Source organism: Streptomyces lasiicapitis (assembly GCF_014646335.1).
Lineage (GTDB): Bacteria > Actinomycetota > Actinomycetes > Streptomycetales > Streptomycetaceae > Streptomyces > Streptomyces lasiicapitis.
In genome coordinates, this window is the sequence record NZ_BMNG01000015.1 from 230,687 (window position 1) to 286,414 (window position 55,728).

General features: G+C 71.1%; 54 protein-coding genes (2 of these 54 only partly in view). 26 read left to right on the forward strand and 28 right to left on the reverse strand.

The features are described 5' to 3' along the window. Both IEY91_RS31370 and IEY91_RS31375 read right to left on the reverse strand, forming a co-directional pair. On the reverse strand, nucleotides 1-623 hold the 5' portion of the coding sequence (locus IEY91_RS31370; protein ID WP_189176557.1) for an alpha/beta hydrolase. 874 nt of this gene lie to the left of the window's left edge; the window shows 623 of its 1,497 coding nt (coding positions 1-623); its start codon is at nucleotides 621-623; its stop codon lies beyond the left edge, outside the window. Between the two features lie 11 nt (nucleotides 624-634). Next, nucleotides 635-943: a hypothetical protein gene (locus IEY91_RS31375; RefSeq protein ID WP_189176558.1), complete on the reverse strand. Its 309-nt coding sequence runs from the start codon at nucleotides 941-943 to the stop codon at nucleotides 635-637. Nucleotides 944-1,200: 257 nt separating this feature from the next. On the opposite strand from IEY91_RS31375, the gene IEY91_RS31380 reads away from it, so the two are divergent. Further along, the gene (locus IEY91_RS31380) at nucleotides 1,201-2,382 is read left to right on the forward strand and encodes a sensor histidine kinase (protein WP_229697336.1); all 1,182 of its coding nucleotides are present in this window, start codon (nucleotides 1,201-1,203) and stop codon (nucleotides 2,380-2,382) included. Then, nucleotides 2,383-3,060, forward strand: a complete 678-nt coding sequence (locus tag IEY91_RS31385; protein ID WP_189176559.1) for a response regulator transcription factor — start codon at nucleotides 2,383-2,385, stop codon at nucleotides 3,058-3,060. 91 nt (nucleotides 3,061-3,151) lie between these two features. Here IEY91_RS31385 and IEY91_RS31390 read toward each other — a convergent pair whose 3' ends face one another. Then, nucleotides 3,152-4,726, reverse strand: a complete 1,575-nt coding sequence (locus IEY91_RS31390; RefSeq protein ID WP_189176560.1) for an MFS transporter — start codon at nucleotides 4,724-4,726, stop codon at nucleotides 3,152-3,154. 363 nt (nucleotides 4,727-5,089) lie between these two features. On the opposite strand from IEY91_RS31390, the gene IEY91_RS31395 reads away from it, so the two are divergent. Further along, entirely contained in the window at nucleotides 5,090-5,533 is a 444-nt protein-coding gene (locus IEY91_RS31395; RefSeq protein ID WP_189176561.1) for a VOC family protein, read from the forward strand. A gap of 36 nt (nucleotides 5,534-5,569) precedes the next feature. On the opposite strand, the gene IEY91_RS31400 is transcribed toward IEY91_RS31395, so the two are convergent. Beyond that, nucleotides 5,570-5,734: a hypothetical protein gene (locus IEY91_RS31400; RefSeq protein ID WP_189176562.1), complete on the reverse strand. Its 165-nt coding sequence runs from the start codon at nucleotides 5,732-5,734 to the stop codon at nucleotides 5,570-5,572. A gap of 281 nt (nucleotides 5,735-6,015) precedes the next feature. On the opposite strand from IEY91_RS31400, the gene IEY91_RS31405 reads away from it, so the two are divergent. Further along, nucleotides 6,016-6,882, forward strand: a complete 867-nt coding sequence (locus IEY91_RS31405) for a GNAT family N-acetyltransferase (protein ID WP_189176563.1) — start codon at nucleotides 6,016-6,018, stop codon at nucleotides 6,880-6,882. A gap of 365 nt (nucleotides 6,883-7,247) precedes the next feature. On the opposite strand, the gene IEY91_RS31410 is transcribed toward IEY91_RS31405, so the two are convergent. Continuing rightward, nucleotides 7,248-7,829, reverse strand: coding sequence for a TetR/AcrR family transcriptional regulator (locus tag IEY91_RS31410; protein WP_164327484.1), 582 nt, complete (start codon nucleotides 7,827-7,829; stop codon nucleotides 7,248-7,250). A gap of 156 nt (nucleotides 7,830-7,985) precedes the next feature. Between IEY91_RS31410 and IEY91_RS31415 the strand changes: the two genes are divergently transcribed. Next, on the forward strand, nucleotides 7,986-8,576 hold the full coding sequence (locus IEY91_RS31415; protein WP_189176564.1) for a DUF2867 domain-containing protein: 591 nt from the start codon (nucleotides 7,986-7,988) through the stop codon (nucleotides 8,574-8,576). Nucleotides 8,577-8,621: 45 nt separating this feature from the next. Further along, nucleotides 8,622-9,023, forward strand: a complete 402-nt coding sequence (locus tag IEY91_RS31420; RefSeq protein ID WP_189176565.1) for a DUF6463 family protein — start codon at nucleotides 8,622-8,624, stop codon at nucleotides 9,021-9,023. On the opposite strand, the gene IEY91_RS31425 is transcribed toward IEY91_RS31420, so the two are convergent. Next, the gene (locus tag IEY91_RS31425) at nucleotides 9,003-9,998 is read right to left on the reverse strand and encodes a LysR family transcriptional regulator (RefSeq protein ID WP_189176566.1); all 996 of its coding nucleotides are present in this window, start codon (nucleotides 9,996-9,998) and stop codon (nucleotides 9,003-9,005) included. The two genes, IEY91_RS31420 and IEY91_RS31425, sit on opposite strands and share 21 nt — an antisense overlap. A 197-nt stretch (nucleotides 9,999-10,195) precedes the next feature. Between IEY91_RS31425 and IEY91_RS31430 the strand changes: the two genes are divergently transcribed. Then, complete coding sequence (locus tag IEY91_RS31430; protein WP_229697337.1) at nucleotides 10,196-11,455, forward strand: M6 family metalloprotease domain-containing protein; 1,260 nt, start codon at nucleotides 10,196-10,198, stop codon at nucleotides 11,453-11,455. A gap of 31 nt (nucleotides 11,456-11,486) precedes the next feature. Here IEY91_RS31430 and IEY91_RS31435 read toward each other — a convergent pair whose 3' ends face one another. After that, complete coding sequence (locus IEY91_RS31435) at nucleotides 11,487-12,107, reverse strand: TetR/AcrR family transcriptional regulator (RefSeq protein WP_189176567.1); 621 nt, start codon at nucleotides 12,105-12,107, stop codon at nucleotides 11,487-11,489. Nucleotides 12,108-12,203: 96 nt separating this feature from the next. Here IEY91_RS31435 and IEY91_RS31440 point away from each other — a divergent pair, with 96 nt between their 5' ends. Next, on the forward strand, nucleotides 12,204-12,986 hold the full coding sequence (locus IEY91_RS31440) for an MBL fold metallo-hydrolase (protein ID WP_189176568.1): 783 nt from the start codon (nucleotides 12,204-12,206) through the stop codon (nucleotides 12,984-12,986). A gap of 66 nt (nucleotides 12,987-13,052) precedes the next feature. Here IEY91_RS31440 and IEY91_RS31445 read toward each other — a convergent pair whose 3' ends face one another. Further along, nucleotides 13,053-13,886, reverse strand: a complete 834-nt coding sequence (locus tag IEY91_RS31445; protein ID WP_189176569.1) for a PIG-L family deacetylase — start codon at nucleotides 13,884-13,886, stop codon at nucleotides 13,053-13,055. Between the two features lie 99 nt (nucleotides 13,887-13,985). Continuing rightward, a complete protein-coding gene (locus IEY91_RS31450; protein ID WP_164327491.1) occupies nucleotides 13,986-14,432 on the reverse strand; it encodes an anthrone oxygenase family protein in 447 nt (148 codons plus the stop codon). A 92-nt stretch (nucleotides 14,433-14,524) separates the two neighbouring features. Between IEY91_RS31450 and IEY91_RS31455 the strand changes: the two genes are divergently transcribed. Then, a complete protein-coding gene (locus IEY91_RS31455) occupies nucleotides 14,525-15,103 on the forward strand; it encodes a TetR/AcrR family transcriptional regulator (RefSeq protein ID WP_189176570.1) in 579 nt (192 codons plus the stop codon). A 23-nt stretch (nucleotides 15,104-15,126) separates the two neighbouring features. Here IEY91_RS31455 and IEY91_RS31460 read toward each other — a convergent pair whose 3' ends face one another. Next, complete coding sequence (locus IEY91_RS31460) at nucleotides 15,127-15,897, reverse strand: hypothetical protein (RefSeq protein ID WP_189176571.1); 771 nt, start codon at nucleotides 15,895-15,897, stop codon at nucleotides 15,127-15,129. Between the two features lie 346 nt (nucleotides 15,898-16,243). On the opposite strand from IEY91_RS31460, the gene IEY91_RS31465 reads away from it, so the two are divergent. After that, nucleotides 16,244-16,993 (forward strand): alpha/beta fold hydrolase, encoded by a 750-nt coding sequence (locus tag IEY91_RS31465; RefSeq protein WP_306309932.1) that lies wholly within the window; start codon nucleotides 16,244-16,246, stop codon nucleotides 16,991-16,993. 64 nt (nucleotides 16,994-17,057) lie between these two features. Here the strand turns inward: IEY91_RS31465 and IEY91_RS31470 are convergent, their stop codons facing one another. The 4 genes from IEY91_RS31470 to IEY91_RS31485 form a co-directional block, all read right to left on the reverse strand. Then, the gene (locus IEY91_RS31470; RefSeq protein ID WP_189176572.1) at nucleotides 17,058-17,531 is read right to left on the reverse strand and encodes an SGNH/GDSL hydrolase family protein; all 474 of its coding nucleotides are present in this window, start codon (nucleotides 17,529-17,531) and stop codon (nucleotides 17,058-17,060) included. Nucleotides 17,532-17,710: 179 nt separating this feature from the next. Further along, nucleotides 17,711-18,478 carry an MBL fold metallo-hydrolase gene (locus IEY91_RS31475; protein WP_189176573.1) on the reverse strand — a complete coding sequence of 256 codons (768 nt, stop codon included), beginning with the start codon at nucleotides 18,476-18,478 and terminating at the stop codon, nucleotides 17,711-17,713. A 301-nt stretch (nucleotides 18,479-18,779) separates the two neighbouring features. Continuing rightward, nucleotides 18,780-19,259, reverse strand: a complete 480-nt coding sequence (locus IEY91_RS31480; RefSeq protein ID WP_229697338.1) for a DUF3995 domain-containing protein — start codon at nucleotides 19,257-19,259, stop codon at nucleotides 18,780-18,782. After that, nucleotides 19,256-19,903, reverse strand: a complete 648-nt coding sequence (locus IEY91_RS31485; protein ID WP_189176574.1) for a DUF2867 domain-containing protein — start codon at nucleotides 19,901-19,903, stop codon at nucleotides 19,256-19,258. Before IEY91_RS31485 ends, IEY91_RS31480 begins: the two co-directional genes overlap by 4 nt. Nucleotides 19,904-20,257: 354 nt before the next feature. On the opposite strand from IEY91_RS31485, the gene IEY91_RS31490 reads away from it, so the two are divergent. Continuing rightward, entirely contained in the window at nucleotides 20,258-21,460 is a 1,203-nt protein-coding gene (locus IEY91_RS31490) for a S8 family peptidase (RefSeq protein ID WP_229697339.1), read from the forward strand. 97 nt (nucleotides 21,461-21,557) lie between these two features. Here the strand turns inward: IEY91_RS31490 and IEY91_RS31495 are convergent, their stop codons facing one another. The 5 genes from IEY91_RS31495 to IEY91_RS31515 are packed head-to-tail and all read right to left on the reverse strand — an operon-like array spanning nucleotide 21,558 to nucleotide 27,283. After that, a complete protein-coding gene (locus IEY91_RS31495) occupies nucleotides 21,558-22,538 on the reverse strand; it encodes an ABC transporter ATP-binding protein (RefSeq protein ID WP_189176575.1) in 981 nt (326 codons plus the stop codon). After that, complete coding sequence (locus tag IEY91_RS31500; RefSeq protein WP_189176576.1) at nucleotides 22,535-23,584, reverse strand: ABC transporter ATP-binding protein; 1,050 nt, start codon at nucleotides 23,582-23,584, stop codon at nucleotides 22,535-22,537. The genes IEY91_RS31495 and IEY91_RS31500 overlap by 4 nt, the downstream gene beginning before the upstream one ends. Further along, nucleotides 23,584-24,570 carry an ABC transporter permease gene (locus IEY91_RS31505; RefSeq protein ID WP_189176577.1) on the reverse strand — a complete coding sequence of 329 codons (987 nt, stop codon included), beginning with the start codon at nucleotides 24,568-24,570 and terminating at the stop codon, nucleotides 23,584-23,586. Before IEY91_RS31505 ends, IEY91_RS31500 begins: the two co-directional genes overlap by 1 nt. Next, nucleotides 24,567-25,523, reverse strand: coding sequence for an ABC transporter permease (locus IEY91_RS31510; RefSeq protein ID WP_164327501.1), 957 nt, complete (start codon nucleotides 25,521-25,523; stop codon nucleotides 24,567-24,569). The genes IEY91_RS31505 and IEY91_RS31510 overlap by 4 nt, the downstream gene beginning before the upstream one ends. Before the next feature lie 14 nt (nucleotides 25,524-25,537). After that, on the reverse strand, nucleotides 25,538-27,283 hold the full coding sequence (locus IEY91_RS31515) for an ABC transporter substrate-binding protein (RefSeq protein WP_189176578.1): 1,746 nt from the start codon (nucleotides 27,281-27,283) through the stop codon (nucleotides 25,538-25,540). Nucleotides 27,284-27,411: 128 nt separating this feature from the next. On the opposite strand from IEY91_RS31515, the gene IEY91_RS31520 reads away from it, so the two are divergent. From IEY91_RS31520 to IEY91_RS31560, 9 genes are all read left to right on the forward strand, one after another. After that, nucleotides 27,412-28,782 (forward strand): aminopeptidase P family protein, encoded by a 1,371-nt coding sequence (locus tag IEY91_RS31520; protein WP_164327503.1) that lies wholly within the window; start codon nucleotides 27,412-27,414, stop codon nucleotides 28,780-28,782. Between the two features lie 57 nt (nucleotides 28,783-28,839). Then, nucleotides 28,840-29,994 (forward strand): NAD(P)/FAD-dependent oxidoreductase, encoded by a 1,155-nt coding sequence (locus IEY91_RS31525; RefSeq protein ID WP_164327504.1) that lies wholly within the window; start codon nucleotides 28,840-28,842, stop codon nucleotides 29,992-29,994. Nucleotides 29,995-30,085: 91 nt separating this feature from the next. Next, on the forward strand, nucleotides 30,086-30,400 hold the full coding sequence (locus IEY91_RS31530; RefSeq protein WP_189176579.1) for a (2Fe-2S)-binding protein: 315 nt from the start codon (nucleotides 30,086-30,088) through the stop codon (nucleotides 30,398-30,400). A 64-nt stretch (nucleotides 30,401-30,464) separates the two neighbouring features. Further along, nucleotides 30,465-31,949: an NAD(P)/FAD-dependent oxidoreductase gene (locus IEY91_RS31535; protein WP_229697340.1), complete on the forward strand. Its 1,485-nt coding sequence runs from the start codon at nucleotides 30,465-30,467 to the stop codon at nucleotides 31,947-31,949. A 134-nt stretch (nucleotides 31,950-32,083) separates the two neighbouring features. Further along, on the forward strand, nucleotides 32,084-32,992 hold the full coding sequence (locus IEY91_RS31540; protein ID WP_189176581.1) for a dihydrodipicolinate synthase family protein: 909 nt from the start codon (nucleotides 32,084-32,086) through the stop codon (nucleotides 32,990-32,992). Nucleotides 32,993-33,036: 44 nt separating this feature from the next. Next, nucleotides 33,037-34,038: a proline racemase family protein gene (locus tag IEY91_RS31545; protein WP_189176582.1), complete on the forward strand. Its 1,002-nt coding sequence runs from the start codon at nucleotides 33,037-33,039 to the stop codon at nucleotides 34,036-34,038. Further along, a complete protein-coding gene (locus IEY91_RS31550; protein ID WP_189176583.1) occupies nucleotides 34,035-35,417 on the forward strand; it encodes an aldehyde dehydrogenase family protein in 1,383 nt (460 codons plus the stop codon). The genes IEY91_RS31545 and IEY91_RS31550 overlap by 4 nt, the downstream gene beginning before the upstream one ends. 68 nt (nucleotides 35,418-35,485) lie before the next feature. Continuing rightward, nucleotides 35,486-36,151, forward strand: a complete 666-nt coding sequence (locus tag IEY91_RS31555; RefSeq protein ID WP_164327510.1) for a GntR family transcriptional regulator — start codon at nucleotides 35,486-35,488, stop codon at nucleotides 36,149-36,151. Between the two features lie 170 nt (nucleotides 36,152-36,321). After that, nucleotides 36,322-37,623 (forward strand): alpha/beta fold hydrolase, encoded by a 1,302-nt coding sequence (locus tag IEY91_RS31560; RefSeq protein WP_189176584.1) that lies wholly within the window; start codon nucleotides 36,322-36,324, stop codon nucleotides 37,621-37,623. Between the two features lie 22 nt (nucleotides 37,624-37,645). On the opposite strand, the gene IEY91_RS31565 is transcribed toward IEY91_RS31560, so the two are convergent. After that, nucleotides 37,646-38,113, reverse strand: coding sequence for an Lrp/AsnC family transcriptional regulator (locus IEY91_RS31565; RefSeq protein WP_189176585.1), 468 nt, complete (start codon nucleotides 38,111-38,113; stop codon nucleotides 37,646-37,648). 152 nt (nucleotides 38,114-38,265) lie between these two features. On the opposite strand from IEY91_RS31565, the gene IEY91_RS31570 reads away from it, so the two are divergent. Next, complete coding sequence (locus tag IEY91_RS31570) at nucleotides 38,266-39,372, forward strand: asparaginase (protein WP_189176586.1); 1,107 nt, start codon at nucleotides 38,266-38,268, stop codon at nucleotides 39,370-39,372. A 248-nt stretch (nucleotides 39,373-39,620) separates the two neighbouring features. Further along, entirely contained in the window at nucleotides 39,621-41,945 is a 2,325-nt protein-coding gene (locus IEY91_RS31575) for a collagenase (RefSeq protein WP_229697341.1), read from the forward strand. 69 nt (nucleotides 41,946-42,014) lie between these two features. Here IEY91_RS31575 and IEY91_RS31580 read toward each other — a convergent pair whose 3' ends face one another. The 4 genes from IEY91_RS31580 to IEY91_RS31595 all read right to left on the reverse strand — a co-directional run bounded on the left by IEY91_RS31580 (nucleotide 42,015) and on the right by IEY91_RS31595 (nucleotide 45,241). Continuing rightward, nucleotides 42,015-43,187, reverse strand: coding sequence for a trypsin-like serine peptidase (locus IEY91_RS31580; RefSeq protein WP_229697342.1), 1,173 nt, complete (start codon nucleotides 43,185-43,187; stop codon nucleotides 42,015-42,017). A gap of 196 nt (nucleotides 43,188-43,383) precedes the next feature. Continuing rightward, nucleotides 43,384-43,986, reverse strand: a complete 603-nt coding sequence (locus tag IEY91_RS31585; protein WP_164327515.1) for a DUF2867 domain-containing protein — start codon at nucleotides 43,984-43,986, stop codon at nucleotides 43,384-43,386. 30 nt (nucleotides 43,987-44,016) lie between these two features. Continuing rightward, a complete protein-coding gene (locus IEY91_RS31590) occupies nucleotides 44,017-44,709 on the reverse strand; it encodes a TetR/AcrR family transcriptional regulator (protein WP_229697343.1) in 693 nt (230 codons plus the stop codon). A gap of 52 nt (nucleotides 44,710-44,761) precedes the next feature. Beyond that, on the reverse strand, nucleotides 44,762-45,241 hold the full coding sequence (locus tag IEY91_RS31595; RefSeq protein WP_373288061.1) for a GNAT family N-acetyltransferase: 480 nt from the start codon (nucleotides 45,239-45,241) through the stop codon (nucleotides 44,762-44,764). 219 nt (nucleotides 45,242-45,460) lie between these two features. Between IEY91_RS31595 and IEY91_RS31600 the strand changes: the two genes are divergently transcribed. The 3 genes from IEY91_RS31600 to IEY91_RS31610 all read left to right on the forward strand — a co-directional run bounded on the left by IEY91_RS31600 (nucleotide 45,461) and on the right by IEY91_RS31610 (nucleotide 48,842). Further along, a complete protein-coding gene (locus tag IEY91_RS31600; RefSeq protein WP_189176629.1) occupies nucleotides 45,461-46,306 on the forward strand; it encodes an alpha/beta hydrolase in 846 nt (281 codons plus the stop codon). Nucleotides 46,307-46,421: 115 nt separating this feature from the next. Beyond that, complete coding sequence (locus IEY91_RS31605; RefSeq protein ID WP_189176588.1) at nucleotides 46,422-47,717, forward strand: aminotransferase class V-fold PLP-dependent enzyme; 1,296 nt, start codon at nucleotides 46,422-46,424, stop codon at nucleotides 47,715-47,717. Between the two features lie 72 nt (nucleotides 47,718-47,789). After that, nucleotides 47,790-48,842: a Glu/Leu/Phe/Val dehydrogenase family protein gene (locus IEY91_RS31610; protein ID WP_189176589.1), complete on the forward strand. Its 1,053-nt coding sequence runs from the start codon at nucleotides 47,790-47,792 to the stop codon at nucleotides 48,840-48,842. 61 nt (nucleotides 48,843-48,903) lie between these two features. Here IEY91_RS31610 and IEY91_RS42045 read toward each other — a convergent pair whose 3' ends face one another. The 3 genes from IEY91_RS42045 to IEY91_RS31630 are packed head-to-tail and all read right to left on the reverse strand — an operon-like array spanning nucleotide 48,904 to nucleotide 52,183. Further along, complete coding sequence (locus IEY91_RS42045) at nucleotides 48,904-50,550, reverse strand: helix-turn-helix domain-containing protein (protein WP_229697344.1); 1,647 nt, start codon at nucleotides 50,548-50,550, stop codon at nucleotides 48,904-48,906. Further along, a complete protein-coding gene (locus tag IEY91_RS31625) occupies nucleotides 50,547-51,341 on the reverse strand; it encodes an SAM-dependent methyltransferase (protein ID WP_189176590.1) in 795 nt (264 codons plus the stop codon). Before IEY91_RS31625 ends, IEY91_RS42045 begins: the two co-directional genes overlap by 4 nt. Beyond that, nucleotides 51,338-52,183 (reverse strand): helix-turn-helix domain-containing protein, encoded by an 846-nt coding sequence (locus IEY91_RS31630; protein ID WP_164327520.1) that lies wholly within the window; start codon nucleotides 52,181-52,183, stop codon nucleotides 51,338-51,340. Before IEY91_RS31630 ends, IEY91_RS31625 begins: the two co-directional genes overlap by 4 nt. A 128-nt stretch (nucleotides 52,184-52,311) precedes the next feature. On the opposite strand from IEY91_RS31630, the gene IEY91_RS31635 reads away from it, so the two are divergent. Continuing rightward, nucleotides 52,312-54,312, forward strand: coding sequence for a PucR family transcriptional regulator (locus IEY91_RS31635; protein WP_189176591.1), 2,001 nt, complete (start codon nucleotides 52,312-52,314; stop codon nucleotides 54,310-54,312). Nucleotides 54,313-54,372: 60 nt separating this feature from the next. Here the strand turns inward: IEY91_RS31635 and IEY91_RS31640 are convergent, their stop codons facing one another. Next, on the reverse strand, nucleotides 54,373-55,728 hold the 3' end of the coding sequence (locus tag IEY91_RS31640; protein ID WP_189176592.1) for an AAA family ATPase. The gene runs 1,608 nt beyond the window's last position; the window shows 1,356 of its 2,964 coding nt (coding positions 1,609-2,964); its start codon lies off the right edge, out of view; the stop codon is at nucleotides 54,373-54,375.

Consider the following 55,728-nt stretch of genomic DNA (forward strand, 5'->3'; position numbering starts at 1 on the left):
TCCATGTCGCGCGCGGTGTTCGCGGTGGTGGTGTGCGGCAGCATCCACCCGGTCCGCGAGGTGGCGCACTGCCGGGCGACGGCCCGCGCGTTCTCCGCCTCCCGGGCGACGTCGGCCGCGGTGTGCGCGTACGGCGGGAAGTTGCCGCGTTGTTGCTGCTCCGGTGTCAGGTCGCAGGTGACCGGTGTGCTGCGGCCGACGCCCCGCGGGTCGAAGCCGATCACGTCGTAGGAGTCGACGACGTCCTTCGGCAGCCCCGCACGGGCGAGGGCCGCCGGGTAGCCGAGTCCCGCGCCGCCGGGGCCGCCCGGGTTGGTGAAGAGCACACCGCGGCGCTTGGCGGGGTCCTTGCTAGCCATCCGGGAGACGGCGATCTCGATCTGGTGGCCGTCGGGATCGCGGTAGTCCAGCGGTACGTCGAGCGTCGTGCACGCGAGACGGGGGGACGCGGCCTCCTTCGGGCACGGGCCCCATTCGAGGGATCGAGGCGTGGCCGTCACCGTGCTCGCGGTCGTCATCGTGTCCGTGGTCGCCCCCGGTGTCCCGGGAGTCGCGACAGCGGCGACCGTGGTGGCGGCGACCGCGGTGCCCACGAGGGCGAGGTACAGGGCTTTCCTGTACATGCGATGCCCTCCTAAGGGGCGCACGAGGTGTCGGCAGGCTCGGGCGGGGTGGCCGGTCGGCCGAGGGTTTCCCCAGTGACACCGGCCTGGTCCGCGGGCTGTTCCGGTCGTGTGTGCGCCCAGCCGCCGAGCGTAAGGGAGACGAGCGCGAGGAATCCGAGGAGAGCCAGCCGTCCGGCGCGACCGCCGGGGGCCCAGTCGAGGACGCCCCCGAGCACCTCTGTGTCGGGGCGGAGCACGCCATGGATCACTGCTGGGGCGGACAGGGCGGCGATCACCAGTCCGGTCGCCTCAAGAGCGACGTAACCGCGCCTGTTCATCGCCATCCTCCTTCACGTGTACGGCTTCCTCTCGTTGGGGCGGTCCCGGCTCGTTCGGGCGGTCCCGGCACGTGAAAAACTCTGCCCCGTCGACTCCCTCGGCACGTCGGCCTGGCGTCTCGAATCCTTCTTCGACCAGGGGCGACGCGGTTACGCGACCGTCTGCGCCCAGGGTCGTTACGGCATTCGACTCTGGTCGAAGGCGCATCGGCCGCTGGTCTGACTCACCGGCTCCACGGCGTCGGGATAATGACCGGGTGAATACGGACGTCATGCCGCGTCTCGGTGGGTGGCAGCAGACCTGGCGCCTTGCGGCGGCCGCGGCGGTCGGCGCAGTGGCCTGGCTGTCCACCGGTGTGCTGCTGCGCGTGCAGGGGGACGGGCCGGGGTCCTGGTTCCTCATCGGTGATCCGCTGGTGGCCCTCGGCTGTCTGACGGTGCTGCTGTGGCGGCGGAGATTCCCGCTCGCCGTCGCCATGACGGTCGCGATCGCTTCGTCCGCTTCGGCGGCCAGCACCGGCGCGGCACTTCTGGCGCTGGTTTCGATCTCCGCCCGTCGCCGTCCGGTGGAGATCGGTGTGGTCGTCGTCGCGTACGTGACGGGGTCGCAGTTCAGCGTCGCGCTGTACCCGGTTGAGAGCCCGGACCCTTCGTGGTGGCTCCAGCTCACGTTCCCGGCACTGACGGCGGGCATCGCCGTGGCCGTGGGTACGGCCATGGGCGCGCGCCGCGCGGAAGTACGGTCCTTGTGGGAACGGGCGTTGAGCGCGGAGCGCGAATGGACCGCACTCGCGGCGCGGGAACGGGCCTTTGAACGCAACCGGATCGCCCGTGAGATGCACGACGTGCTCGCGCACCGGATCTCGCTGGTCGCCATGCAGGCCGGAGTCCTCGACCACCGCGGCGACCTGAAGGCCGAAGAGAGCCGCGTGCTGGTCCGCGGCATCGCCGACGGTTCCCACCAGGCGCTGGAAGAACTGAGAGACGTCCTCGGTGTGCTCCGAGCCGATCAGGGCGGCCCGGAACCACCGCAGCCCTCCCTCGACCGCATCCCCCAACTGGTGGCCGACGCCCGCACGTCCGGCCTCGACGTCACGCTCACGACCACCCTGGCGGGACAGCCCTCCGACGTCGTCGGCCGCACCTGCTACCGGGTCGTGCAGGAGGGACTCACCAACGCCGCCAAGCACGCCCCGGGCGCACGCGTCGACATCACCCTCGAAGGAACGGCCGGTGACGTCCTGCAGGTCGACGTCCGTAATTCCCGGGCCACCGCACGCACCACGCGGCCGCCCTCTTCGAGATTCGGCCTGCTCGGCCTCACCGAACGCGTCACGCTTGCCGGCGGACGACTCCACCACCACCCCACGCCCGACAACGGATACGTCCTCACCGCACGACTACCCTGGCCGAGCGGCCAGGGCGAAAGGGGAACCTGAGTGGACAGACAGCAGGATCCGGTGCGTGTCGTCATCGTCGACGACGACCAACTGGTGCGGATGGCACTGCGGCTCGTCATCGACGGCGAACCGGACCTGACGGTCATCGCGGAGGCGGCCGACGGGGACGCCGCGATCACCGTGGTGGACGAGCACCGGCCGGACGTCGTCCTGATGGACGTACGGATGCCCGGCCGCGACGGTCTCAGCGCGACCCGCGAACTCCTCACCCGACCGGTGCCGCCACGGGTGCTCATGCTGACCACTTTCGACTCCGACGACCTGGTGCTCGGCGCACTGCAGGCCGGAGCGCTCGGGTTCGTCCTCAAGGACACCCGGCCGTCGCAGATCCTCGACGCGGTGCGGACCGTGGCGGAAGGCAACCCCGTACTGTCCGCCGCGGCCGCCACCCGGGTGATCGCCGCGGCCACCGCACCGCATTCCCCGCACGCCCGCAACACAACCCGCGAAGCCGCACGCGAGCGGCTGTCCGCACTGACCGAACGAGAACTCGACACGGCCCGGGCCATCGCGGACGGCCTTGACAACCCGGACATCGCCCAGCAGCTCCACATCAGCGTCGCCACCGTCAAGGCCCACACGAGCAGCCTCTTCGCCAAGCTCGCGGTCCACAACCGGGTACAGATCGCACTCCTGGTCCGCGACGCGGAACAGTGAACTGAGGCCCACAGGGCCGCTGTTCAGGCCGCGTGGAACCAGGCCCCGAGCGGCCTGATCTCGCCGCCCGTCCTCGTCACGGCCACTCACGTCACGCGGAGCCGCACCGCCGCACGTCATCGACTTCGTAGTCCGGCTCCAGCATCGGACCCTTCTTCTTTTCGGCAGCAGGCAAGGTAATCACCAGCACAACTGCTCCGAGGAGTGTGATGACCGCGATCCAGCCCGCGCCGACGTGCATGGCATGGACAAACGCATTGTCGGCAGCCTCAGCGAGAGTGGGCCGGTGGATGGCGGTGGCGGCGTGGCGGGCCTGTTCGGCGGAGACTCGCGCCTGATCCCGCACCGGACCGGGCGCACCCTCCAGCGAAGGTTCGATCGTACGTCGGTACATGATCGACATGATCGTGCCGCCTACTGCGATTCCGATGACACTGCCGGTTTGTCGCACGGTGTTGGTGACGGCCGATCCCGCACCGGCCTGTTCCAACGGCAAGTTGCTGAGCAATGCGGCCGTAACGGGGCCGATCACCATGCCGATCGAGAGACCCTGTATCAACAACAGGATCTCGATCCAGACGAGTGGTGTCTGGAGTCCGAGGAATCCGTACCCGCCGATCGTCAACGCAGCCACGGTCAGCGCCGGCACGGCGACAAGGCGCAGCGACAGGCGGCGAACCAGGCGCGAGGCAAGGGGCGCCCCCACGAGCGCGCCGAATGCGGTCGGGATATTGGCCAGACCCGCCTTCATCGGCGAAAACCCGAGCGCGCCTTGCAGGTAGAAAGCGTTGTAGAAGGTGATGGCGGCCACGCCGAAGAGCAGCAACCCGAGCGCCACATTGCCGCCACCGAATGCACGTTGCGCGAGCAGCCGCGGATCAAAGCTGGGCACCTTGACGCGCAGTTCGACGAGTACGAAAACGGCCAGCAGAACCAGACCGACAACGATCGGCGCCCAGACGTCGGTACGACTCCACACAGCCACCTGCCCCGCCCGGATCAGCCCGTAGGCCAACGCCACGAGCCCACTGATCGACAGCAACATTCCAGCGGGGTCCAGTGGCCGCACGGTGGGACTGCGGAAGTTCGGAACCAGCACGGCGAGCCCGACCAACGTCAATGCCGCGACCGGGACATTGATCAGAAAGACCGAGCCCCACCAGAAATGCTCGAGAAGGAACCCGGCCAGCACCGGACCGGCAGCCATTCCGACACCGGCCGACGTCGAGAAAATGCCGATCGCGGCAGCCCGCGCAGGGCCGGTAAAGGTCCACATAAGGATGGCCATCATGGCGGGCGTGATCAGCGCGCTGCCCACCCCCATCACCGCTCGAGCTGCAATCAGCTGGCCCACATCGTTTACGTACGCTGCCCACAGCGAGGACCCGGCGAAGATCACCAACCCACTGGAAAACACAGTCCGGTGACCGAACCGATCGCCCAACGCGCCTGCAGTGAACATCAAAGTGGCGAAGGCCAGAGTGTACGCACCGGTCGCCCATTGCAGCTGACCGGGATTGGCCCCCAGTCCACGGACCGGGTCCGCAAGGGTCTCCAGCGCAGTACTCAGGACGGTATTTTCTATCCAAATCAGCAGCGAGCACAGCATAAGAACGGCAAGAATCAACTGCTGCCTGGACTTCGGCAATGTTGGAGGCGCGGTCATGAACACCTTCGGGTCGATCGGCGGGGAACTTGAACGACTGGACCATAAGTAAACTCCACAACGCCGTCAAGCTCAGAGTTTCTCGTCAATACTGTTGCTGCTGAACGGACTTCATGCCCTCTGTCAGATTTGCGGACTGAAGAATTTTGTGCCCTTGGCGGATTTGCGAGTTGAAGAATTTCATGACTTCTGGACGGTTGCGACTGAGTGGATTTCATGCCCTCCAGTGAGCTGAAACCACCAGCTCATCGAGCTCCACCGGTTCCAACCAACGTGTCCAGGCTCAGCTCTCCAGGGTCGCGGCTCTGGTCTCGTAACTGGCAGGATGACGGGTCGAGTTGTGTGGCTGAGAAAGGAATCCCGATGTCCGTTCGCTACCAGCTGGTGATCGACTGTGCCGATGCCGACCGACAGGCCCACTTCTGGGCTGCCGCACTGGGCTATGAACTCGCGCCGCCCCCATCCGGGTTCGCCACATGGGACGACTACTACCGTGACCTGGGGCTGCCCGAAGAAGCGTTGACCGGCGGCGCGGACCGGATCAGCGACCCGCAGGGCGGTGGGCCGGCCATCTGGTTCCATGCGGTCCCGGACGCGAAGGCCGTGAAGAACCGGCTGCACATCGACATCCACGCCAGCGGCGACCGGACAGACCCGATCGAGACGCGGAAGAAGCGAGTGGACGCCGAAGCCGACCGCCTGGTGGGGTTGGGCGCCACCATCACCGTAGTCATGCACGAGGAAGGAATCGACCACTACGCGGTCGGAATGAAGGACCCCGAAGGGAACGAGTTCGACATCAACTGACCGGCGTTCGGTGCCCACCAACTGTGCCGAGACACGCTAGTTGGATCCAGGGTGGTGTGCTGACCTGATGGTTCTGCCCGCTCCGCCGGCGGCGCCCAGCCGCACCCGGTGACGCTGGAGATCGACGTCGGTGACCTTCACCGTGATCAGTTCGCCCTCCTCGACAAGCTGATCGGGGGTCTCGACCGGCTCGTCAGTCACCTCCACGTCAGGTCCGGGACCCGAATGTGTTGATCTCCTGGCCGACCTCATACAGCTCGGATGGATGCTCCATCCGACGCATCGACGCCTCGTGTCGGGGAATCCGACCGATCTCGGCCTTCTCCCCTTCCGTATCTACGAGTTGCCGTATCTACGAGTTGCACCAGGACGTCTGCTTCGTCGAACCCAGTGACCTTCACCGTTCTTACGGCCCCCCCGGCCGGAGCTGGCTGAGCAAAACTAGGTGCGGCCCGTCGCCGCGATGGTGTGAGATGCGGGACATGAAGATCGTTCTGAACGAGCCCGGCGTCGACGGGCTGACCGGGGCCGTGGACGCCCTCTGCGTATGGCAGGACGACAGCACGCCGCTGCAACTCCATCCGGGAGACCTCGGCTGGGCCTGGGCGCTGGGCGCGGTGAGGCTGGCCGCGGCCGTCCGCACCTGGAGCGTGGACGGACGGATCATTGCCGTCGGCTACCTGGACGGCCCTGATGTGCTGCGTCTGACGACCGCGCCGGACCTGCGACAGGACGGTAATCTGGCGCGCCGGCTGCTGGCGGACCTCAACGATCCGGAGCGCGGGGTCCTGCCGCCCGGGAAGGTCGGCCTCGAAATCCCCAACGGCGCCCTGCTCCGCGAGGTCCTCTTGGAGGCGGGCTGGAATCTGGACGAGCCGTGGACGCCGCTGCGCCACGACCTCTCCGAGCCGGTGAAGGACTCCGGCCTGCGGATCGAGGTAGCCGGTCCGGAGACGGCGGGGCTGCGGACCGCAGTGCACCGCTCGGCGTTCGGCAGCCCGAGGTTCACCGAGGAGGTCTGGCACGTCCTCGCGGCAGGGCCGGTCTACGCCGACGCCCGCTGCCTGATCGGCTACGACGACCAGGACAACGCGGTGGCCGCGGCGACGGTCTGGTCGGCCGGGCCCGGCAAGCCCGGCTTGCTGGAGCCGGTGGGCGTGCACGCCGACCATCGCGGACGCGGCTACGGGACGGCGATCAGCGTCGCCGCTGCGGCGGCGCTGCGTGAACTGGGTGCATCAAGCGCACTCGTCAGCACCCCGAGCTCGAACGCCGCCGCCGTCGCCACCTACAGGGCGGCTGGATACGAGCCGTCGTCCGAACGGCTGGACGTCAGCCGAACCGCCTGAAAATGATCAGGTGGCGGTATCGGACAGGCCGCGTCGCTGGCCCTGGCTGGAGCCGAACGCCCTTTTGCGGCGTCCCGTGGCGTAGCCGCGCACTCATGCGGCGCGTAGCAGCACCTCGGTGTTGCCGTGGCGGTGTGGGGGCAGTCCGTTGCGGGCGGTCTCAGCCGCACTGCCGCAGACCCATCTGCGGATGCCCGGCAGGCAGGCGCAGATCGCCACTTGGCTGACCGGAGAGGCGTGGGGCTCGGCGCTAATCCTTCCTCCCGGACCCTTCAAATCCCGCCCGCCGACTGCCGTCGCCGATTCGCGTGACGCGAGAACTCTCGTGGCGCGAGCAAAGGAGCGAGGCCCAAGCCCGAGGCCGCTCACCGGTCGGAGCTGGAGCTGTTGTCGCCGGGCGGCCGCCTGAGAATGGCCCCCGCATGGGCAATGACCTCGGCACGAGTGCGACCCGGATGGTCGGCCGCGAGGAAGTGGCTGCCGATGGCCGCGCAGATGGCGAGCAGGCTGCGGGCCTCGACCTCGTCGGGGTCGGAGCAGAACGTGCCGATCGCGTCGCGCAGCAACTGCATGCGCCGGTTGTCCACGCGCCGCAGGCGTTCGGCGACGGCCTCGTCGCGGCGGGCCCAGTCGCGGACGGCCAGGTCGATGGGGATCAGGTGGTCCAGGGAGAGGGTGAACTGCCGGGCCAGCTCGTCGAGGTCCCGCGCGTCGCTGCCCTCCTGCTCGAGCCGTTCGAGGACGTCGTCGATGCTCTCGCGCTCCCAGGCGTCCAGCATCTCGGTCAGCAGCGCGCCACGGTCGGCGAAGTACCCGTAGAACCCCCCCTTGGTCACGCCGAGCGCCTTCGCCAGCGCCTCGACCCGTACCGCCTCCACACCTCCCTCGGCCAGTGCCCGCAGCCCTGCCTCGACCCACTTCTCACGCGGTGTACGCAACGCACCCATCGGGTGACCGACCTCACTTCGCCGTCCGGTTGTACGGGTACGTATAACCGTTCTATCTTCAGGTTGTACGGAAGCGTATAATGCTAGAGGGGACAGTGTCATGTCATTCCGTTTCGGCACCCTCCACTGCCCGGGCCAGGGGAGGCTGTGATGTCGATGAGGCTCCCTGAGATCGAGCACACCGCCCGCCCGTGGCGGATCCACGAGATCGCGTCCGACTTCCGGCTCGAGGACGTGTGGTCCTACCGCACTCCCGGCGCCGGTCCTGACGACTTCCCCGCCATGCTCGCCGCGCTGCGCGCCGCAGGCGGGCTCAACGTGAATCCGCCGGTGGTCCGGTTCCTGTTCGCCGTGCGCTGGCGGCTCGGTGCACTGTTCGGCTGGGACAAGCCGAGGCAGGGCCTCGCGGGCCGGGTCGGGACGCTGTGCGACCGGCTGCCCGACGACCTGCGCCAGGACGCGGCCGGCGATCCGGTGCCGAACACCCCGTTCACGATGGTGTACGAGCTGCGCGACGAGTGCGCCATCGAGCTGGCCAACAAGACCGCCCACGACATCTGCCACCTGGGCTGGGTGGCGAAGGACGACGGCGAGTACGAACTGCGGATGGCGGCCCTGGTCAAGCCCAACGGCCCGTTCGGACGGCTCTACATGGCCGCGATCAAGCCGGTCCGGTACCTCGTCGTCTACCCGGCGCTGACCCGCAAATGGGAACGCGCATGGCGGAACCGGCACATGTACTCATGACGGACTCATGACGGACTCATGACGAAGAACGAAGGGGGAATTCGGATGATCAAGTGGGCAGGTCGGCTCATCGTGTTCTTCGGAGCCGCGCACACGCTCCTCGCCCTGACGATGGAGGGCGCCGCACGCCACGCAGGCGCGTGGTTCAGCGGGGAGTTGTGGGGGGACGACCTCGGCAGCATGAGCGACGACAGCAGCGCGTACTGGCTGAGTCTGGCGAGCTTCGGCATCCCACTGACCATGGTCGGCCTTACGGTGCTGTGGCTGGACCGCCGGGGCATCGTGCCGCCGCCGTTCATCGCGTGGACGCTGGCGATCTGGACCGTGGTCGGCGCCGCGGTCCTGCTGTTCACGCCCTGGCCGATCATGCTGCTCGCGAGCGTCCTGCTGCTGGTCGGCGCCCGCCGCGCCAACCACCGCGAGAAGTCAGCCGAGATCGGCCGCTGACTCCGGGCAGGCGCCGGAAGGCTGGGCCGCGTGCGGGTGGCGGGTGCGCCACCGGGCGTACGCGGGACTCTCAGCGCAGGTCGCCAGATAGCCGGTGCCGACATCGCGCAGGATCGCCTCGCCGTGCGAGGCGAGCGGTCCGTCGCGGTGCCAGGCAAGAACGTGCCGGTACCACAGGGGGTTTCCGGTCAGCGGGCGGACCGCGGTGCCGGGGACTTCGATGTACGTGGCCTGACAGAGGCTGACGGCCAGTCCCGCCCGGATCAGCTCGACCAGCTGCCTGCCCTCGGCCTCGTACGGAGTGTGGGGCCGACGGTCCGTCAGGGCCGCGACCGATGACCAGTATTCGCCGGTGCGGTCGTGGTCGGGGCGGGGCAAGGCCCAATCCTCGTCGGCGAGTTGGGCCAGGCTCACCTCCTCCCGCGCCGCGAGGGGGTGCCCGGCGGGCAGCAGCGCGAAGACCGGCTCGGTGACCAGTGGGGCGAGCACCACTCCCTCGCGCGGGGGCAGCCGCTGGTCGGGGTGGTCGCCGAGGACGGCCGCCTCCAGCCGGCCCGCGGCCACGTCGTCCAGGAGCGGCGCGGGCGAGTACTGGCAGCGTGAGGTCACCTCGGCGCCGGGGAGCGCCTGACGGACCGCCAGCACGAGCCCGCCCAGAAGCGGGGCGCCCACCGAGCCCAGCCGGACGCGGTCCGCGGCCGTGGCGCGGCGGGCCGCTCGCGCGGTGTCGGCAAGGAGCGCGTCGATGCCGGGGAGGATCGCGCGGGCGCGCTGGACCACCAGGTCGCCGAAGGGTGTGGGCGCCGCCCCCGCCTTCCCGCGGTCGAAGAGCGCCCCGCCCAACATCGCCTCGATGCGCCGTAGTTGGGCACTAAGCCCCGGCTGGGTCATGCCGAGACCGGCGGCGGCGCGGGTGAGGCTGCCTGCCTCGGCGATCGCGTACACCACGCGCAGATGCCGTATCTCCAGATCCATGGCATCTCCCGATCCGCTCCCGATCCGCCGCCGTGCGGCAGCCCGCAGCCCGCAGCCACAGTCCGCCGCGTTCATCCATCCATGGCGCGGATGTTATGGATCGACGACAGCTTTCGGACAGGGGCAGGCCTCCCTCAGAGTTATGTGAAATGTCACACGCCACAAGTGCGGAGGTTCATGAGGCCATGAGGCAGCAGATGAGTCAGTCCAAGATGCAGCCCACGAGGCAGCCCCCTTCCCTGACCCCGGCGCACCGGGCGATCCTCGCCGCCCTTGTCGCCACCCTGCTCCTGACGCTCCTCGGCACCCCGCCCGCCCGCGCGGCCGCGACGGCGGCGGACCCCGCGACGGCAACGGACTCCGCGGCCACATCCGACCCCGCGTCGGTATGCGCCCTGCGCGGCACGACCGGCTGGACCGACGAGGGCCACAACACCGACCGCACCGTCTTCCAGCGCCCCAAGGGGACGAAGAAGGTCGGCATGATCTTCGTGGACTTCCCCGACGCGCCCGCCACCGAGACCCCCGCCACCAGTTCCGCGCAGATCACACCCGGCGCCGACTGGCTGTGGAACGCCTCGTACGGCAAGACCTGGCTGGACATCAGGCAGCACCGGCGCTGGGTGCGGATGCCGCACAAGTCGACGGACTACGGCTTCGAGCGCGGCCTCACCCACGAGACGCACGAGGCGTACATCAAGGACGCCGTGGCCGCGGCCGACCGGGACGTGGATTTCTCCGGTTACGACATGGTGTACGTCGTGGCGACGAAGAACGCGCCCGCGATCTCCTTCACGCCCACGTACGTCTACGAACCCGGCACCGCGGGCGTCGTCGCCGACGGCAGGCGGATCAAGTGGTCGGTGACGTTCGGTCAGGACATGTGGCACTGGGGGCCGAAGCTGGTGGCCCACGAGACCGCCCACACCTTCGGCCTGCCCGACCTCTACGGCTTCGACGGCACCGACGCCCACCGCCACGTCGGCGGCTGGGACGTGATGGGCCTGATCGGGGGCGCGGGACCGCAGTACTTCGCCTGGCACTCCTGGAAGTTGGGCTGGACCACCGACAAGCAGGTGCGCTGCCGGGCCTCGGCGGGCAGCGACACGGTGCGCCTCACCGCCGTCGAGTACGGCGGCGGAACCAAGGTGGCCGTCGTACGCACCGGTCCCACCACCGCGTACGTCGTCGAGTCGAGGCGGCAGGTCCAGGCGGACACGGGCCTCTGCGCGACCGGCGCGCTGGTGTACAAGGTCGACTCGTCCGTCCAGACCGGTGACGGCCCGATCCGGGTCATGGACGCCGAGCCCGCCGTCACCCCCGCCAAGGGCTGCCGCCCGCTGGACGACGCCCCCTACCGGGCCGGTGAGTCCTTCACCGACGCCGCCGCGGGCGTGAGGATCGAGGTCCTGAGTGCCGACGGCTCCGGCGATACGGTCCGCGTCACGAAGTCGTAATCGCAGTTGATCCACCTGGCCAACAGTGCGGTCAGGGCTGGTCGGACTGGCCGGACTGGTCCAAGGCGCGTTCGATCGCGCGGCGGGCCCGGCCCGCGGCCGCCCGGTCGTGCTGGAGCTGCATGGCCGCGTTCAGGGCGAGGCCGGCGGCGACGATCTCGAACAGCGCCTGGTCGATGTCGAATTGGGCGGGCAGCTCGCCGTTCTCCACCGCTGCGCTCAGGTCCGCGCGCAGTTGTTCCCGCCAGCGCGTCCACACCTCGGCCACCGCGTCGCGGACCCGGCCGGGGCGGCCGTCGTACTCGGTGAGCGCCGCGGTCATCAGGCAACCGCCGGGCAGCAGTGGCGCTTCCAGGTAGCCCACGGAGTTGGTGCACACCGCGCGCAGCCGCCGCAGACCCGGCGGCTCGGCCAGCGCGGGCTCGACCACGCGGTGCCAGAAGTCCACGAACGCCTTGTCCAGCGTGGAGATCTGCAGCGTCTCCTTGGTGCCGAAGTGCTTGTGCACCCCGGACTTGCTCATCTCCAGCTCCTCGGCGAGCCGGCCGATGGTGATGCCGTCAAGGCCCTCCTCGGAGGCGATCTCGGCGGCACGGCCGAGGATCCGGCCCCTGGTGGCCTGTGCTTCGGCCGCTGAGCGTCGTGGTGACATGCGACGAGGATAGCGTACGGGCGTTCGCTATTGATTTAGCGAACGCCCGTACGCTAACGTCCGCGGCAACCGACCACCGGGACGAAGGAGTGCGAGATGCGGGTGCGACGACTGGGCTGGGCCGGACTGGAGATCGAGGCGGGAGGCGAGCGGCTGGTGATCGACTACGTACAAGACCTCTCACCGCTGTTCACGGGGTGGAAGCCCGGCGAAGGGCTCGTGGCGCCGAGCGGGAAGGCCACCGCCGCACTGGTCACCCACCTGCACCGGGACCACACCGACGCGTCCGCGCTCGCGGACGCGCTGACGCCGGGGGTCCCGGTGCTGCGACCGGCGCCCGGTCACGGTGACGACGTGGACAACGTGACGACGCTGCCGGCCGAGCGCGAGATCGCCCTCCACCGGCTGGCCGCCGAGGTCGTGGACGCCTGGTCCACCCGCGAGGTCGGGCCGTTCCGCGTCACCGCGGTCCCCGCCGTCGACGGCCTCGGCGACCCGCAGTTGAACTGGGTGGTGCAGGCCGACGGGCAGCGGGTCTTCCACGGCGGCGACACGATGTTCCACGGCTACTGGTGGCTCGTCGCGCGCCGCTTCAGCCCGTTCGACGCGGTGTTCCTGCCCGCCAACGGCGCGGTGGTCGACGCGCCGCACCTGCAGCCGCCGAGCCCGCTGCCCGCCGCGATGGACCCGAGGCAGTCCGCCGCGGCCGCGGAGATCCTCAACGCCCGCTACGCGGTGCCGATGCACTACGACACGGAGCAGCCGGACAAGATCCCGGGCTACGTCGAGGTCTCCGACCCGGAGAAGGAGTTCCGCACGCACGCCGGACGGCGCGCACATGTGCTGGCCGTCGGGGAGTGGCTGGACCTGGCCACATGACCGGAAATCCGGCTCGTTCGTGGGGTGCGCCGACGAGCTTGCCCGGGTCCCGGTCGGGCGGGTGGATCAGCGCAGTCCGGCGAAGAGGTCGTTCTCGGGTACGGGTGCGCCGGTGGTGTCCTGGACGCGTACGAAGGTCTCCATGCCCATCAGTTCGCCGAACCTCTCCTTGCCCATCTTGAGGAAGAAGATGTTCTCGCCCTGACTGGCGTGCGCGGCCAGCGCGTCGAACTTCTGGCCGCTGAACGCGGTGGTGTCGACCCACGTGCTGATCTCGTCGTCGGGGAGCCCGATCTCGGCGAGCGCGGCGGCCTCGGCGGGATCCGGCTCCGGCATGTCCTCGTGGAACTCGCGCATGATCTCCCCGAACCGCTGCATCATCGAGCGGGGCATCGTCGTCCAGTACACCTTCGGTGTCAGCGCGGTCATCTCCAGCGCCGCCATCGTGATGCGGTGGGCCTGGATGTGGTCGGGGTGGCCGTAGAAGCCGTTCTCGTCATAGGTGACGACCACATCGGGCCGGTAGTGCCGCATGAGCTCCGCGAGTCGGGCGGCGCCTTCCTCCACGGGGGTCTGCCAGAAGGACCCGGGGGCGTCGTTGCTCGGCCAGCCGATCATCCCGGAGTCGGCGTAGTCCAGCGTCTCCAGGTCGCTGACCTTCAGGACGTCACAGCTCTCCTGGAGTTCCTGGCGGCGCATCAAGGCGATGGCCGCCGGATCGTGCCCGGGATCGCCCGGCTTGGCGCCCCCCGGTCCGTCACCGCAACCGCCGTCGGTACACGTCACGAGAACCGTGCGGATGCCCTCCGCCGCGTACTGCGCCAGGACCCCTCCGGTTCCGGTGGCCTCGTCGTCGGGGTGGGCGTGCACTGCCATGAGCGTCAAGGGCCGGTCAGTCATGAAACAGTCCTCCTGCGGAAATAGGTATAGGTCTCGCTCGATGCAACGGTGCCGGTGGGACCGGCTGTTCCCGGTGCGCCCGCCCACCCGCCCGCGGGCTCAGGCGAGGGCCGCGGCCAGCAGGGCGAAGGCGGCGATGATGACGGCGACGCGGACGTAGTGGTAACGGTCCCAGCGGTTCATCTGCTCCTTCCAGTCGGCGGGCCGGTTCTCGGGGGTCCACGTCTTGCCCCGGTTGTTGATCGGGACGAGCAGCAGAACCGACATGATCACGCTGACGATAAGCAGGGCGCCCGCGGTGACGACGAGGCCCGTGCCCTGCTGATCCCATCCGGCGATGGCCCAGACCGCGACGAGGACGAGCGAGCCGATGTACCAGACCGGCATCACGGCGCCGAGCATCCGGCCCCCGTGGGCGCGGCCGAGTTGGCCGCTGTCCTCCGGGAGGGCGTTGAGGATCCGGTTGATGACGAAGGCGACGGAGAACTCCACCCCCACCATCAGGCCGACGACCACGGTGGTGAAGACCTCAAGTGCGTTGAGCATGATGCCCCTTCCAGAAATCTAGCGCCGCTAGCTGATGAGGCAACGCTAGTACTGCTGCCGCTCGATTGTCTAGCGGTGCTAGGATTCGAATCATGTCGGTACAGGAACGCAAGCAGCGCGAACGGGCGGAGCGCGAGCGCCTCATCGTGGCGACGGCCCGCGAACTCGCCGAGCAGCAGGGCTGGGACGCGGTCACCACCCGTCGGCTCGCCGAGCGCATCGAGTACAGCCAGCCCGTTCTCTACAGCCACTTCCGCGGCAAGCGCGAGATCATCGGCGCCGTCGCCCTCGGGGGCGCCGCGGAGATGGCCGCGGCGGTGCGGGCCGCGGCCTCCGCCGCGGACGGCCCGCGCGCCCGGGTCACCGCCCTCGCCCGCGCCTACCTCGACTTCGCTGACCGCAACCCGGCGGTCTACGACGCCATGTTCCAGCTCGACGGCGGGCTTGCGTTCGCGCAGGAGGACACCCCGGAGCCCCTGAAGGACGCCTTCGCCGCCCTGCTGGAGAGCCTCAGCGAGGTTGCCGGGGACGGCGTCCACCCGGGGCTGTTCACCGAGGTGTTCTGGGCGGCCCTGCACGGCCTCGCGACCCTGACCCGGTCGGGACGGCTGCCGCCGGGGGACGCCGAGCGGAGGGTGGAGCTGCTGGTGGACCGGCTTGCTGTGGTCTGACGTGGCGTCCGGGCGGGCGGCCGCTAGCGGGTATGGGCGGTGTTGGCCTTCGCGATGCGGTCGGCAAGGATCGCGGACAGGCTGTGGATACGTGTGCTCCGCTGCTCGGTCGGATCGTCCATCTGGTGCGCTATGCCGATGAAGGCGCCTTGACGGAAAATCAGGGAGCGGTTGATGAGCAGTTCTTTCGGGTTGCTCTTGGTGTCCGTGCCGTCCTGGTCGAAGCCCTGGCTCTCCTCGCCCCTGCGCTCAAGCTCCACCTTGATGTGATCGGGGTCGACTTCGTCGATGTCCTGCACGATGTCGACGTACGCCCGGTGGGCGACGGCGGCGTCCGGGAAGGCCATGACGACGAACTCGGCCCTGTTCTGCCCCTTGTCCTCACCCCGGCCGAAGTCCGCCACGCCAACCGCGGTGGCACTCTCCTCACAGACCGGTGCTGCCCGGCAGATGTGGATGCCGGCCGCCGACGCCCTGACTTCGGGTTTCCCGGCCCAGGGGTACTCCTGGGCATCCATGCTGCTTCGCTTCGGAAGGATCTTGCGGACCGTCTCGGTCGTGGGCGGAAGAACAGGGGAGCGGTCCTCGGAGCGCGTCGTGCCGGGTCCTGGCGGTGCCGTGCGCGGAGAGTCGTCGGTGTCGTCGAACAGCCGCACACCTCCATAGACGGCAAGCGCGCCCACCAACACCACCAGGGTGACGCCCACAGCCAGGGACAGCCGCCCGGCACGGGTGTTGTTGATGGTCAGCGGGCCGAGCGGGATCTGGTTGCGCGTCACCTTGTCGCCGGTCATGACCGGGCTGCCGGTGTGCTGCTGTGAGGACGCGTGGAGGAGCACCGCGAGCCGCCCGGCGAACGCGGCGTCGCCCCTGACGCCGCGGCGGACAGAGCTTGCGTAGCCATCGCCGCCTGATCACGTGCGTCCATGCCAGTCCCCCCCACGCCGTCCCAGTCCCGCCATTATCGTCATGCTCGCGACAGCTCGGGCGCATTCAAGGGCCGGGTCCGCCCAATTCCGGAGCAACCCTGCGGGAGTTGGGGTATTTGCGCTGCTCGACGCGGGGAGCTGCGGTCGGGTGCTGGTCAACCCAGAAATGTCAGTGCCGTCTCCTACTATCCGCACCATGCGTAGATTCTTCATGGTGGGTGGTCGGAGACTGTCGTACGTCGACTTCGGGGGTCCCGGTAGGCCGCTCCTTGCCCTGCACGGGCACTACAACGAAGCGTTGACGTTTGCTCCGTTGGCTGCGGCGCTGGCTCCACAGTGGAGAGTGATCGCGCTCGATCAGCGTGGGCATGGGGAGTCCGACCGTGCTCACAGCTATGAGCGGGACGAGTACGTGGCCGATGTGGCCGCCTTTCACCGGCACCTGGAAGTCGGCCCGGTGGCGGTGCTGGGCCATTCGCTGGGCGGGGTGAACGCCTACCAGTTCGCGGCCCGGCACGCGGACAAGGTCAGTGCGCTGATCGTCGAGGACATCGGGGCGGTCGTGGACTGCGACTGGTCGTTCACCACACGTCTTCCCGGCGTCGCGCCGTCACGGGAGGCGCTGGTCGCGGCCCTGGGCGCGGCGGCGCCCTATCTGGAGTGTTCCTTCCGTGAGACGGATCAAGGCTGGGGGTTCTCCTTCGGCATCGCTGACACCGTGGCGTCCCAGAAGGCACTCTGCGGTGATCACTGGGACGACTGGATATCGGTGACCTGCCCCACGCTGCTGGTCCACGGAACCCACAGCGACGAACTGGCGGTCGGTCACGCCAAAGACATGGCCACCCGCCGGGCCGGCCGCATCCGCCGTGTCGAGCTGCCCGCCGGTCACGTCGTGCACCACGACGTTCCAGCCGACTTCGCCGATGCGGTCACTGCTTTCCTCCCCGGGCCGCGCTGACACGGGGAGCTGCTGCCAACTTGAAGCCGTAGGTCACAGGCCTGGTGTGACGGTTGAGGCCCGGTCACGCGATCAGGCGTAGCCAGGCCGCTGCGAGTGCGGCGTGACCGGCGGGCGTCGGGTGTACGCCGTCCGCGGCCCAGTGCTCCGGCCCGGTCGTCGCAGTGAGTGTGGCGAACATGTCGTCGGCGTCGAGCAGATGCGCGTCGTACTTGCGGGCGAGCTTGCGCACGGTCTGGATCTTGGGGTCCAGCGTGTGCCAGCCCATGTCGTTGACCCCGACGAGGATCGACACCACGTCCGGGCGTACGTCGAGTACGTCTGTCTGCCAGCGGGCTTCGAGGTCCATCACCTTGCGGCCGCCAACTCCGGTGTTCAGCCAGGTCACGGGGCGGTCCGGGTGCCGGAGCCCCCACTCGCCCGCGACTCGCAGCGGGTAGCCGAACCCGAGGCCGTCCTCGCTCTCCAGCCGCTGGCAGTCGGTGATCGAATCGCCGGTGAACATCACGGTGCTTCCCGGTCGGACAGCGATCGTCATGTGCGCTCCTTGAGCTCGGCTGAGGAGAGGACAGCGGAAACCCGCAGTCGGACGGGCGCCCGCGGCAGGACCTCTCGAAAGGTGCCAGGCCCCACCGACATCAGATCGACAACCCCGATACGACGCCGACAACTACGGCTCCGACGCCCGTTCACCCCTGGTCAAAGCACCGGGGCGGCTCAACCAATCGAGAAAGTAGCACCTGGGGCGGCATAGTCGACGGGGCCGTCGAACCGGGTCGAGGCACGGGTCACTGCCTGCTGTGGTGTGAGGGAGCGGCCCACATGCGTGACGATCAACCGGCCTGCGCGTGCCGCGTCGGCCGTGTCGCCGGCGTCTTCGGGTGTGTGGTGGACCTGTTCGCCCTCGGTCGGCGGCTGTGCGCTGTCGGCCTCGCACAGCAGTAGGTCGCACCCCTCGGCCAGACTTGTGAGGGCGGCGCATGGCGCCGTGTCCCCGGAATAGACCAACGACCTGTCCGCGGCCTCGATGCGCAGGGCGAAGGCCGGGATGCCGTGCGCCACCGCCCGGCTGGTCAGCGTGAGTGCTCCGACGCGCACTTGATGCCCGTCGTGCAGTTCATGAACGTCGAAGGCCGATTCGATCGGGCTGCGGCTCGACGTGTTGGTGAGGAAATGAGCCAGCCGGTCAGCGATGCCCTGCGGTCCGTACAAGGGAATTGGCGCGGCGAGGCGCATGTCCGCGAAGAGCGCGCCGTAGTAGGCGGTCAGCAGGTCCGCGCTGTGATCAGCGTGCAGGTGCGAGATCCAGATCGCGTCCAGTTCGTCCAACCGGACGTGCCGTTGCAGCTCCGCCAGCGTTCCGGTGCCCGCATCCACCCACACCCGAGTGTCGCCGTTGGACACCAGGTAGCCGGAGCACGGATTGTCCACGCTCGGGTAGGGCGTCGCGCTACCCAGAACGGTGAGACGGAGATCGCTGGTCATCCGGGGAGTCTAAGCGGACCTGGTGACGTTGGTTGCGGCTTGGGCAGGTGTCCTGTGGGAGGGCACCATGCCGAAGGTCCTCCGCGTCGAGCTGACTGCTGATCAGTGCCGTGACCTGCATGTACTGCTGGCGCGGCGGGACTTGACGCGCTATACCCGGCAACGCCTGGAGCGTCCGGCTACTGGATCGCGCCGCGCCGGCCGAGCTGCTGGACGCTTCCGCGGAGGAAGGAATCACCTGGACCGTCCCCGCGCTGCGCGACTGGCTACGCAAGCAGCGCGAGGGGGTGTCGATCACGCGCTACGGGGGAGGGGGGCGGCGGGCGCGCCGGGTCGCGGCCAGCCCGACGGTCCCGGCGAGGAGGCCGAGCCCGATGCACAGCGGCGAGTACAGGGCGGAGTTCCACGTCTGGAACTCGCTGGTGGCGCCCGAGTTCATGGAGTAACCGCCCAGGCCGCGCAGGAACATGACGCCGGACAGGCCGTAGATGCCGAAGCGGCGCAGCCACTCCGGGCCGATCCCGGGGATGTTCTCGTTGACCATGAGAGTGAGTACGGCGCCGCCGACGAGCGCCGTGCCCACCAGTGCGGTGGGCACGGCGGACGGTGTCTCGTTGCTCTCCACGCCGCCGATGACCCTGTAGAACGTCTCCACGTCCGGCAGTGGCCAGGGGGTGAATATCCAGACGAAGTGAAGGCAGCCGATTCCTCCTAGGGCGGTCGCCAGTGTTGCGGGAACCACGGTCCTGACCATCTGCCTGCCTTCGCTCGCGGGGATCATGATTGAGGGCTGGTGCCCTCGGGGAGCAGAAGCGCGCGGTCGCGCCACGCGCGCTCCCACTGGCGGGTCGGCGCCGGATGGACGATCAGGTGGCGCAACGGTGCGATGAAGGCCATGTGCAGCTGTCCGAACCGGCCGTTGGGCTTGACCAGGACCGCCATGCGCAGTTCGTGATCGCCGGTGGTGCGGGGAAGTTTCATGGCTGCTGCCGCCCTTCCTGTCTCGGGACGCTGTCTGCCGTCCCCGTTATACGCTTGCGTACAATAGGAGGCTAGGGCGAATGTACGGTTGCGTATATCCGGCGTGCAAGTGAGGTGGGGCACATCGCGGGCCCTGCTGGGCGGCTTGGGTGAAGTTGTTTGCCGATCCTCGTACTTCGCCTGCCGCCAGACCCGCTCGATGTCGTTCAACTCCGGGCTGTGTGGCGACAGGTGGAGCAGTTCGGCTCCGATCTTCGCCAGTTGACGGCGGCGGCCCTTGAGCGCGTTGGCCGTGTGGGCCGAGGCGTTGTCCGTGACGGCCGTACACGGCTTGTGCTGCTCCCGGACGGGCGTGATGTCGACGCTGAGGCCGTCGGCGGCCTGGGTGAAGGTGCGCCCAAGTCCCGTACTGGCGTCGATGATGAGCCACTCCTGCTGCTGCAATGCTCCTCCGGAGAAGACTCGCAAGGGTTGGGTGCGTGGCGGCCCGGTGGGCAGGCCGGCCTCCTTGGCGTGCAGGGTGTTGCCGGTGCGCAGCTACGAAGCGCTGTCGTTGTACAGTTCGTCGCTCACCAGTGCGGCTTCGGCCAGCCTGAGCTCGGGTTGGGTGGAAACCAGCCACATGACTGGCGAAATGACCGATTCCGCCCCTCCTTCCGGCTTGTGGCTGTTCGCCCGTACACGAGACGCTTCCCAGCACGCCTGCTCATGCGCAGCGCGTACAGGGCGGCGTCACTGGTGGACTCACCGGTGGACACCGGCCATCACCAGTCGTTTCCAGGGGAGGGAACGCAGTACATGGAAATGCAACACATCAGAGGACGGCGTCGCGCGGGGGTCGTCGCGGCCGTCGCCACGGTGGGCCTGCTGGCCGCCGTGACTCCGGCTTCGCACGCCGCACCGGGCTCCGGGGGCGGGGACCGCAGTGACACAGGAACGTACATAGTCACGCTCGAGCCGGGCACGAAGTCCACGTCCGGCGTGGGTAAGAACGTGGCCGAGAAGTACGACGCGCGCATCAAGTACACGTACAGCGCGGCGCTCAACGGCTATGCCGTGCGGGCCACCGCCGACGAGGCGCGCCGGCTCGCGGCCGACCCGTCGGTCGCCAATGTCGTCGCGGACCGCAAGATCCACGTGGACCTGGGGGCGCGGGCCGCGGCGCGGCAGCCGAACCCGCCGTCGTGGGGCCTGGACCGCATCGATCAGAAGAGCCTGCCGCTCGACAAGTCGTACACCTCGCCGCGGTCGCAGGGCTCGGGCGCCACCGTCTACGTCCTCGACACCGGCGTGCGCACCTCGCACAAGGACTTCGGCGGACGGGCCCGTTCCGGCTGGGACTTCATCGAGAACGATTCCGTCGCCCAGGACGCCCACGGACACGGCACGCACGTGGCCGGGTCCGTCGCGGGCACGAAGTACGGCGTCGCCAAGAAGGCGAAGATCGTGGCCGTGCGCGTGCTCGACGAGGAGGGCGGTGGCTACCTCGCCGGGATCATCGCGGGCGTCGACTGGGTGACCAGGAACGCGCGCAAGCCCGCCGTCGCCAACATGAGCCTGGGCAGTCCGGCCTTCGCTCCGCTGGACACGGCGGTGCGCAAGTCCATCGCGTCCGGCGTCACGTACGCGGTGGCGGCGGGCAACGAGAGCGAGCCCGCGACGAACTCCTCGCCCGCCCGCGTCAAGGAGGCCCTGACGGTCGGGGCGTCCGACCGGCGCGACAAGCGTCCCTCGTTCTCCAACTACGGCTCGCGCCTGGACCTGTTCGCCCCGGGCGTGTCGATCACGTCCGCGTCCAACACGAGCAACACGGCCACGGCGACGCACTCCGGTACGTCGATGGCGGCGCCGCACGTCGCCGGGGCGGCGGCGCTCTACCTCGCCGACCACCGCACGGCCAAGCCCGCGAAGGTCGCCAAGTGGCTCACCGACCGCTCGGCAAAGAACAAGCTGTCGGGCATCGGCACGGGTTCGCCGAACAGACTGCTCCAAGTCAAGTAGCCCGAACCGGCACAGCGGCCCCCGGCAGGAATCCTCAGCCCCTGCCGGGGGTCGTGCAGGTGCCCTGGACCCCAAGGGGTCCAGGGCACCTGCTCGTTCACGCTCCTTCGGGGAAGTGGCAGGCCGTCTCCTGGGCCTCGCCCGGGGTGGTGATCCGTAGGAGTGGGGCCTCGGAGCGGCAGATGGGCTGGGCCTTGGGGCAGCGGGGATGGAAGGTGCAGCCGGGTGGGGGAGCGGCCGGGCTCGGGGGGTCGCCGAGGAGGGTGATGCGTTCGCGGGTGCGCTCGGCCGCGGGGTCGGGCAGCGGTACGGCGGACAGCAGGGCGCGGGTGTAGGGGTGGGCCGGGGCGGCGTACACCCGTTCCTTGTCGCCGATTTCCACGATGCGGCCCAGGTACATGACGGCCACCCGGTCGCAGACCCGCTTGACCACGGACAGGTCGTGGGCGATGAAGAGGTAGGCGAGACCGAGCTCTTGCTGGAGCCGTTCCATGAGGTTGACGATCTGGGCCTGTACGGAGACGTCGAGGGCGGAGACCGGTTCGTCGGCCACCACCAGGCGGGGGCTTGTCGCCAGTGAGCGGGCGATGCCGATGCGCTGGGCCTGGCCGCCGGAGAACTCGTGCGGATAGCGGTCGATGTGCTCGGGGATCAGCCCGACCAGGTCCATCAGCTCCACCGCGCGCTTGCGGGCCTGTGCCGCCGAACTGCCCTGCACCAGAAGGGGGTCGGAGATGATCCGGGCCACCGTCTGGCGCGGGTTGAGGGAGGAGTGCGGGTCCTGGAAGACCATCTGCAGGTCCTTGCGCAGCGGTTTGAGCGTGCGCTGGGACAGATGGCTGATGTCGCGCCCGGCGTAGGTGATCGAGCCGGTGGTGGGTTCGATGAGCCGGACGATGAGGCGGCCCGTGGTCGACTTGCCGCAGCCGGACTCGCCGACCAGGCCCAGCGTCTCCCCGGCCGCGACGTCGAAGCTGATGCCGTCGACGGCCCGGACCGGCGCCGAGCGCGCCCGCTTGCCGGGGAAGGCCATCGTCAAGTCACGTATGGAGAGCAGCGGTTCAGCGGATGTGGTCATGAGGCGACGCCTTCGTACGCGGGGAGGTGGCAGGCGACAGGGTGGTCGGCGGGTCCGCCGAACGACGGACGTTCGCTCTCGCAGCGGGACCGCTCATGGCCGGTGGCCGTCGCGAGGCGCGGGCAGCGGGGCGCGAAGGCGCAGCCGGGGGCGGGGGTGAGCAGGGACGGAGGGCTGCCGGGGATGGCCCGCAGTGGCTCGTCGTCGGGGTCGTCCAGGCGGGGGAGGGAGTCGAGCAGGCCCCGGGTGTATGGATGGGAGGGGTCGGCGAACAGCGGGTCCACCGGGGCCTGTTCGGCCGCCCGGCCGCCGTACATCACCAGTACGTCGTGTGCGATGCGGGCGACCACCCCGAGGTCGTGCGTGATCATGACGACGGCCAGGCCCCGGTCCTGCTGGAGCGCGGCGATCAGCTCCAGGATCTGCGCCTGGACGGTGACGTCGAGCGCGGTGGTCGGCTCGTCGGCGATGAGCAGTTCCGGCTCGCAGGCGAGCGCCATGGCGATCATCACGCGCTGGCGCATGCCGCCGGAGAACTGGTGCGGGTACTCGCCGGAGCGGCGGCGCGGCTCGGGGATGCCCACCTCGGCGAGGGCCTCGATGGCCCGCTCGCGGGCGGCCTTGCGGCCGGAGCGCAGGTGCACCCGGTGGTGTTCGGCGATCTGCTCGCCCACGGTGTAGTACGGGTGCAGGCTGGAGAGCGGGTCCTGGAAGATCATGGCCATCTTCCGGCCACGCAGCCGGTTCATCTCGCGCTCCGGCAGGCCGACGAGTTCCTGCCCGCCGAGCCGTACGGAGCCGGTGATCTCGGCCTGCGTGTGCAGGCCCATCACCGCCATCGACGTGACGGACTTGCCGGAGCCGGACTCACCGACGATGCCGAGGGTCTGCCCGCGGCGCACCTCGAAGCCGAGGGAGTCCACGGCCCGGACGGGGCCGCGCTGGGTGGGGAAGGTGACGTTCAGGTCCGTCACGGACAGCAGGGGCGCGGAGTCCCGCTCCACGGGGCCGGCCGGCACGGGACCGGTCTTCACACGGTCGGCCATCAGTACCTCACTCGCGGGTCGACGACGGCGTACAGCAGGTCGACGGCCAGGTTGGCGACGACGATGAAGGTGGCGGCAAGGAGCGTGACGCCGAGGATCACCGGCTGGTCGCCGCTGGACAGCGCGCCGTAGAAGAGCCGTCCGATGCCGGGGAGTCCGAAGATGGACTCGGTGATGACCGCACCGGCGAGGAGACCGCCGAGGTCCATGCCGAAGATGGTCAGGATCGGGGTCATCCCGGCGCGAAGGCCGTGCTTGACGACGACGGTGCGGCGCGGCAGGCCCTTGGCGCGGGCGGTGCGGATGTACGGCTCCGCCATCGTCTCGATCATCGAACTGCGGCTCTGCCGCGCGTACATGGCCGCGTACAGAATGGCAAGCGCCACCCAGGGAAGCAGCAGGTTCGACGCCCAGTCCGCCGGGTTGTCGCCGAACGGCACATAGCTCGGGTAGGGCAGCAGTCCTGCCGTGCGGATCAGCCCGTAGATGAGCATCATGGACGTGAAGTAGACCGGCAGCGAGGCGGCGGCGACGGCGCCGACCATCAGCACCTTGTCGGTGAGGGTGTCCTTGCGCAGGGCAGCGGCGACGCCCGCGGACAGGCCGAGGGCCAGCCACAGGACGGCGGCGCCGAGCGCCAGCGAGGCGGAGACCGGGAGGCGGTCCATCAGCAGGTCCCAGACGGACTCGCTGTTCTCGTAGGAGTAGCCCAGGCACGGGAAGTCGCAGTGCAGTTCGTACTGGCCCGTGCCCAGGGTGCGGCCGGTGAAGATCCCGGTGACGAAGTCCATGAACTGGCGCCACAGCGGCTCGTCGAGCCCCATGTGCTCGCGGATCGCCGCAAGCCGCTCGGTGCTGCACGACTTGCCGCAGGCCGCGGCCGCCGGGTCGGAGGGAAGGACGTAGAAGATGGTGAAGGTGACGGCGGCGATGGCGATCAGCACGCCGATCACGCCGAGCAGGCGGCGCCCGATGTAGAGGATCATGTGCGGCTTCCCCTCGGATCGAGGACGTCCCGCAGTGCGTCGCCGAGCAGGGTGAACGCGAGCACGGTGAGGAAGAGGCAGGTGCTCGGGATGACGAAGTACATGGGGTCGGTGTCGTAGAAGTTGACGCTCTCGGCGATCATCTGGCCCCAGGAGGGAGTGGGCGGGCGGACGCCGACGCCCAGATAGCTCAGCGCCGCCTCGGTGGCGATCATCCCGGGGATGATCAGGGTGGTGTACGCGATGACGGGCCCGGCGACGCCGGGGAGGATGTCGCGGGTGAGGATCCGCCAGGGTCCTGAGCCGCCCACGCGCGCCGCGTCGACGTACTCGCGATGGCGCAGCGAGAGCGTCTGGCCGCGCACCACGCGGGCGATGCCGGGCCAGCCGAACAGGCCGATCACCGCGATCATCAGCACGATCCGGTTGACGTCCCGCGCCACCGACATCATCGCGATCATGAAGATGAGCGACGGGAAGGACATGGTGAGGTCCATCAGGCGGGACAGGACCGCGTCGGTGCGGCCGCCGAAGTAACCGGCGGCGATTCCGGCGGCCGTGCCGGTGATGACGACGATCGCGGTGGCGGCGACGGCGATGAGCAGGGAGACCTGCGCGCCGTGCACGACGCGGGCGAACAGGTCGCGGCCGGTGACGGGTTCGACGCCGAGCCAGTGCTCGGCGGAGATCCCGCCGAGCGGGCCGATCGGCTGCCCGCCCACGTAGGGGTCGACGGCGCTCTTGTCGAACTCCTCGGGCGACCAGCCGCCCAGGCTGCTCAGCAGCGGGGCGGCCACCGCCATGACCGCGAAGAGCGCGATCACGACGAGGGAGATCTTGACGGAGGTGCGCCGGCGCAGCTCCCGGCCTGCGAGCCGCCAGGGGCCGCTGCCGGGCGGGGCCGCGGTGGCGGCCTCAGCGGCGGCTTCAGTGGTCAGGGATGTGGTGGCCATGGTGCGGGTGCTCCTCAACCCTCGCTCTTGGAGGGGTCCTTGAGGCCGACCGAGGCGTAGTCGAGCTGTCCGCCGAAGGAGGTCTGCCCGTACGCGCCCGCGATGTTCGTGCCCACCACAAGCGGCCAGCGGCGCACCAGGACGGGGACGGCGGGGGCCTTGGCGAGGATCGTGCCGTCCAACTGCTGCCAGGCCCGGCCGGCCTTCACCGGGTCGGTCATGTTGGCGATCTCGTCCATCCGCTTGTTGGTCGCCTTGTCGCGGAAGAGCGAGTGGTTGCCGGTGTTGCCCTTCTCCTTGATGTGGCGGCCGTCGAAGACGAACGGCAGGAAGGTGGATCCGGACGGGTAGTCGGGGCACCAGCCGGTGTAGACCATGTCGGTGCGGTTGGTCGTGTCGCCGATGGTGGTGTAGAACGCGGCCGGGTCGACCGTCTCGATGGTGACCTTGATGCCGGCCTTGCCGAGCGCCTGCTGGATCGCCTCGGCCCGCCCCTTGTCGCCGTTGGAGACCGTCATCTTCGTGGTGAAGCCGCCCGGCTTGCCCGCCTGCTTCAGCAGTTCCTTGGCCTTGTCCACGTCGCCGGTCGCGGGGATCTTCAGGGTGTCGGGCTGCTTGCCGTCGAAGAGGGTGGCGGGCATGTAGGCCGAGGAGGCCTCGTTGAAGGCGGGCCCGCCGGAGGAGTTGACGACGACCTCCTTGTCGAGGGCGTACTGCACTGCCTGACGGACCTTCACGTCGTTGAAGGGGGCGCGTCCGGTGTGCATCTGCACCATGTCGGTGCAGTTGGTCGACTCGGCGAGCAGCCGCTTGCGCACGTCGGCCTTGGGCAGCACCTTGACCCCGCTCTCGGGCCGCAGCGCGTACCACGGGACGGCGGAGGAGTCCGCGCCCTGGCTCGCGATCATGCGGTCGTCGACCTGGTTGGGCCTGAGCCCCATGGTCATGACCAGCTTGTCCGGGTAGGCCTTGCGGACGGCGTCGGTCCTGGGGTCCCAGTGGGGGTTGCGGACCAGGATCAGCTTCTTGTTGCGCTGGTACGTGTCGATCTTGTACGGCCCTGAGGAGAACGGGCGGCTGTCGTACTTGGGGCCGGTGTCCTTGCTCTTGGGCACCGGCGCGAAGGTGGGCATCACCGTGGCGTTGGCGAACTCGGCGAAGGGCTTGCGCAGTTCGAAGACGATCGTGTGGTCGTCGGGCGTCTTGATGGAGTCGAGGTGCTCGCCGTTGGCCGGGCCCTTGTAGCCCTCGGCGCCCTTTAGGTAGCGGGCCGCGTAGTCGGCGCCGCCGTACAGGTCCGGGGAGAAGGACCGCTCCACGTTGTACTTGACGTCCTGGGCCCGCACCGGGGTCCCGTCCTCGTACTTGACGCCCTTCTTGAGGTGGAAGGTCCAGGTCCTGGCGCCGTCGGACGGGGTGCCGAGGTCGGTGGCGAGGTCGGGGACCAGGTCGCCGCCCTCGGCTCCGGGAGCCGCCTTGTACGTCACCAGGGTGCGGTAGAGCAGCCGGGTGCCGAACTCCATGTCGCTCATGGTCCAGTTGCGGGCCGGGTCGAGGTGGGTGAAGTCCTGGTGGGACAGGACCGTGAGGGTGCCGCCCTTCTTCGGGGTGCCCCCGATCACCGCGCCGACGTTGGCGGTTGCCGGGTTCTTGCCGTTCTTGCCGCCGGTGGACCGCTTGTTGCCGGAGCAGCCGGTCGCGCCGAGAGTGAGGGCCGCCGCCACGGCGATGGCGAGGACGGTGTTGGTGCGCTTGTTCATCAGGGGTCACTCCGTGAACAGTCGGACAGCCGAGAGGGGCTGGAATGTGACCGGTAACATAGTAATGTGAAATGGTACTGGCAAGATCCTGCTCACTTCTTTACACACCTGTGCCCGAGGGGGGCCCGATGGACAAGCCCGTAGCCACCACTGTCCGCACCGTCAGCCACGATCTGTCGATCTCGCCCGAGCTGGCGTCCTTCATGTCCGCGAACTGGGCCGCGACCCCGCTGCCCGACGACATCCGGCTCCCGGCCGCCGACCTCACCCCGGCCCGCCGCGCCCGGCTCTCCGCCCGCTTCCCCGGGGAGCGCCTCGTCGTCGCGGCCGGTGAACTCAAGGTCCGCTCCAACGACTGCGACTACCGCTTCCGCCCGCACTCCGGCTACGCGTGGCTGACCGGCCTGACCGGTGAGGAGCAGGCGGGCCACGTGCTGGTCCTGGAGCCGGACGGGCCGCACCGGCACGAGGCGGTGCTCCACGTGCGCCCGCGCTCCCCGCGCGTCGGCGAGGAGTTCTACCGGGACCGCCGCTACGGCGAGTTCTGGGTGGGCCGGCGCCCCGACCTCGACGAGGCCGAGCGGATGACCGGCATCCGCTGTGTCCGTCTGGACGACGCCGAAGAGCTCCCGCCGGGCCGGGACGCGGCGACGGACCCCGAACTCGCCGCAGCGCTCAGCGAGTTGCGCCTGATCAAGGACAGCTGGGAGGTGGCACAGCTGCAACTGGCCGTCGACCACACCACGGCGGGCTTCGAGGACGTCGTACGAGCGCTGCCGCGCGCCCTCGCCCACCCCCGCGGCGAGCGCTGGATCGAGGGAGTCTTCGGGCTGCGCGCCCGCGCCGAGGGCAACGGCACCGGCTACGACACGATCGCCGCGTCCGGCGCGCACGCCTGCGTCCTGCACTGGATCCGCAACGACGGCCCCCTGAACGCCCAGGAGTTGCTGCTGCTCGACGCGGGCGTCGAGACCGACACCCTCTACACGGCGGACATCACCCGCACCCTGCCGCTCTCCGGCCGCTTCACCTCCGTCCAGCGGCAGGTGTACGAACTCGTCCTGGCCGCACAGGAAGCGGGCATCGCCGCCCTCAAACCGGGCGCGAGCTTCCGCGACTTCCACCGGGCGTGCATGCGGGTCATCGCCGAAGGCCTCACCGAATGGGGCGTGTTGAGTAGCGCCGAGGGCGACCTCCACCGCCGCTACACGCTGTGCAGCAGCGGGCACATGCTCGGCCTGGACCTCCACGACTGCGCGCAGGCCCGCGCGGAGATGTATCTGGACGGAGTCCTGGAGGAGGGGCAGGTGCTCACCGTCGAACCCGGGCTCTACCTCCAGCCGGACGACGAGACGCTGCCCGCCGCGCTGCGCGGCATCGGCGTACGCATCGAGGACGACCTCGTCATCACGGCGGACGGGGCGCGACTGATGTCGGGCGCGCTGCCGCGGACGCCGGACGGCATCGAGGAGTGGATGGGGCGGCTGATCGAAGGCTGAGGGCGCGATTCCCGCGGGACCCTTGGCAGCGCGAGTGCAATGTGAAATATTACTGTCGTGCTCACGAGAGATTCCGCGGACGTCATCGTCATCGGCGCCGGCGTGGTCGGCGCGGCCTGCGCCTACTACGCCGCCCGGTCCGGCCTGCGTGTCACCGTCCTCGACCGCGGCCCGGTGGCCGGCGGCACCACGGGGGCCGGTGAGGGCAACCTGCTCGTCTCCGACAAGGAGCCGGGCCCCGAACTCGACCTCGCCCTGCTGTCCACCCGGCTGTGGCAGGACCTCGCCGAGGAACTCCCGCCCGAGATCGAGTACGAGGCGAAGGGCGGACTGGTCGTCGCCTCCCACGAGGAAGGCACGGCCGCCCTGCGGGACTTCGCCGCCGCCCAGCACAAGGCGGGCGTCACGGCGGAGGAGATCCCGGCGGACCGCCTGCACGACCTGGAGCCGCACCTGGCCCCCGGCCTTGCAGGGGGCGTCCACTACCCCCAGGACGCCCAGGTCATGCCCGCGCTAGCCGCCGCGCACCTGCTGCGCGCGGCCGGCGCCCGGGTGCGGCTGCGGCTCGGCGAGGAAGTCACCGGACTGCTCACAGGCGGATCCGGCGAGATCCAGGGGGTGCGCACGAACTCCGGTCCCGTCCACGCTCCGTACGTGGTCAACGCCGCCGGAACCTGGGGCGGCGAGGTCGCCCGCCTCGCGGGCGTGGAACTGCCCGTCCTGCCCCGCCGCGGCTTCGTCCTGGTCACCGAGCCACTGCCGCGCGTGGTGCGCCGCAAGGTGTACGCGGCGGACTACGTCGCCGATGTCGCCAGCGGCTCCGCCGCGTTGCAGACCTCGGCGGTGGTCGAGGGCACCCCGGCGGGACCGGTCCTGATCGGCGCGAGCCGGGAGCGGGTCGGCTTCGACCGGACGCTGTCGGTGGAGGTACTGCGCCGCCTCGCGGCCCAGGCCACGGCCCTGTTCCCGGTCCTGGCCGGGGTGCGCGTCATGCGGACCTACCCGGGGTTCCGCCCCTATCTGCCGGACCACCTGCCCGCCATCGGCGCCGACCCGCGCGTGCCCGGACTGCTGCATGCCTGCGGCCACGAGGGCGCGGGCATCGGGCTCGCGCCGGCCACCGGGCTGATCGTCGCGCAGGCGCTCGCGGGGCGGGAACCGCCGCTCGACGTCGGGCCGTTCAGGCCGGAGCGCTTCGCCTCCGGCGGCTGAGCCCCTGCGCTACTCCCGTCCCGCGTGTCATGCCCGTCACGCCCACCATGTCTGTCACGTCTCTCACGTCTCTCACGAGAGGAGGCCCGCCGTGGCCCGTACCCCCGCCGAACTGGTCGGCGCGCAGCCAGGTCCGCCGTTCGAGATCACGATGGACGGCCGCACCGTGACCGCCCTGCCCGGGCAGTCCGTCGCCGCCGCGCTCTGGGGCGCGGGCATCGTCGCCTGGCGCACCACACGGGTCGGCGGCCGGCCGCGAGGGGCGTTCTGCGGCATCGGCCAGTGCTACGACTGCCTCGCCACCATCAACAGCGAGCCCAACCGCCGGGCCTGCCTGGTCCCGGCCCGGCCGGGCGACACCGTCACCACCCAGGAGGGGCACGGCCGTGGCGCTCTCGGAGTCTGAACCGCGTGAACCCCGTGGGTCGCATGAACTCCATGGGCCGTACGCATCGCACGAGCCGTACGACGTGGCGGTGATCGGCGCGGGCTCCGCCGGTCTCGCGGGCGCCGTCACCGCCGCCGAACTCGGCCTGTCCGTCGCCCTCGTGGACAGTTCGACCCAGGTCGGCGGCCAGTTCTACCGCACACCCGAACCGGTGCTCGGCGCCGTCCGCCCCGAGGCCCTGCACCACGACTGGGCCGCCTTCGCCGGCCTGCGCACGCGCCAGCGGGCGACGAGCGGTATCACCCACCTCGCCGGACACCACGTGTGGACGGTGGCCCGGCAGGGCGACGACCTGTGGGCGGTGCACGCTGTGACCGGCGCCGACGGGGCGGGGGAGCGGCCGGTGTGCGTACGGGCCCGGGCGATCCTTATCGCGACCGGCGCCTATGAACGTCAACTGCCCTTCCCCGGCTGGACGTTGCCGGGCGTCGTGGGCGCGGGCGGCGCCCAGGCGATGCTCAAGTCGGGCCTCGTGCTGCCCGGCAGACGCGTCGTCGTCGCGGGCAGCGGGCCGCTGCTGCTCGCCGTCGCCTCCTCGCTCGCCGCCGCGGGGGCGCGGATTCCCGCCGTGGTGGAGGCGACCGGCTATCTGCGGTACGCCCGCCACGGGCGCGCCCTCGCCACCAACCCGCACAAGCTGCTCGAAGCGGTGGTGCACGGCTCGGCGCTGCTGCGCCACCGCGTGCCGCTGCGCACCCGCAGCGCGGTCACCGAAGTCCACGGCGACGAGCGGGTGGAGGCGGTCACCGTCTCCCGGCTCGACGCCGAGTGGCGGCCCGTTCCGGGAACAGGCCGCCGCATCGCGTGCGACGCGCTGGCCGTCGGCCACGGCCTCGCCCCCCAGATCGACCTCGCCGTGGGCCTCGGCTGCGCCACCCGTGCCACCGCCGACGGCGCCAGCGCCCTCGTCCTCGACCGGCTCCAGGAGACCTCGGTGCCCGGCGTGTGGGCGGCGGGCGAGACCGGCGGGGTCGGCGGCGCCCAACTGGCCCGGACCGAGGGTGAATTGGCGGCGTACGCGGTCGCCGCCCGGCTGGGCAGGCGGACGCCGTCGATCCAGTCCGCGCACGTGGCGCGGCTGCGCCGCCGACGCGACCGCATGCGTTCCTTCGCGGACGCCATGGCCCAGGCGCACGCGCCCGGCCCCGGCTGGCCCGAGTGGCTGGCCGAGGACACCGACGTATGCCGCTGCGAGGAGGTGACCGCAGGGACCATCCGTGAGGCGGTCGCCGATCTCGGGGCGCGCGACGCGCGGACCGTCAAGCTCCTCACCCGCGCGGGCATGGGCTGGTGCCAGGGCCGGATGTGCGGCGCGGCCGTGGCCTGCCTCGCGGCGGGGGCGGACGGCGAGGTGGAACCGCCCGCCGAGCGGCGGCCGTTCGCCGTGCCCGTGCCGCTCGGTACGCTCGCCGGGCTCGAACCGGGGGAGCCGGTTGAACCGGTGGAACCGGTCGGGTCGCCCGTGTCACAGGAACCGCCCGAGAAGCCCGCCGGCCCCGACCGCTGACGGCACACCTCCACAAACGGCACGCGCCCACCCCCCACTCACAGCCACACATCCGCCGATCTCCATCCCACGCCCTCTTCCCCGGGCGCCCACCCCTCTATAAAATGTCACACACCACAGAAGGGCTCAGTCACATGACCGCCACCACCTGGAACACCACCCGTCCCTGGCGCGGCATCATGGTCGCCACCGCGCTTCCCCTTCGCGACGACCTCTCCGTCGACTACGACGCGTACGCCGAGCACGTCCGCTGGCTCATCGACAACGGGTGCGACGGCGTCGTTCCCAACGGCTCGCTCGGCGAGTATCAGACCCTCACCGACGAGGAGCGTTCTCAAGTGGTGCGCACCGCGGTCGAGGCCGCGGGCGATCCGGCCCGGGTGATGCCCGGTGTCGCCGCGTACGGCAGCGCCGAGGCGCGCCGCTGGGCCGAGCGCGCGGGCGAGGCGGGCTGCGGCTCCGTCCTCCTGCTGCCCCCGAACACCTACCGCGCCGACGAGGCGTCCGTACGGGCGCACTACGCCGAGGTGGCCGCGGCCGGCGTACCCGTCGTGGCGTACAACAACCCCATCGACACCAAGGTCGACCTGACCCCGGAGCTGCTCGCCGAGATCCACGCCGACGGGGACATCGTCGCCGTCAAGGAGTTCACCGGCGACGTCCGGCGCGCCTACCAGATCGCCGAACTCGCCCCGGAACTGGATCTGTTGATCGGCGCCGACGACGTGCTCCTGGAGCTCGCGGTGGCCGGGGCCGTCGGCTGGATCGCCGGTTACCCGAACGCCTTCCCCGCCGCCTGCGCCCGGCTCTACCACTCCGCCGTCTCCGGCGACCTGGAGACGGCGCTGCCCCTCTACAAGTCGCTGCACTCGCTGCTCCGCTGGGACTCCAAGACCGAGTTCGTCCAGTCGATCAAGCTCTCCATGGACATCGTCGGGCGCCGCGGCGGGCCGGTCCGGCCGCCCCGCACCGCCCTCACCGGTGAGATGGAGGCCGGGGTGCGCACCGCGACCGAGAAGGCCGTCGCCAACGGCCACCGCTGACCGCCCTCGTATCACCTCACCGCCCGACCGTCGAAAGGACCCCCGTGCGCACACGCCATGTCTTCCACGCGGTGGACTCGCACACCGAAGGCATGCCCACCCGCGTGATCACCGGTGGCGTCGGAGTGATCCCCGGCGCCACCATGGCCGAACGCCGCCTGCACTTCATCGAGCACATGGACCACCTCCGCACGCTCCTGATGTACGAGCCGCGCGGCCACTCCGCGATGAGCGGCGCGATCCTGCAGCCGCCCACCCGCCCGGACGCCGACTACGGCGTCCTGTACATCGAGGTGTCCGGCCTGCTCCCCATGTGCGGCCACGGCACCATCGGGGTGGCCACCGTCCTGGTCGAGACCGGCATGGTGCCCGTCGTCGAACCCGTCACCACGGTCCGGCTCGACACCCCGGCGGGCCTCGTCTCCGTCGACGTCGCCGTACAGGACGGCGCGGCCACCTCGGTCACATTCACCAACGTGCCCGCGTTCTGCGCCGGTCTCGACCGCAAGGCCGAGGTCCCCGGCTTCGGAACGATGACCTACGACCTCGCCTTCGGCGGCAACTTCTACGCCTTCGTCGAACTCGACGCGCTGGGGCTGCCGTTCGACCGCGCCCGCAAGGACGATCTGCTGGCCGCCGGGCTCGCCCTCATGGACACCATCAACGCCACCGACCGGCCCGTGCATCCGGAAAGCCCCGAGATCGGCGGCGTGAAGCACGTCTACCTGGCGGCCCCCGGCTCCGACGCCGCGCACTCCCGGCACGCCATGGCCATCCACCCGGGCTGGTTCGACCGCTCCCCGTGCGGCACCGGCACGTCCGCCCGGATGGCGCAGCTGCACGCCCGCGGCCAACTGCCGCTGGACCAGGACTTCGTGAACGAGTCCTTCATCGGCACCCGGTTCACCGGCCGCCTCGTCGCCGAGACGGAGGTCGGCGGCCTTCCGGCCGTCGTCCCGGCCATCACCGGACGCGCCTGGATCACCGGCACCGCCCAGTACTTCCTCGACCCGGACGACCCCTTCCCCGGAGGCTTCCTCCTGTGACCGCCACCCCGCCCCTGGTTGTCTCCCGCAACCCGGCCGACCCCACCGAGATCGTCGCGCAGGTGCAGGCGGCCGGCGCCTTCGGTGCCGCCGACGCCGTCGAGCGGGCCCGCGCCGCACAGCCCGGCTGGCTGCGCGGCGGCGCGGCCGCCCGCTCGGCGGCCCTCGGCTCGATCGCCGCCGCCATCGAGAGCGCCGCGGACGAACTGGCCGCGCTCGCCGTACGGGAGGTCGGCAAGCCGCTCGCCGAAGCCCGCGCCGAGGTGGCGCGGACCGCCGCGATCTGGCGGTACTACGCCCAGGCGCCCTACGAGCCCGCCGGCGCCGTCCACGAGACGGCCGCCGGGGCCGGGCTGCTTCTGACCCGCCGCCGCCCGCACGGGGTCGCGGGCCTGATCACGCCCTGGAACTTCCCCTTCGCCATCCCGAGCTGGAAGGCCGCCCCGGCGCTCGCGGCGGGCAACGCGGTCGTCCTCAAGCCCGCGCCCGAGGCCACGGCCTGCGCGCTGCGGCTCGCCGAGATCGTCCAACAGGCTTTGCCGGAGCGGGTGTTCACGGTGGTGCCCGGCGGGGCCGCCGAGGGAGGTGCCGTCGTCTCCGCCGCCGACGCCGTCTCCTTCACCGGCTCGACCGAGGCCGGTCAGACGGTCGCCCGTGCGGCTGTCGCCCGCGGCATCCCGGTGCAGGCGGAGATGGGCGGTCTCAACGCGGCGATCGTCCTCCCGGACGCCGACATCGCGGGCGCCGCCGCCCACCTGGCCGCCGCCATCGCCGGATTCGCGGGCCAGAAGTGCACCGCCACCAGCCGGGTGATCGCCGTCGGCGCCGCCGCCGACCCCCTGCGCGAAGCCCTCGCGGAGGCGCTCCGGGCCATCCCGGCCGCGGACCCGGCCGACCCCGCCACGGTGTGCGGCCCGCTCATCTCCGAGCGGGCCCGCGAGCAGGTCAGCGGCGCCTGGGCCGGACTCTCGCTGCTCGCCGGGGGCACCGCGCACGACGGCCCCGGCTGGTACGCGGCCCCCACCCTGGCCGAGAAGGTGCCCGCGGACCACCGCCTGCTGCGCGAGGAGGTCTTCGGCCCCGTCGCGGCCCTGCTCACCGCCGACGACCTGGACGACGCCGTCCGCCTCACCAACTCCGTGCCGTACGGCCTGGTCACCTCGGTGCACACCGCCGACCTGGACGCGGCCCTGCACGGCCTCGACGATCTGGACACCGGCATGATCCGGATCAACGCCCCGTCCACCGGCGTCGACTTCCATCTGCCCTTCGGCGGCACCAAGGCCTCCAGCCACGGCCCGCGCGAACAGGGCCGCGCCGCCCTGGAGTTCTACACCTCCAGCCGCACGTACACCCTGTCACCAGCAAAAACTATGTGACATTGTACGATGGCCGCGGCGCCGGCGACGGCTGCCGACGGTCGAGTTCGCGGCACGAAGGGAACACCATGGGCCACCTCAAGCAGCGCACCCTCGTCACCGCCAGGGAGCGCCTGCGCGACCAGGTCGCCCACGCCCTGCGGGCCGCCATGATCTCCGGCGAACTGCGGCCGGGCCAGGTCTACTCCGCCCCCGGCCTCGCCGAGGACTTCGGCGTCTCCGCCACCCCGGTACGCGAGGCGATGCTCGACCTGACCCGCGAGGGCCTGGTCGAGCCCGTCCGCAACAAGGGGTTCCGGGTCACCGAGGTCACCGAGAAGGACCTCGACCAGTACACCGAGATCCGCGCCCTGATCGAGATCCCCACGGTCGGCCAGGTCACCCGCACCGCGGCCCACGACGACCTGGAGGCGCTGCGGCCGGCCGCCGAGGAGATCGTGCGCGCCGCCCGCGAGCACGACCTGATCGGCTATCTCGAGGCCGACCGGCAGTTCCACCTCTCGCTGCTCGCCCTGTCCGGCAACGAACGGCTCGTCGAGACCGTCGGCGACCTGCGCAAGCGCACCCGCCTGTACGGCCTGAGCGCACTGGACGAGCGGGACCGCCTGATCCCGTCCGCCGAGGAGCACCTGGAGCTCCTCGAGCTGATGCTGGCGGGCGACGCCGAGGGCGCCGAGGCCTGCATGCGCCGGCACCTGGGGCACGTCCGCTCGCTGTGGGCCAAGGCCGAGTGAGCGCACGCACGGGCTGTGCGTAGCCGTATGAGCGCACAGCCGGGCTGTGCGCGACGGCACGTCACGCACAGCTGAGGGCTCCTCGGGACCGGATCGCCGCGCCAGGTTCGTCGTACGCCGCCAAGCACCGCGTACCACCCACGCCGCCTCCGCCCCCCCCGAAGGAACCCATGAACCCCGCGTACGCCACCACCGATCACGTCTTCACCGTCCCCCTGGACCACGCCCGCCCCGACGGACCCACCATCGAGGTCTTCGCGCGGGAGGTCGCCGCCCGGTCCAGGGCGGGGGAGAGGGCCGGGGAGAGAGCGGGGGAGAGAGCTGGGGAGAAGCTGCCCTGGCTGCTGTATCTGCAGGGCGGTCCCGGCGGGAAGTCGCCGCGGCCGTCCCACGGCTCGCCCGGCTGGCTCGACCAGGCACTGAAGACCCACCGGGTGCTCCTGCTCGACCAGCGCGGCACCGGCCGCTCCACCCCCGTCACCGCACGCGCCGCCGCACGGATCGCCGACCCGAAGCGGCTCGCCGCCCACCTCACCCACTTCCGCGCCGACGCCATCGTCGACGACGCCGAACTCATCCGCCGCCGGCTCTGCGGCGACGAGCCCTGGGAGACCCTGGGCCAGAGCTACGGCGGCTTCGTCACGCTCACCTACCTCTCCCGCGCCCCTCACGCGCTGAAGGCGGCGTACGTCACCGGCGGCCTGCCCGGCCTCGACGCGACCGCCGACGACGTCTACGCCCGCACCTATCCCCGAGTCCGCGACCGCGTACGGCAGTTCTACGCCCGCTACCCCGACGACGCGGACCGGCTGCGCCGCATCGCCGACCTGCTCGCCACCACCGACGTCCGGCTGCCCGACGGCGACCGCCTCACCGTCCGCCGCCTGCGCGCCCTCGGCCTCGCCTTCGGCATGGGTGACGGCTTCGAGCGCGTGCACTGGCTCCTCGACGAGGCCCTCGACGCCCACGGCGAACTCAGCGACACCTTCCTCCACCAGGTCATGAACGTGACCGGCTTCCACGACAACCCGCTCTTCGCCGTCCTCCAGGAGACGATCTACGGCCAGGGGTCCTTCGCCACCCGCTGGGCTGCCGACCGCGCCCTGTCAGGCCTGCCGGAGTTCGCCGATGACGCGGACCCCCTGCTGCTCACCGGCGAGATGATCTACCCGTGGATGTTCCGCGAGATCAGGGCCCTGCGTCCCTTCGCCGACGCCGCCGACATCCTGGCCGACAAGACCGACTGGTCCCCTCTGTACGACCGCGCCGCCCTCGCCGCCAACAAGGTCCCCCTGGCGGCCGCGGTCTACTACGACGACATGTACGTCGACGCCGGACTCTCCCTGTCCACCGCCCGCGCCGTGGGCAGCACCCGCGTCTGGGTCACCAACGAGTGGGAGCACGACGGCATCACGGCCTCGGGCGGCCGTGTCCTGTCCCGCCTGATGGAGCTGGCACGCGAGGCCGGCTGAGCGCCACGCCTGCCGGGGAGCCTCACGGCTGACCGCCGGGGCCGACCGGCAGGCCGCGCGGCTCCTTGACCCGCTTCATGATGATCTGCGAGTTGACCTCGGAGACCCCGTCCAGGGACGTGAGCCGCTCGATCCACAGGCGTTCGTACGCCGCCAGGTCGGCGACCGCGATGCGCAGCAGGCACCCCGGGCTGCCGAAGAGGCGGTAGGCCTCGATGACGTCCGGGATGTCCTGCAGCGCCGCCTCGAACGCCTCCACCGTCGCCCGGTCACGGCGCACTTCTATCGAGACGAGCACCTCGAAGCCGCGGCCGACCGCCTCCGGATCGACGACCGCCCGGTACCCGCGGATCACGCCGTCCTGCTCCAGTTGCCGCACCCGCCGCAGGCACGGCGAGGCACTGAGGCCGACCCGCTGCGCGAGCTCCTGGTTGCTGAGCCGACCGTCGTTCTGGAGCTCACGCAAGATATCGCGATCGATTCGGTCCATGGCGCAATCATGCACCGCACGTACCCGGCTTCGAGGGTGGATTTCGCAAGCCGATTGCTCGCCATCTGCCCTATTGTTGCGGCGCGTTGGCCCATTGGCGTGTTGGCCCGATGGTCCGTCGGCCCGTGACCCGGAGAGGCAGGCACACCCCCATGACGTACCTGACATCCCCGACCGCCCCTCGACGGGTCGTCGTCATCAGTACCGGTGGCACGATCGCCAGCCGCTGGCAGGGCGCCGGGTACGCCGCGGACGCCGGTGGCGACGAGGTGCTCGCCGGGGTGGCCGTGCCGGACGGCGTCATTCCCGAGGTCGTCGACCTGTTCAACGTCAACAGCTCCCGCATGACCTCCGCCAGGCAGCTCGCGCTGCTGCACGCGGTCCACGAGGCGCTCGCCGACCCCGAGGTCGCAGGGGTCGTGGTCACCCACGGCACGGACACCCTGGAGGAGTCGGCCTTCCTGCTCGACCTGCACCACGCGGACCCGCGCCCGGTGGTGTTCACCGGCGCCCAGCGCCCCCTCGGCTCCGCCGACAGCGACGGCCCCGGCAATGTCTACGACGCCCTCCAAGTCGCCGCACGCGTACGGGACCTGGGTGTGCTCGTGGCCTTCGACGGCATCGTGCACGCGGCCCGAGGAACGGTGAAGACACAGACCCTGGCGGCCCACCCCTTCGCCGACCCGTCCGCGCGGCTCGTCGGGCGGCTCGGCTTCCACCGCGTGGACATCGCCCGGCGCCCCGAGCGGCCCCGGCCCCTGCTGCTGCCGAGCGCCGCGCGCGCCCTGGCGGCGGGCGAGCCCGTGGAGTTGCCGCGCGTCGACATCGTGACGCACCACTCCGACGCCGACCCGCTGCTCCTGGACGCAGCGGTCGCGGCCGGCGCGCGCGGCATCGTGTTCGTCGCCACCGGGACGGGCAACGCGACGCCGCAGTTCGCCGAGAGCGTCGCGGCGGCCGTGACGCGCGGCGTCCTGGTGGCCGTCACGACGCGGGTGCACGCCGGTCCTGTCGCCGAGGTCTACACCGGCGGCGGGGCAGTGGACTTGGTCGCGGCGGGCGCGGTCCTCACCGGCACGCTGCGCGCCGGGCAGGCGCGGATCGCCGTGCTCGCGACGCTGCTTGCGGACGCGGAGGGCGTGGCGGAGGCGGAGGGCGTGGCGGACGCGGCGGGCGTCGTGCCGGAGCGGCGGAGCGCGCTGCTCCGGCATCTCCTGGGCGCCCCCGAGAGCCGCCCGGAGTCCGCTCCGGCCGCCTGACCGCTGTCCGCCCGCGCCCCTTTGGGGTGCGTTCGCCCCACCGATGACACCCGCCCAGTTGGGACACAGCTGGATAACGGAGCGACTGACCCCTTGTCAGTGCAATTTCACATTACTACGTTACGCGTCACATGGCGGACCGCGTTCGGGTAAGCGGAGCCGCCAAATGCCATCAGGAGCACGGCAGTTGGCGTGCGATGCCGGCTGCCCGCGTGCTTTCCCTAGAACCCCCACCCTGGGAGCCCTCTGTGTTTCGTTCGAGAACCCTGCGCAGATCCCTGCTCACCGTCGCGACCGCGGTGACCCTGTGCGCCACGGCCGCCCCACTCGGGATGGCCGACACCCCGTCCGCGTCACCCGACCCGATACGCCCGGCCGCCGCCCCCGCGGGCCCGGCCGCACCCGATCCGCACGACAGAGCCGACCGCCGCGCCAAGGCGCCCAAGCCCTCCGCCCGCGTCATCCCGGCGCCCGGCGGCCTCACCGACGGCCGCGTCCCCGGCGCGCGTACACCCAAGCCCAAGCACAAGTCGGCGGCGGCCGGTTGCACCCTCGACGACGTCACCCGGCTGTCCCCGGAAGCCTTCGCGGACTTCCTCGCCGACCCCGCCGTCACCGCGGAGGGCTGTCTGCGCTCACTGATCTGGACCTGGGACCAGCGCCTCGCCCCGGTCATGTCGGACGCGCACGTCCAGGCCGTCTCCCGTCGCATCAGCTCGCTCGCCGCGAGCCACGACGGCAAGAACGGCAGCCACCTCCTTGAGATGTTCACCTACCTGCACGCCGTCGCGTACCACGACTTCTCCCGCGACGAGATCGACGTGACCGACCCGCCGACCGTCGCCGCCATGCGGGGGGCCATCGACGCCTTCGGCTCGGCCGCCCGTACCTTCGACGTGACAGCCACCAACGCCGAGACGCTGCGCGAGGCCCTGTACGCGGCGAGCGCGCCCGGCCTGCGCCAGCACCAACTGCCGCTCATCAAGCGGGTCCTGAAGACCATGGACGCCAACCGGCCGGGCACCCACAAGGACCGCGGCTGGGCCGGGGCCGCGCTCGCCGGCCTCTCCCTGAACTACCTCGGCATCTACCCCGGCAACAAGGACACCGCCTTCCATGCCGCAGTGACCAAGGACCCCTCCTACCGCGCCGCCTTCAAGGCGTTCGCGGGCCACACCCACCTGAAGGGCACGGACAACGCCTGGCTGGTGCGCGACACCCTCCTCGAGTACGGCCGCATGGGCCAGGTCGACACGCTCCGCGCCGAGATCGTCTCGGGCCTCGGCCCGCTGCTCGACGTCACATCCCGCAACTTCGGTGCCCTCAGCGCCCCGTGGGCGAAGGTGGCCACCTGGCTGGTCGAGTTCGAGGCCTGCGCCCCGTACAAGGTGTGCCGCGAGGACATCGAGAAGCTCCTGTTCCCCCGCACGGACAACTACGGCAAGGCGGGCACGGACGGCATCGTGGTGCGCTCCGCGCTCGACCGCGCCACCATCGACCAGCTCTACTACGCGAGCAAGCAGGTCAAGGCGCAGTTCCACCGCGTGGTCGGCTCCACGGAACCCCTGGCGGGCGACCCCAACTCCAGCCTGCGCGTGGTCCTTTACGCCTCCCGCGCCGAGTACGAGAACTTCCAGCCGCTCCTGACCGGCCTGAGCACCGACAACGGCGGCATGTACATCGAGCAGGGCGCCACGTTCTACACCTACCAGCGCCGCGTCCCCCAGGACTCCTCACTCACCCTCGAAGAGCTGTTCCGGCACGAGTACACGCACTACCTCAACGGCCGCTGGGCCGTGCCCGGTTTCTTCGGCGAGGGCCCCTGGTACCAGGGCGACCGCACCACGGCGATGGACGAGGGCACCGCCGAGTTCTTCGACGGAGCCACCCGCGACGACGGCATCAAGGTCCGCAAGTCCCTGGTCAAGGGCATCATCGCCGACACGGCCAACGGCGGCCCGCGGATGTCCGTGAACCAGATCCTGCACGCCACGTACGAAGGCGACGGCTTCCGCTTCTACAACTACGCGGGCACGTTCTTCGAGTACCTGTGGGCCAAGCGTCCCGCGCAGCTCAAGGAGATGTACCGGCTGCTGCGCGCCAACGACCCGGCGGCCTTCGACGCCTGGCGCAACCGCCTCGGCGGGGACGGCAACCTGCAGCGCGAGTACGACGCGTTCCTCGACGAGCAGATCAAGAAGGTCGACGACCTGTTCGTGCCGGACACCAAATACGTGCCCGTCGACCAGCTCCGCGCCGGTTCGGCCGACCAGGTCCGCGACTCCATCAAGGCGACGACCGGAAGCGCGACGCAGTGCGCCCCCGGCGGCTCGCAGGACCGCCCGGCCTTCGCCTGCACGGGACGCATCACGGCCCGGCTCAGCGACTCGGGCAACAAGGACCTCGTCTTCAAGGACATGTCCGAGACGGTCGACTACTTCATCCTCGACCGGGCCAAGGGCGGCGAGAACAACCTCACCGACATGAACTGCTCGTTCGGCGAGGTGGACATCTGGTCCGACGGCAGCGCGGGCTCGGCGGACTTCCGCTGTGAGGGCCCGCTGCGGGGCTGACGTCCCGCGGATCGGGCAAGCAGCCCGTGCGGTGCCGGACCGTGGACGGCCACGGTCCGGCACCACCGGCTAGGGGCGGTTGTCCACCAGGTCCTGGATCTGCGGATAGATCTTGTCCATGCGGGTGCCCACGTTGTGCGGGCAGGAGCCGCCCCAGTGCAGGGCGATCACCTTGTGGGACGAGCCGGCAAGGACCGGGGAGCCGGAGTTGCCGCCCGAGGTGTCGCAGGAGTACCCGACGTCCTCGGTGCCGAGCTGGGGGTTCCGCACTCCGCAGAACGCTCCGCCGTCACTCTCCTCGTAGATCGATATGCGCTTCGGCTTGGTGTCGCCGTGGCCCGCGATGTAGGCCCGCTCGTTGGCGATCGGGGCGCGGGTCTCCAGGAACAGGGTGCCGAACTGGGCGATCTGGTCGAAGTTGTCCACGCTGAACAGCGAGAAGTCGAGCGCCGGCGAGGTGCGGAGCAGGGCGTTGGCGCCGACCTTGGTGCCGGGACGCGGGTTGTTGCCGCCGCAGGTGGCGCAGTCGTAGTCGAACTGCACCTCCATGGTGTCGAGTTCGGCCTGATTCTTCACGCAGTGGTTGTTGCTCATCATGTGGTTGCCCCGGCCCACGCGCCAGGCCGTGCACCAGCCGCCGCCGTTCTTGAGCATGCGGGCCACTCCGCGCGAGGCGGCGTACTGCGCGGGATGGCTGGTGCGGTAGCAGACCGCGTCACGGCGGCCGTCGGCGCCGCACACGCTGCGCGGGTTGTTGGCGGTGATCTCCGCCTCGCTGTAGCCGCGCCAGTAGCGGTCGATCGAGGCCTGCGAACCCCGCTTTCCGCGGGTGTGCAGGGTGACCACGGCGGTGTCGCCGTCGACCGACATCGCGGCGAAGCCGGTGCGGCCGTGCCGGGTGAAGCTCGCGTCGCCGCGCGCGGCGGCCTTGAGCGTCGGATCGGAGTGGTACGTGTGCACCTCGCGTCCGGTCGGGTCCGCCACCGTCACGGAGTCGCCGGGGGCGAGCTTCAGCCGGGCGAAGTGCACTTTGACGTACGCCGCTCCGCGGTGCCGGATCTCCTGCCGGGCCGGGTTGCCGGCGGATCCGAGCTCGAGATCGACCGCCTTCTCCTCGCCGACGGTGGGGATCGGGGCGGGCTGGGCGCGGGGCGGCGCGGATTCGCCCGCCGCCGTCGGGGCGACCGGAACCAGGATGGTCGTGGCCACTAGAGCGGCGGCCACGATGATGCGTCTCAACACGGGTACCTCCTCGGTGGGTTGGCCCGAAGCGGACCGCTGCGCGGTAACGCGCGACCGCTTCGACGCACCAAGAAGAATAGGTGTGGACATGACAATCCGTGAGGGGTGTACCGGCCAGCGCCCCCCCCGAGGGAACGTCTTCTCGGGGGCCCAGTGTGGCTGGGCCGCCCGAGCTCCTCGGCACCGCTGCCACGAACTAGGCCGCGGGCTTCGCCCCTTGAGGCGGGTCGGCCCGCCACTCGGCGGCGATGCCCCGGATCAGGGGCGGGTAGACGAACAGGTGCCGGAACGGCGCGATCGCGGCCATGTAGGCCTTCCCGAACAGGCCGTTGGGCTTGACCAACACCGCCATCTGGCCGCGGTAGCCGCCCGCACCGTCCGGGACCCAGCCCAGGTGCATCACCCCGTGCATGGTCCGGTTGCTGATCTCCGACGCCCACTCGTTGTCCGTCAGGAAGACCGAGCGGAAGGGCAGGCTGCCGAACTGCGGCCCGGCGGGACCGTCGCGCAGATCGTCCGGCAGCCGGTCCCGCAGTGTGGCCACCCGGGAGCCGACGCCGGAGCCGGGCTTGTCCCAGCCGAACAGCTTCCCGAGCTTCCAGCGGATCGCGAAGAGCGCGCGGGCGATCCGGGACGGGTTGTCGGACGTGTCGCCCCGGGTGGTCTGCCGCACCAGGTGCGGGAAGTCGTCGGGGCCGCCCGGCGTCGGCAGCGCCCACACGTCGTAGAGACGGAAGTCGGGCGTGATCTCGTGGATCCGCCAGGGCAGGGACGTGTGCGCGGAGTTGGGAAGCCTCATGCGTGGAACCTCCGTCTGCTCGGTTTCGGGTTACGACGGGGGAGTGAGTCCCAGTACGCCCGCGACGGCGCGCGCCGCGAACAGCTCGTCGTCAGGGGCCTGGCCGGCCAGCGCGATCACGGTCCCCTCGAGCGCGCCGACGAAGGCGAGCGCGAGGGCCCTGGTCGGCCGGCCGGGCGGTATCGTGCCCGCCGCGCGCCCGGCGTCGATGAGGCCGGCGCAGCGGGTGAGGAGCGTCTCGTAGTTCCGCTCGACCTCGCGCCCGACGGGATGGTCCTGCCCGCTGAACTCAAGGCGCAGCGCGATCGGTACGCGCGCCACGTCACGCCGGCAGAAGACCGCGTGGCCGCGCGCGAGGGTGAGCAGCGCCGCCACGGGCTCCGGCTCCTGCTCGACGTGACGCGCCACCTCGTGCCAGTAGGTCTCGCGGAACCACGCGCACACGGCCAGGGCCAGGTCCTGCTTGTCCTTGAACTGGTGGTAGAGCGCACCGCGCGTGTATCCGGCCTCGCGGGCCACCTGCTCCAGCTTGAGATGGCCGTATCCGTGGCGGGACAGGCCGCGTGCGGCCGATTCGAGCAGCGCGGTGCGCGAGCGCGCGCTGCGATCGGCCTGGGTGGCGCGGGTCCGCATGGCTGCTCCGCTCGGTCGTCGCATCGAATGGTCGAAGTCCTGCTGTACGGAGGTCAGTTGCCCGTCCGTCGACAGCAATCGTACATGCATGTGTGTATGTTTTTGGTGCCGCGATCAGCATGCCGAGCTCGAACGGTCGTACCTAGCCGCCTGGCCGTCGCACCATGTAGACGTCGACAGGGTCCTCGGCCTCCACGGTGAACCCGTGACGCTCGTACAACCGCTGGGCGGCGCTGCCCTGCAGGACGTTCAGGCGGACGAGCAGGCCGTCGGCATCGGTCCGGCCAAGCAAGGTGCGCAGGACGGCCGAGCCGAGCCCCCGGCCCTGGACGTCGGGGGTGAGGTAGAAGTGCTCCAGCCGCCGCCCGTCCTCCGCCGGCCGCAAGGTGACGCAGCCCGCGAAGGCGTCGTCGGCCGAGACGACGGAGGTGTGCTCGGGGGAGAAGGAATCCCGCAGCCGCTGCCGGACCCGGTGCTCGTCGAACCGGCCGAGACGCTCCAGGTCTCGGCGCAGCACCGTCGCCCGCAGCTCAGCGATCGCCTCGACGTCCGTCGGTGCGGCGGGGCGCATGGCCCATTGCACGCACCGGTCCGCCTGGAAGCCGGGTACCGGCTGGGGCATCGGTATCGCGTCCGACTCCGTACTCGCACTTGTATGCGCATTCACGGCGGGAGTATGCCAGCGGGCTGCGGCCTGGCCCGGACCGGACCGGGTGTACGGGTAGTGCGGATGATCATCTTTTGAGTAATGTGCACCACCACCGGAAACCGGACAGCAGTTCGCGCACTGTCATGGAGTGAGGGCGGCGCGCAGGACAAGGGCCTGAAAGTGAGCACACAGATGCAGCCGACCTTCGTATTGGTTCATGGAGCCTTCGCGAACTCCTTCTCCTTCGCGCCGCTCCAGGCCGAACTCGGCCTCCTCGGCCACCGTTCGGTCGCGGTCGACCTGCCCGGCCACGGCTTCGCGGCGACGTACACCCGCGCCTACCAGACGCCGCAGGACCCCGAGGGGCTGGCCGCCGCGCCCGGCTCGATCAAGGGCGTCACGCTCGCGGACAACGTCGCGCACCTGATCGGGATCCTGGAGCGGGCCAAGCAGAACGGTCCCGTGGTACTCGTCTCGCACAGCCGCGGCGGCATCACGGCGACCGCCGCGGCCAACGCGCGCCCCGACCTCATCGACCGCATCGTCTACGTCTCCGCCTGGTGCCCGGTCCTCCTCGACGTCGGCGACTACTACGCCGAGCCCGAGATGGCCACGGTCGACGCCGCCTCCCTGGCCCTGGCGATGGCCGGGAACCCGGCCGAACTCGGCCTGCTCCGCGTCAACTTCCGCACCGCGGACCCCGACGCCCTGGCGGCGTTCAAGGCGGCCTTCCTCGCCGACGGCACCGACGAGGAGTTCCTGACCTTCCTCAACACCTTCCAGCCCGACGAGAACCTGGACGTCGGCACCTCCGCCGACCGGGCGCAGGCCGAGACCTGGGGCCGCATCCCGAAGACCTACGTGCGCCTCGCCGACGACACGAGCATGCCGCTCGCCCTGCAGGACCGGCTGATCCGCGAGGGCGACGAGCTCACGCCGGACAACCCCTACGACGTCCGCACCCTCGCGGGCAGCCACCTGAAGTGGCTGGTCGACCCGGCACCGGCGGCCCGCGTCCTGGGTGAACTGGCCATGTAGGGGCAGTTTGTGGGCGAAACCCGCCTTTTGTATTCCCGTGCGCTGCTCGCGGGTAGGAAGGAGCTCATGTTTCTTTCTTGCGGGCAGGGTGGTTCCGACGGGCACGGGAGCAGCCATGGTCAGTAGGCGGCATGTGCTGGCGGCGCCCGTCGGGGCGGCGGCCGTCGCGGCACTGGGTGTGCCTGCCGGGGCGGCCCCCTCTGGCGTGGCGGGGGAGCCGCCGGTCGGCGTGGACGGGCGGCCGGACTGGGGCGCGGTGCGGGCGCAGTTCCGGCTGGAGCCCGGCTGGGTCAATCTGGCGACGTTCTATCTGGCGCCGCAACCGCGCGTGGTGCGTGCGGCGGTGGAGCACCTGTGCCGGCAGATCGACGCCAACCCGCTGTCGGTCACCGTGGGCCTTTCCCTGCCCGACGGCCCGACCGGGTGGCCGCGGGTCAGGGCCGCCCTGGCCGACTACCTGGGGGCGCGGCCCGAGCACCTCGCGATGACCACCAGCACTACCGTCGGCCTGGGCGTGGTCTACAACGGGGTGCGCACCAAGCCCGGTCAGGAGTACGTGCTGAGCGGCAACGACCACCACTCCCACGTGGAAGCCGCCCGGCTTGCAGCGGACAAGCACGGTGCCCGAGTGCGGCTGTGCTCGTGGTTCCACGACCCGGCACAGGCCACCGCCGAGGAGATCACACGCACGATCCGCGAGCAGATCCGTCCCGACACCAGGGTCCTTGGCGTCACCTGGGTGCAGTCCAGCACCGGGCTGCGGATGCCGGTGCGTCAGATCGCCGAGGTCGTACGGAAGGCCAATGAGGGCCGCGCAGAAGCCGACCGCTGTCTCCTGGTCGTCGACGGGGTGCACGGACTGGCCGCCGTCGACGACGACGGGGCACGTATGGGAGCCGACATCCTGGTCGCCGGAACGCACAAATGGCTGTTCGGGCCCCGCGGCACCGGACTGGTGTGCGTGTCTCCCCAGACGCTCGACCAAGTGCGGCCGACGTTCGCGAGCTTCATGCAGGGCGGTGGGGCGGCGCCCCTGTCCCCGGGCGGCTTCCTGGCCTTCGAGCACGCCTTCGCCCTTCCGGTGTCCGTCGCCTTCCACCAGGCGCTCGGCCGGGCCCGTGTCGCCGGCCGCATCACCGAACTCTCCACCCGGGCCAAGCGAGGTCTGGCCCGCATCCCGGGCGTGACGCTGCACACGCCTTCGGCACCCGAGATGTCCGCGGGCATCACCTGCTTCAGCGTGCGCGGCCGCGGCCACGAAGAGGTCGTGGCGCTCGCCGCCGAGCGAAAGGTCAGGCTGTCCCACGCGTCCAACCTCGACCGCCCGTACCCGCGCATGGGCACCGGCATCATGAACTCACCCGACGACGTCGACACCGCGCTGACGGCGATCGCCGACATCGCCCGCTGAACCGTCGGCAGTGGGTCCCCTCCAATCCGCGCCCTGACCGGAGTTGTCAGTGGCCGTTGCGACGATGGACGCATGACCTCCACGATCGACGATGGACGGACAACCTCCACGATCTTCGACCGGCTCCGGTCCGGCGGCTTCGAGCAGGCACTGTTCAACCACGACGCGCAGACCGGGCTGCGTTCCCTCGTCCTCATCCACGACACCACGCTCGGCCCCGCCCTCGGCGGCGTCCGCATGCACCCGTACGAGACCGAGACCGCCGCCCTCGAAGACGGCCTGAGGCTCGCGGAGGCCATGACCCTCAAGGCCGCGGCCGCGGGCCTCGCTCTCGGCGGCGGCTGGAGCGTCGTCATCGGCGACCCCGCACACGACAAGACCGAGGCGCTGCTGCGCGCCCACGGCCGCTTCGTCGCCACCCTCGGCGGGCGCTTCATCCCCGTCAACGACGTGGGCACCACGCAGGCCGACCTGAAGGTGATCGGCACCGAAGCCGCACCGGTCTGCGCCGACGGCGATCCCTCGCCGATGACGGCGCTCGGTGTCCTCGAAGGGATACGGGCGTGCCTCCGCGCCACCGGCGGCGACGGGAGCCTGCGGGGCGTGCGGGTGTGCGTCCAGGGCGCGGGCAACGTGGGCGCCGCCCTCGCCCGCCTCCTGGCGGCGGAGTCCGCGGAGCTGCTGGTGTCCGACATCGACCCGCGACGGGCCGCCGCCGTCGCCCGAGCCGTCGGAGCACGCGTCGTCGACCCCGCGACCGCCGCGATCACCGAGTGCGACGTCCTCGCCCCCTGCGCCCTCGGAGGCGTCGTCAACGACCGTACGCTGCCCGAGCTGCGCTGCCGGATCATCGCGGGCGGCGCGAACAACGTACTCGCCGCCCCCGAGCACGCCGCCGCGCTGGAGGCCCGCGGAATCCTCTACGCGCCCGACTTCTGCGTCAACGCGGGCGGCCTGGTCTTCCTCGAGGAACGGCTCCTCGGCCACGACGACGCCCGAGCCGAGCACCGGGTCCGCCAGGTCGGCGAGCGCGTCGCCACGGTCATCGAGCACGCGCGCCGCTCCGGCGTACCCCCGACGGAGGCCGCGCTCACGCAGGCGAGGGCACGACTCCGCGCACGCTGACGTGCCCCGTCCCTTCGCGAGGCGGCCAACTGGCAGTCAGCCCAGGTCAATTGGCGTACGACTAGTGGCGCACCCCTCGATACGTCCTGCCCCCACGCCGTGGCAGCGCCGCCGGTACCTCCTCGGGCGTCGCGCTCGTCTCCACCGCCAGGTGCAGCTCCGTCCTGGTCGTCGCCGACGACAGGTCCAGGGCGAGGAGTCGGCCGCACTCGGCGAGCCAGGTCGTGAGGGTCGTCCGGTGCAGGCCGAGCGCGGCGGCGGCCGGGGCGGTGCGGCCGCGGTGGCCGAGCCAGCAGCGGAGCGCGATGCGCAGGCGGGTGTCCAGCGGTTCGAGCAGCGCGGACGCCCAGCGGTCGGAGTGTTCGGGGGTGAGCAGGTCGGCGGGCAGGGGCGGGTGGGGGCGCAGTCGGGTCGGCGGGGCCGTGGTCGTGGGGGTGGGCGGGGTCGGCTGCGGGGGTGAGGCTGAAGGTGAGTTCGGAGGTGGGGGAGGTGGGGGAGCGGTCGTCTGCGGGGGAGCGTCCGTCGACGGGGGTGTGCCCGTCGGGTCGGCGGCGGTCGTCGGTCCCGCAGCGGCTGTCGGTTCCGCGGCGGTCGTCGGTCCCGCGGCGGCCGGGGCCCGTAGCGCGAGGAGCAGTTGGGCCTGCACCGTCGGGTCGTCCAGGTCGGCCGCGAGCAGCGCTCGGATGCCGCGCAGTCGGGTGCGTACCGTTCCCTCCGCCACGTCGAGGGCCTGCGCGGCGGACAGAGCGGAGCCCGAGCGGAGCCATGCCTCCAGGGTGCGGCGCTGCTCGCGGTCCAGGGGCTTGAGGACGGCCGCGGACCACGCGGCGAGCCGGTCCGTCGGTACGACGCGCAGCAGCCCGTGCGCACCGAGGCCGGTCGCGGAGGTGAGGCAGCCGACGGTGGCGCTGTTGCGTGCCGTGCCCGCCTCGGCCCAGGCGGTGGCGAACATGTCCAGTGGCGCGGAATCCGCTGCCCCGCCCGCCAGATGGTGGCGGTCGGCGACGCGGGCCACGAGGGAGAGCAGCGAGTTGTGCTCGTCGTGTGCGCCGTGCAGGGCGACGACCACCAACTCGGCCCCGTCCAGGCAGAGGAGCATGCGCGTGCCGCCGAGGGACGTGCCGGGCTGCGCCGCCCGCCACAGCGCCTGGTAGGCGGTGTGCACGGCGCGCCCGGTGAGCCGGTACACCGTGGCGTGCGTGAGCTGCGTGGCGGCGGTGCCGCCCAGCACGTCGGCGGCCAGGGGGTGGTGGCCGTGCAGGAGCAGGCGCAGCACGGCGGAGTGCAGGCGCTGTTCGGCGCCGCGCACCTCGTCCGCCCGCCGGGCCCGCACCCGCAGCAGGTCGGCGGTGGCCCGCGCGATCAGGCCCGCCTGGGAGGCGGGCGTCCTGCGCGGGCCGAGGACGAGGACGGTGCCCGCGGCGTCGGTCACCTGATGGATGGTGAGGTGCGGGTGGGTCTGCGGGTGCGCGGCCGCGCGCTCGCCCTCGGGCCCGGCCGAGTGCGGGGTGCTGTGGACGGCACCGGCCACCGGGTCCACCAGGACGGCCCAGCCGTCGGTCAGCTCGGCCGCCTCGGCGATCAGCGCCGCGCCGGAGTGGGCGGCCGCCCGTGTGAGCCGCCGCAGCACCTGGCTCGGCAGGTCCTGCCCGGCGGCGGAGGGCGCGGGCCCCGCGTGCTGCGGGCGGCCCGCGCCGCTCGCCGTCATGAGATCCGTGCGACGCCGCCCCAGCCCGCACGCACGGTCAGGCGGCCGGTGGTCGCTTCGGGCCGCCAGTTGGGCCAGGACACATAGCCGGGCTCGACCAGCTCAAGGCCCTCGAAGAAGGCCACCGTCTGCTCCGGCTCACGGAAGATGTACGGAATGGCGCCGGAGCTGTTGTACGCCTCCTGCACCTCCCGGTGCTTGTCGTCCGCGGCGGTGGAGTGGCTCAGGGACACGTAGCTGCCCGCGGGAAGGCGCGCGATGAGGCGCCGTACGAGGGAGAGACACTCGTCCCAGTCGACGATGTGGCCGAGCACATCGTTGATCACCAGGGCGACGGGCTGGGTCATGTCCAGGGTCTTGGCCGCGCCCTCCAGGACGGCGTCCGTGTCGCGCATGTCCGCGAGTACGTAGTCCATGGCGCCCTCGGGCGTGCTCTTGCGCATCGCGTGGACGTGCAGCAGGACCAGCGGGTCGTGGTCGACGTACACCACCCGGCAGTCGGGCGCGATGCGCTGTGCCACCTCGTGGGTGTTGTTGGCCGTCGGCAGGCCGGCGCCGACGTCGAGGAACTGCCGGATCCCGGCCTCCCTCGCCAGCCATGTCACGGTGCGGATGAGGAAGCCGCGCGACTCCTGGGCCATCGGCTCGATCAGCGGGTACTTGTCGCGGTAGGCGTCGCCCGCGGCCTGGTCGGCGGGGAACCAGTCCTTGCCGCCCAGCCAGTAGTTCCAGACGCGCGCGCTGTGGGCGACGGAGGTGTCTATCTGCTGGGGGTCGGTGGGCTCGGTCAAGACAGTGCCTCTTTCGACTTGTCGGGGTGGAGGGCGATGGCACAGGAGTAGTCAAGGAGCAGGCGGTAGTCGGTGACGGTCGCGGACGCGTCCCACACGTCGGCGCTGCCGGCCGGGCCGCCCTCCCGGACCACGCGGTCGGGAATCTCCCGTGCCTCGACCCTGTAGACGGTGATCGCGGGGGTGCCGGTCAGGGCGTGCGGCGGCCCGTCCAGGGGGTGGATCTGCAAGGTCACGTCGGGCCCGTCGACGGCGGCCCGCAGCGCCGCCACCTGCTCGGCCATGACGTCCCTGCCCCCTACGCGGGTGTGCAGCGCCACCGCCGACATCACGGCCCAGATGCGCGTCTGCTGGGCCCGCAACTGTTCTTGACGGATCATCAGCAGTTCGGTGCGCGCGTCCTTCTCGGCGGCGGACAGGTCGGGACGCAGGGCGTCGTCGACGGCGCGGGCGTAGGCCCGGGTGCGCAACAGGGCCGGGACGAGGGCGGGTTCCCAGGCGCGGATCATGCTGGCGGCGGACTCCACGCTCATCAGGTCGAGCTGCCACGGGTCCATGGCGGCGCGCCACGGATGCCACCAGCCGGGGAGGTTCGCCGTCGCGAGCTTGCCGAGGAATTCGTCGATCTCCGCGGCCGGTAATCCGTACGCCCGCAGCAGCGACCGGACTTGTCCCTCGTCCAGGGACGTCTGGGCCTGCTCGATGCGGCGGACGGTCACCGGATGGGCGCCGAGCGCGTCCGCGGCGTGCTGACGCGTCAGCCCCGCCGCCTCGCGCAACATTTTCAGCCGGGTGGCCAGAACGAGGTGCGCGAGGGTCGGGCCTGACCTTTCGCGGGCCACGAACTCTCCTTCCGGCACTCACCGCAACTTGCGGACACTGCACACCTTGTCGCTTGCAATCTCTGTTCGCAACCCTTTGAGTGGGTGAGGAGATATCACCAACGCCGCGGGCAGAAGCGGGAGATGACGTGCTGACACTGGGCGCGCTGGTCGGCAGGGCTGAACTCGAGCTCGCCTTCGCCGGGGGAATCGACGCGGCCCGGTACGAGCCCGCCGGGGTGGCCGGACTGACGACCCTGACCCTGGCCCAGCTCCTGGAGGGCGAGCCCCAGCGACGCCTCGAACCCGGATCCCTGGTCCTGGTCACCGGGCTGCCGTTCCGCCTCCGGGGCCACGCGGAAGTCGCCCTGGAAACGCTCCTGGAACAGTTGGCGCTCGACAGGTGCGCAGGCCTCGTGGTGAACGCGACACCGGCTCCCCATCAGCCCTTCCCGCAAGCGATACGCGACCTGTCCAGCGCACTCGCCGTCCCCCTCCTTGTCACCACCGCGCCCCTGCGGGAGTGGGTCAGGACGCGCCACCGCTTCCAGGAGAGCAGGCTCTCCGGCGCCGAGCGCCGCGCCGCCCAACTCGCCACCCTCGTCCAGCAGATGCCCACCCAGCTCGCCGACCCCAGAGCCATGCAGCGGATCGCCGACTGGCTCGCGCGCGCCCTGCACGTACAGGTCCTCGTCAGCGAACCCCAGCGCGTCCTCGCCGCCTCGCCCGCCACCGCCGCCGAGACCCTGGCACCGGCGATCATCCACCGCTCCGTCGGCGCGGCCACGCCCGAGCAGCACACCCGCCTCATCACCCTCGCCCCGGCCCACGGAGCGGACACGGTCCTCGCCGTCGCCCGCACCGCGCCCTTCGACGACGCCGACGTACGCCTCCTCGGCCAGACCGCGAAGCTCCTCGGCCTCCTCGACCAGGCACGCCGTGAATACCGCGCGGCGGCCGACGCCTCGCGCGCCGCCCGGCGGGCCGCCGTGGAACTCCTCCTGGACGCCGAGGTCGACAAGGCACGACGGGTCATGGCCCCGCAGGCCCCCGGCCTCCTGGAGCCGGAGACGGCCCGTGTCTTCGTCATCGAGACCCCGCGCACCCACCGCGACGCCGCTGCACGCCGGTGCGAGGCCGTCACCGCGGGCCGCGCCCTGGTGATCGCGGACCCGCGCGCGGAGCGCAGGATCCTGGTCGTACAGCCGATTCAGGTGCCCGCGCGGGCAGCAGGACGGGGCAGTGCCGTCGCGTCCGATGCGTACGACACATCCGGCGCCGGCGGCACAGCCGCGCTGCCCGGCGGATCCGCGGGCGCCTTCGAACTGCCCGGCACCTCCGGCGTGCCCGCCGAACTCGCCCGCGTCGTGGCCGCCTTGGGCGCCGACGCGACCCTCAGCGGCAGCGGCATCTACTCCATGTCCCTGCTCGCCGACGCGCTCAAAGAGGCCGTCGCCGCCCAGCGGTTCGCGCTCCACCAGCCCGACGCGCTCGCGCTGTCCGCGCACCACACCGACCTGGTCGGCCTGCTCCCGCCGCGCGACGCGCAGCGCTGGGCCAGGAATCTCCTCGACCCGCTGATGCGGCACGAGACCCAGTGGGAGCAGATGCGCGAGACGCTGGCCAGCGCCCTCGCCCACCCCTACACGGTCGCCGCACGGCGTCTGCACCTGCACCGCAACACCGTCACACGGCGCGTGACCCGGGCGGCCGAAGCCCTGGACGTGGACTTCGGCACGGTCGCCGACCGCATCGCCGTCGGCCTGGCCCTGGAACTGGTCACGCAGCGGGAACACCCCGCGGGATCCGCAACCCTCGACGGCGCGCCGCCGACGCTGCCCGCACTGCTCGCCGCGCCCCAGGTCCTCGCCTGGGCGGACACCCTCCTGCACACCGCCCGCGGCGATCGCCGGGACCTGCTGACCACCGCCACCGTCTGGCTCACGCACGACGCGCACATCGAACCGACCGCGCGCGCCCTGGGCCTCTCGGAAGCCACCGTGCGCTCCCATCTGCGCGCCCTCGAGCGGCACATGGCCCGCGACTTCAGCTCCCTGAACGGCCTGCGCGATCTGCAGTTCTCCCTGCACGTCGTGACCGGCGACCTCGACGTCGCGGACAGCCGCGGCGTGCTGTGCCCAGCGACCTGACGTGACGCACGAGCCGCCGCGACAGTCGCAACGCGGTCACCCGCGACGGTCGCCACGCGGTCACCAGGCGGGCAGCTCGCGGTGCGGCTGGTCGCGGTGAGGCTGCTCCCGGCGCGGGTGCTCGCGCTGCACGCGCTCGCGGTGCGGGCGCTCGGCGTCGCCCGGCCGCCGGGCGAGAGCCGCGGGGAGCTCCCCGCGACGGCGGATGCCGAGCTTGCGGTAGGAACTCGTCAGATGGGTCTCGACGGTGCGCCGCGCGAGGTGCAGGAGCCGGGCGATCTCGGTGTTCGTGCGGCCGTCGGCGGCGAGTGCGGTGATGCGCCGCTCGCTGGCGGTCAGGGCCGCCGACCCGGTGTGCGCCGCCGTGGTGCGGCGGGCGCCGCCCTCGCGCAGCACCCCCTCGGCCAGGGCCAGGAGCCGGACCGCGCCCTTGCGTTCGGCGCGCTCGGCCGCCTCCCGCAGCGGATCGCGGGCCCGCGCCCGTTCGCCGACGGCCGTGAGCAGCCGACCCTGGTCGATCAGAGCCATGATCAGTTCTGTCTCGGCCGGTGCGTCCCGCAGTTGTCGTACGGCCTGGTCGGTCAGCTCCAGGCCGTGCCGGCCGCCGGTCGCCGCGCCCAGGACGCGCAGGGCCCGGCCGATCTGACGCGGCGTGTTCCAGACCGAGGCGAGCCGCAGCTCCTCTTCCGCCAGGGCGAGCGCCTGCTCGGGGCGCCCGAGAGCCAGCTCGCACTCCGCCGCGGCGGTACGCCACGGAGTCACCGCCGGGCTGACCACACTGCGTGCCGCCTGCCGGCGCCCGCACTCCAGGAAGTCGTCGCGCGCGCCCGCCGTGTCACCGTCGGCGGCGCGCAGGACCCCGCGTGCGTACAGGAAACGGTTCGGCTCCCAGGAGTCGGGCGCGTCGCGGAGGTCGAAGGCGCCCGCCAGGGTGCGGGCCTCGTCCACGCGGCCGGTATCGACCAGCGCGACGACGGCGTGGGCGTGGGCATTGGTCGGCGCGCGCCGGCCGTCGTGCGCCTCGGGGGCCCGGAGCACGGCGGGATCGGCGAGCAACTCCGCGTACGAGCCGCGCGCGGCGGCGATGTCGGCCCGCACGTTCAGCAGGGCCGCGTGCATCGGATGCAGCAGCGACGTGCTCTGCCCGGCCAGACCGCGGTCGACCAGGCGCTCGGCCTCGTCCAGTTCGTCGGCCCACTGCGCGATGGCCGCCGTGGTGCCGAGGAGGAAGGACTCGCCCAGCGGTTCGGCGGGCTCCTTGAGCAGGGTGCGGACCCGGTCCATGGCGGCGTGCGCGGACAGCAGGCCTGCCGTGGACTCGTAGCGCACCAGGAGCGCCTGCCCGGCCGCGCCGATCAGGTCCGGCGAGTGCTCGGCACGCTCGCGCAGCCAGCCGTACATCCGCCGCCGCACCTG

Excerpts from the sequence above, each read along its gene's own strand:
- IEY91_RS31460 (WP_189176571.1), bottom strand. The coding sequence starts at position 15,897 with ATGACCGGCGACAAGGTGACGCGCAACCAGATCCCGCTCGGCCCGCTG.
- IEY91_RS31590 (WP_229697343.1), bottom strand. The coding sequence starts at position 44,709 with ATGCATGTACGATTGCTGTCGACGGACGGGCAACTGACCTCCGTACAG.
- IEY91_RS31600 (WP_189176629.1), top strand. The coding sequence starts at position 45,461 with ATGCAGCCGACCTTCGTATTGGTTCATGGAGCCTTCGCGAACTCCTTC.
- IEY91_RS31440 (WP_189176568.1), top strand. The coding sequence starts at position 12,204 with ATGCGGGTGCGACGACTGGGCTGGGCCGGACTGGAGATCGAGGCGGGA.
- IEY91_RS31465 (WP_306309932.1), top strand. The coding sequence starts at position 16,244 with ATGGTGGGTGGTCGGAGACTGTCGTACGTCGACTTCGGGGGTCCCGGT.
- IEY91_RS31410 (WP_164327484.1), bottom strand. The coding sequence starts at position 7,829 with ATGGGTGCGTTGCGTACACCGCGTGAGAAGTGGGTCGAGGCAGGGCTG.
- IEY91_RS31405 (WP_189176563.1), top strand. The coding sequence starts at position 6,016 with ATGAAGATCGTTCTGAACGAGCCCGGCGTCGACGGGCTGACCGGGGCC.
- IEY91_RS31610 (WP_189176589.1), top strand. The coding sequence starts at position 47,790 with ATGACCTCCACGATCGACGATGGACGGACAACCTCCACGATCTTCGAC.
- IEY91_RS31425 (WP_189176566.1), bottom strand. The coding sequence starts at position 9,998 with ATGGATCTGGAGATACGGCATCTGCGCGTGGTGTACGCGATCGCCGAG.
- IEY91_RS31510 (WP_164327501.1), bottom strand. The coding sequence starts at position 25,523 with ATGGCCACCACATCCCTGACCACTGAAGCCGCCGCTGAGGCCGCCACC.
- IEY91_RS31520 (WP_164327503.1), top strand. The coding sequence starts at position 27,412 with ATGGACAAGCCCGTAGCCACCACTGTCCGCACCGTCAGCCACGATCTG.
- IEY91_RS31555 (WP_164327510.1), top strand. The coding sequence starts at position 35,486 with ATGGGCCACCTCAAGCAGCGCACCCTCGTCACCGCCAGGGAGCGCCTG.
- IEY91_RS31390 (WP_189176560.1), bottom strand. The coding sequence starts at position 4,726 with ATGACCGCGCCTCCAACATTGCCGAAGTCCAGGCAGCAGTTGATTCTT.
- IEY91_RS31445 (WP_189176569.1), bottom strand. The coding sequence starts at position 13,886 with ATGACTGACCGGCCCTTGACGCTCATGGCAGTGCACGCCCACCCCGAC.
- IEY91_RS31570 (WP_189176586.1), top strand. The coding sequence starts at position 38,266 with ATGACGTACCTGACATCCCCGACCGCCCCTCGACGGGTCGTCGTCATC.
- IEY91_RS31475 (WP_189176573.1), bottom strand. The coding sequence starts at position 18,478 with ATGACCAGCGATCTCCGTCTCACCGTTCTGGGTAGCGCGACGCCCTAC.
- IEY91_RS42045 (WP_229697344.1), bottom strand. The coding sequence starts at position 50,550 with ATGACGGCGAGCGGCGCGGGCCGCCCGCAGCACGCGGGGCCCGCGCCC.
- IEY91_RS31470 (WP_189176572.1), bottom strand. The coding sequence starts at position 17,531 with ATGACGATCGCTGTCCGACCGGGAAGCACCGTGATGTTCACCGGCGAT.
- IEY91_RS31455 (WP_189176570.1), top strand. The coding sequence starts at position 14,525 with ATGTCGGTACAGGAACGCAAGCAGCGCGAACGGGCGGAGCGCGAGCGC.
- IEY91_RS31450 (WP_164327491.1), bottom strand. The coding sequence starts at position 14,432 with ATGCTCAACGCACTTGAGGTCTTCACCACCGTGGTCGTCGGCCTGATG.
- IEY91_RS31495 (WP_189176575.1), bottom strand. The coding sequence starts at position 22,538 with ATGACCACATCCGCTGAACCGCTGCTCTCCATACGTGACTTGACGATG.
- IEY91_RS31565 (WP_189176585.1), bottom strand. The coding sequence starts at position 38,113 with ATGGACCGAATCGATCGCGATATCTTGCGTGAGCTCCAGAACGACGGT.
- IEY91_RS31605 (WP_189176588.1), top strand. The coding sequence starts at position 46,422 with ATGGTCAGTAGGCGGCATGTGCTGGCGGCGCCCGTCGGGGCGGCGGCC.
- IEY91_RS31375 (WP_189176558.1), bottom strand. The coding sequence starts at position 943 with ATGAACAGGCGCGGTTACGTCGCTCTTGAGGCGACCGGACTGGTGATC.
- IEY91_RS31540 (WP_189176581.1), top strand. The coding sequence starts at position 32,084 with ATGACCGCCACCACCTGGAACACCACCCGTCCCTGGCGCGGCATCATG.
- IEY91_RS31585 (WP_164327515.1), bottom strand. The coding sequence starts at position 43,986 with ATGAGGCTTCCCAACTCCGCGCACACGTCCCTGCCCTGGCGGATCCAC.
- IEY91_RS31395 (WP_189176561.1), top strand. The coding sequence starts at position 5,090 with ATGTCCGTTCGCTACCAGCTGGTGATCGACTGTGCCGATGCCGACCGA.
- IEY91_RS31420 (WP_189176565.1), top strand. The coding sequence starts at position 8,622 with ATGATCAAGTGGGCAGGTCGGCTCATCGTGTTCTTCGGAGCCGCGCAC.
- IEY91_RS31500 (WP_189176576.1), bottom strand. The coding sequence starts at position 23,584 with ATGGCCGACCGTGTGAAGACCGGTCCCGTGCCGGCCGGCCCCGTGGAG.
- IEY91_RS31415 (WP_189176564.1), top strand. The coding sequence starts at position 7,986 with ATGAGGCTCCCTGAGATCGAGCACACCGCCCGCCCGTGGCGGATCCAC.
- IEY91_RS31435 (WP_189176567.1), bottom strand. The coding sequence starts at position 12,107 with ATGTCACCACGACGCTCAGCGGCCGAAGCACAGGCCACCAGGGGCCGG.
- IEY91_RS31430 (WP_229697337.1), top strand. The coding sequence starts at position 10,196 with ATGAGTCAGTCCAAGATGCAGCCCACGAGGCAGCCCCCTTCCCTGACC.
- IEY91_RS31490 (WP_229697339.1), top strand. The coding sequence starts at position 20,258 with ATGGAAATGCAACACATCAGAGGACGGCGTCGCGCGGGGGTCGTCGCG.
- IEY91_RS31505 (WP_189176577.1), bottom strand. The coding sequence starts at position 24,570 with ATGATCCTCTACATCGGGCGCCGCCTGCTCGGCGTGATCGGCGTGCTG.
- IEY91_RS31515 (WP_189176578.1), bottom strand. The coding sequence starts at position 27,283 with ATGAACAAGCGCACCAACACCGTCCTCGCCATCGCCGTGGCGGCGGCC.
- IEY91_RS31560 (WP_189176584.1), top strand. The coding sequence starts at position 36,322 with ATGAACCCCGCGTACGCCACCACCGATCACGTCTTCACCGTCCCCCTG.
- IEY91_RS31480 (WP_229697338.1), bottom strand. The coding sequence starts at position 19,259 with ATGATCCCCGCGAGCGAAGGCAGGCAGATGGTCAGGACCGTGGTTCCC.
- IEY91_RS31595 (WP_373288061.1), bottom strand. The coding sequence starts at position 45,241 with ATGCCCCAGCCGGTACCCGGCTTCCAGGCGGACCGGTGCGTGCAATGG.